The following is a 56,247-nucleotide window of genomic DNA, read 5'->3' on the forward strand; positions in this document are numbered from 1 at the left end:
CAGCAGCCGGCCGCGGCGGGCAGCACGGCGCTGACGGCAGCCCCTGCCGCCGCCACCCGCGACGCCACCAGGAACTGACACCCTCCGCCGCTGACCGGCATGCGGGCCAGCGCCGTGGATGGCGCCGGCCCGGGAAGCGGGGAAAAGGGGTGGGGGAGCGGGCCGGCTTGCGGGAGATCCAACCCTTGGACACTCGCTCGTCTCTCCCGGACAAGGCCCCGGGGAGGCAGCGACTGGCCAGCCACCACACGCCCGGGCATGGTTTTGCGGGCGAGCCGGTAGAATAGGCGGATGCAGAACACTTCCATCGCGGATTCCCCTCGTCGCCGCGCCCCCTGGTGGTTCCACCTGGCCGGGCAGTTGCTGCAACCCTGGGTGCGCATCCGCCGCGACCCGGCAGAGCCGGCGACCCTGCTCAAGGCGGGCGTACCGGTCTGTTACGTGATCGAGCGCGATGGCTTCTCCGACGCGCTGATCCTCGACCGCGCCTGCCGCGAGGCCGGCCTGCCCGGCCCGCTGCAACCGCTGGCCGGCACCCGCCGCAGGCGCTCGGTGTTCGCGCTGATGCGCCGCGACGGCTGGCTGTTCGGGCGCAAGCGGCACCGTTCGCCGAACGAGCCGCTGGGGCAGCTGGTGCAATCGCTGGAGGGCCTGCCCGAGCGCGACATCCAGATCGTGCCGGTGTCGATCTACGTGGGTCGTGCGCCGAACCGCGAATCGGGCTGGTTCAGCGTGCTGTTTTCCGAGAACTGGGTGATGGTGGGCCGCTTCCGCCGCCTGCTGGCGCTGCTGCTGAACGGTCGCGACACCACGGTGCACTTCGCCGCGCCGGTGTCGCTGCGCGAGGTGCTGGCCGAGTCCGGCGAACTGCCGCCGCCGCGCTTCGCGCGCAAGCTGGCGCGCGTGCTGCGCACCCATTTCCGGCGCATCCGCGCCGCGGTGATCGGCCCGGATCTCTCGCACCGCCGCACCGTGGTCGACGACGTACTGCGCGCCGAGCCCGTGCGCGCGGCGATCGCCGCCACCGCGGCGAAGGAGAAGATCAGCGAGGCGAAGGCCTGGCGACGCGCGCAGAAGATGATGCTGGAAATCGCCGCCGACTACTCGCACCCGGTGGTGCGCTCGGTGTCGTTCCTGTTGTCGAACTTCTGGAACAAGCTGTACGACGGCATCGCGATGCACCACTTCGACAAGGCCCGCGCCGCCGCGCCGGGCTATGAAGTGGTCTACGTGCCCAGCCACCGCAGCCACGCCGACTACCTGCTGCTGTCCTACCAGCTGCACATGTCCGGCGTGGTGCCGCCGCACATCGCCGCGGGCGTCAACCTCAACCTGCCGCTGATCGGGCCGATCCTGCGCCGCGGCGGCGCGTTCTTCATGCGCCGCACGTTCAAGGGCAACGCGCTGTACTCGGTGATCTTCAACGAGTACATGGCGCAGCTGATCGACCGCGGCGTGCCGATGGAGTACTTCATCGAGGGTGGCCGCTCGCGCACCGGGCGCCTGCTGGCGCCGCGTGCCGGCCTGCTGTCGATGACCGTGCGCGCCTTCCTGCGCGCGCCGCGCCGCCCGGTGCTGTTCCAGCCGGTGTACATCGGCTACGAGAAGCTGATGGAAGGCAAGAGCTACGCCGGCGAGCTCAGCGGCCAGCCCAAGGAAAAGGAAACCCTGTTCGCCCTGCTGCGCGGCATCGGCGGGCTGTTCAAGCAACGCTACGGTCACGTCACGATCAACTTCGGCGAGCCGATCGAGCTCAGCCCGTTGCTGGACGCGGCCAGCAGCGACTGGCGCAGCGCCGGCGCCGACCCCGACTCCCGCCCCGAATGGCTGGGCGCCGTGATCGACCAGGTCGCGGAACGGATCCAGATCAACGTCAACCGTGCCGCCGACGTCAACCCGATCAACCTGCTCGCCCTCACCCTGCTGGCCACGCCCAAGCACGCGATGGCCGAGAACGACCTGCTGGCGCAGCTGGAACTCACCAAGTCGCTGCTGCTGGAGCTGCCCTACTCCGATCGCGTCACTCTGACCCCGATGGACCCCGCCGGCATCATCGCCTACGGCGAGCAGATGGGCTGGATCCGCCGCATCAAGCACCCGTTGGGGGACGTCCTCGACGTGGAGGGCGAGCAGGCGGTGCTGCTCAGCTATTTCCGCAACAACGTGCTGCACCTCGGCGCCGCCGCCGCCTGGGTGGCCTGCTGCTTCCTCAACAACCGGCGCATGTCGCGCGCCTCGGTGCAGCGGCTGGGCCGCATCATCTATCCGTTCCTGCAGGGCGAACTGTTCCTGGCCTGGGACGAGGAAGGCTTCGGCACGCAGCTGCAGGCCACCATCGACTTCTTCGTGCGCCGCGGCTTGCTCGAAACCACCGGCGAAGGCCGCATGCTGGAGCGCGCGCCGGGCCAGGACGACAGCGCGTACCAGCTGCGGATCATCGCGCGCAGCCTGATCCAGGCTTTCGAGCGCTACTACATCGCGATCGCCGCGCTGGCCAAGCATGGCCCGCACGCGCTCACCGCCGCCGAACTGGAGACCACCTGCACGCTCACCGCGCAGCGGCTGTCCCTGCTCAACGAGCTCAACGCACCGGAGTTCTTCGACAAGGCGCTGTTCCGTGGTTTCATCCAGAAGCTGCGCGAGCGCCGGGTGGTGTGGACCGACGAGGCCGGCAAACTGGACTACGACAGCGCGCTGGACGACATGGTGCGCGACGCGCGGGTGATCTTGTCGCGCGAGATGCGCCACTCCATCCTCAAGATCACCCCCGGCGGCGAGCGCGAGGTCGCGGCCGAGGAGCTTGTGCCCGCACCTGCCGCGCCGCCCCCCGTGCGTCCCGCCGATGCCGGCGTGGAGCTGCACCAGCGCCATGTGGCCGCCGAGCAGGAGAGCCATCGCACACATGCCGCCGATGCCGCCGCGAACGCGGACGAGGAAACGGAAGGCACGCAGCGCGACCTGCCGCTGTGACAACCCACCCCATCTGTCGCGTGACGCCATGAACGAACAGCCCACCACCCATTTCGGTTACCGCGACGTCCCCGTCGCCGACAAGCAGAAGCTGGTCGGCGAGGTGTTCACCTCGGTCGCGCGCAACTACGACCTGATGAACGACCTGATGTCGTTCGGCATCCATCGCCTGTGGAAACGCCACTTCGTGGCGGTCAGCGGTGTGCGCGAGGGCGACCGCGTGCTCGACCTCGCCGGCGGCACCGGCGACATCGCCGCCCTGCTCAAGCCCGTCGTCGGCGAACTCGGCGAGGTGGTGGTCGGCGACATCAACGCCGCGATGCTGGGCGTGGGCCGCGACCGCCTTACCGACCGCGGCCTGGTCGGCGGCCTGCGCTGGGCCCAGCTCAACGCCGAATGCCTGCCGTTCCCCGACAACTCATTCGATGCCGTGACCATGGCCTTCGGCCTGCGCAACGTCACCGACAAGGACAAGGCGCTGGCCGATATCTGCCGCGTGCTCAAGCCCGGCGGCCGCCTGCTGGTGCTGGAGTTCTCGCGCGTGCAAAGCGAGCTGTTCAACAAGCTCTACGACTTCCACTCCTTCAAGGTGCTGCCGAAACTGGGGCGCCTGTTCGCCGGCGACGCCGACAGCTACCGGTACCTCGCCGAATCCATCCGCAAGCATCCGGACCAGGCCACGCTGAAGGGCATGATGGAGCGCGCCGGCTTCGGCAAAGTCGAGGTGCGCAACCTCTCCAACGGCATCGTGGCGATCCACCGGGCGTACAAGTTCTGAACGGGCACATGCCAAGGCTGGCCTTCATCGCCTTGGCGTCAGTCGCACCCGTGGCTTGTTCGCAGTCTTCGATCGGCGCAACGAACTATGCCCTGATGCCCGAATCGATGGCCAGCGAGCTGCTCAAGCAGTGCTCGCGTGGCACCCCGCATGCCAGCGGCACGTGGACACCCTCACGCGACCAACTGACGGATCTCGAAAATCATCTGCCGCAACTGGCAGAACAAGCCGTGCATCAAGGCTTGCCGCAGCACATCGGTGACCCCAAGGCGTCTTTCCGCCAATACGCAGGCATCGTCGTTGACGGCCGTCGCTACATTTATATCAATGCCATAGCGGCAAGCGACCTCAATTTGCCCCACATGCCCGATCCACACGCAGAACCGATGATCGTCTGCGATGGCGGCGACGCATTCTGGGGCGCGCTTTACGATCCCGATACAAAAACGTTCTCGGAACTGGATGCCAACGGTGCAATCTAGCGTCTATTGATCGCGGGCTCCTGCGCCACGCCGGCCAATTTCCGGTTGACGGCAATGATGGAGAATCTGCCGCTGATGGCGGCTGTCGCACATAGGCTACTTCTGACTGATGGTGATCAAGCCCCCGCTGTGGTTCTGAGGCGGACGCCTTCCGGTTGATCCAGATCAGTGGCCCGCCGCGGTGCGCGGCCTATGGTTGTGCTCCCTTTCCCGCGAGCACGCACCGATGTCCCCCGACACTGTCTTCGAGCAGCACACCCACCTCTTCGACGCCCGCGGCGTGGCTCGGCGTTTCCGCCACTCGGCAATCTTCGGCGCGATCGGCGTGCTGCGCTCGGGCGAGACGATGCGCTTCGTCAACGACCACGATCCGCTGCCGCTGATCGCCCAGCTGCGCGAACGACTTGGCGAACACCTCACCGTGACCTACCGCCAGCGCGACGCCGACGCGGTAGTGGTCGATTTCGGCATCCACGACCTGCCGGAAGAGTGATGGACCATCCCGCGTTCTTCGATGAGGCGCCGCGGATCCTGGTTCGCGATCCGCTGGCCGACCTGCTCGGCGCCGCCGCCGGCGGCCTGCTCGAATACCGCTATCTCGACGCGGTGCGCCTGGCCGGCCACTCCTGCCCCACCGTGGCCGGCGCATGGCTGACGGCGCGCGTGGCGTTGCGTGCGCTGTATCCGGACGAACCGGCCGAGCGCGGCGGCATCGCGGTGCGGATGCCGGCGCCGGTGGACGCAGGCGTCACCGGAGTGATCGCGCAGGTACTCACCCTGCTCACCGGTGCTGCTGCCGAAAACGGCTTCCACGGCATCGGCGGCCGGTTCGCGCGGCAGGGGTTGCTGGACTTCGCGGACGCGCCGGATGGCGAGGCGATCCGTTTCACCCGTCGCGACAGCGGCAAATCGGTGGCGGTGCAGTTGGACCTCTCCCGCGTGCCGCCGTCGCCGCAGGCCCTCGCCTTGATGGGCACCGCAATGCAGCCGGACGCCACCGCTGCGCAGCGGGGCGCGTTCGGCCGGGCCTGGCAGGACCGCGTGCGGCGGCTGTTGCTGGAGCATGCCGACGACCCGGCCGTGCTGCGCGTCATCCGGCTCAAGTGAGCGTGCCGTGCCACTCGCCGACCGGCGCCTGAACAGGCGCAGCTCGACCCGTCATCGGCGTTTTACATACCCCGTTCTCCGCTCCCTGACCGCCCACGCAATGGGCGGCACCCACGAGGAGGAGAACACCATGCAGAACCATACGCGGAAGTGGCTGGTCATCGGCCTGCTGGGTCTGTGCGGGCTGGGCGGCGTGGCGGCCGCGCAGGCGCAGACCACGACCCAGCCGGCGCAGAATGCGGCCAGCGACACCCAGCGCGACGCGAACCAGCAACAGCGCATCGATCAGGGCCTGAAGTCCGGCCAGCTCAGCACGCGCCAGGCGTCGAACCTCGAGCAGCGGGAGGCGAACCTGGACCGCACCGAGCAGCGCGACATGCGCAACGGCCCGATGACCAAGGCCGAGAACGCACAGATCCGGCGCATGCAGAACCGCGACAGCGCGTCGATCTACAAGGACAAGCACGACGCGATCAAGGGCAACCCGAACTCGGCTTCGTCCCGCCGCCTGCAGGCCGACGTGCAGCGCAACGCATACCAGGAGCAGCGCCTGGCCAACGGCGTGAAGTCCGGCCAGCTCACCAACCGCGAGGACGCGCGCATGCAGGGCCGGCAGGCGCACGTCGACCACATGGAGCACGGGGCGGACGCCAACAACGGCCGCGTCGGCCCGCGCGAGCAGAAGCGCATCCAGCGCACCGACAACCGCGACAGCAAGCGCATCTATCGCACGAAGCACAACCGCGCGAAGCGCTGATCGGCAGGCACGCCGGCCATCGCGGGTCCGCCCCGCGATGGCCGCGCTCCCTGCTCAGGCCGTGCGCAGATCCTGCAGCCAGGTGCCGGCGCGACGCGCCTCGTCCTCGTGTTCCGGATCGCGCCAGCGCTCGGCCAGCGCCGCGGCATACCACTCGCGCATCGCGGGCCGATCGAGCAGGCGCTGCGCGTACGCCATCGCGGCATCGCCCAGCCGCAGGCCATAGCTCTGGATGCGGAACGCCACCGGTGCGTAGAACGCATCGACTGCGGTGAACGCGTCACCGGCGAGGAAGGGGCCGCCGAAGCGGGCCAGCCCCTCGTTCCACAATTCGTCGATGCGGGCGAGATCCTTGCGCAAGGCCGCGCCGGGTGCCTCGACACGCACGCGGACGCCGCAGTTCATCGTGCACACACTGCGCAGTTCGGGAAAGCCCGAGTGCATCTCGGCGGCGGCGCAACGCGCCCACGCGCGTGCCCGGGAATCGATGGGCCACGTGCCGGGGTCGCCCTCGGCCACGTATTCGGTGATCGCCAGCGAATCCCACACCACGGTGTCGCCGTCGCGCAGGCAGGGCACCTTGCCAGTGGGCGAGAACGCGCGGAACCCGTCCCAGTTCGCCCCGGCGCCGCCGAGGAACGGCACCAGCCTCTCGGCGAACGCGATGCCGCGCTCGCGCAGCAGCAGCCACGGCCGCAGCGACCACGACGAGTAGTTCTTGTTGGCGATATAGAGCTCGTACACGCTGGACTCCTCCGGGTGGATGATCAGGACTTGCACGCCTCGGCCAGCGCCACCGGCGCCGCGGAGCGCCGCCGCGCATTGGCCAGCACCACGCCGCCGATCACGATCGCGCCGCCCACCAGCACCATCGCGCCGGGGACTTCGCCCAGCCACAACCAGCCGATCACGATCGCGATGGGCGGCGAGAGGTAGATGAAGCTGGAGACGCGCGAGGCGCTGGCGCGGTGCACTGCCACGTTCCACGCGAGATAGCCGATGAAGCTCGGCGCCACGCCCAGCCACAACAGCGCGACGACGTGCGACCACGGCGCCGCCGCCAGCGCCTGCGGCAGGCCGCCCGCGAACGGCAGGCAGCCCAGCGTGCCGGCGAAGAAGGCGAAAGCGGTGACCGCCAGCGTGCTGGAGCGGGCGAACAGCGGCTTCTGCCCCACGAAGAAGATCGCCGAAGCCAGCACGCACACCAGCACCAGCAGCGCCCTCGGATCGGCCTCGACCTTCTGGCCGCTGGCCAGCACCACCAGCACCGTGCCGGCCAGCGCGATAGCAAGGCCGATCCAGGTGCGCAGGCTCAGGCGCTCGTGCAGCCACCATGCCGAGACCGCCGCCGTCGCGGCGGGCACCAGGCAGATGATGATGGATGCGGTGCCGCTGGCAATGCGCGTTTCCGCCCAGTTGAGGCAGACGTGGTAGGTGGTGAGGCCGATCAGACCCAGCACGAACAGCTTCGGCCAATCGCGCGGCGCCGGCAGCGGCACGCGCTTGACCGCCAGCAAGCCCGCAAAGCACAGCGAGCCGATCGCGAGGCGCGCGAACGCCACCTCGCCCGGCGTGAACGAGGCCAGCGCGTAGGCGATCGCGGCATAGGCCGACGACCAGGTGACGAGGGCGACGGCGATGCAGACGAGGGCCCGCGCATCGAGGCGTTCGGTGGAAACCATGGGCAGATTCTGAGTTGGGGAGTGCGCATCCTAGTCTCGCGGGCGATGCCGCGGAATAATGCATCGGCAGGCCGGCGGGATGTTTCACCGTCGATCGAAATGAAACCGGAGCACAGCACCTTGGAATCGAAACCCGAACTGGACGCCAAGGATTGGCACATTCTCGAGGCCCTGCAGCGCGATGCGCGCCTGGGTTACGCCGAACTTGGCCGCAAGGTGAAGCTCTCTGCACCGGCCGTGGCCGAGCGGGTGAAGCGGCTGGAGGAAGCCGGCGTGATCGCCGGCTACCGCGCGGTGGTGGAACCCAAGCGCCTCGGCTACCGCATCGAGGCGATGGTGCGCCTGCGCTGCGACGGCGGCATCTGCGCCCGCATCGGCCAGATCGTTGCCGACATCCCCGAGGTGCTGGACTGCCGGCGCCTCGCCGGCGAGGACTCCGCGCTGCTGCGCGTGGTTGCGATGTCCATCGGCCACCTCGAAAGCGTGCTCGACCGCCTGCTGAAGATCCACGCCAGCATCAGCACCACCACCCTGATCGTGCTGCAGGCGCCGCACGCGAACCGCGCGCTGACCCGCGCGATGTGGGACGCCGCGCGCAAGCTGCCGCTGGACTGAGCTGCGGCGGTTCGGGCTGACGCTGCCCGATCCGGCCGCGATCCGTCGATGAACCATGCCTGTCCCGTCGCGTCGCCCCTGTCGGCGTCATGTGAAGACGGCCATTCCGACGGAACATCCGGCCACCGGCGGCGTGCATACTTTCCACCTCTCGCCGCCGACACGTACGCCATGACCGAGAAACTGCCGCCCGTTCCGCCCGTCGCCGCCGGCGACGCACCCGACGACCCGGCACGCCGCCGGCTGCTTGGCGGCATCGCGCTGGCCGGGGCCGCCCTGGCCATGGGCGGCTGCAAGACCGCCGCGAACGGCCAGGCCGCACACACCGTTGGCGGCGCCGGCGAGGCGCTGGATGCCGCGTTGCGCAAATACATCCGCCACGTGCTGGTGATCTACGCGGAGAACCGCAGCTTCAACAACCTGTTCGGGGAGTTCCCGGGTCTCGCGCAACCGCTCTCCGCGCTTGAGCCCGCGCAGTACCGCCAACGCGACCGCGACGGCAGCCTGCTCGAAACCTTGCCGCCGATCTGGCACGGCCTGATGCCGCACAAGCAGGTGCTGGACGGCCGCGAATACCAGATCGCCGAGGACGCGATCCGCGGCCTCGCCAACGCACCGTTCGCGCTCGCCACGCCCGACGGCCAGCCGCTGCCGCAGGCACTGGTCACCCGCGACCTGATCCACAGCTTCTATACCAACCAGCTGCAGATCAACGGCGGCAGGAACGACGGCTTCGTGGCATGGGGCGACAGCGGTGCGCTGGTGATGGGGCGCTACGGCGACAGCGCCGACAAGCTCGCGCTGTGGCAGCTGGCGAAGCAATACACGCTGTGCGACAACTTCTTCATGGGCGCGTTCGGCGGGTCCTTCCTCAACCACCAGTACCTGGTCGCGGCGCAGCCGCCGTTCTTCCCGCATGCGGACCAGGGCCCGGCGAAATTCCAGATCACCGAACTCGACGGCGACGATCCCACCGGCATCCGCCCGAAGCTGGCCGCGGATTCGCCCGCCAGCGCGATGCAGGGCAAGCCGAAGTTCGCCACGCGCATGGCCCTCACGCCCGACTTCTGGGCGGTGAACACGATGGGGCCGCCTTACGCGCCGGCGTTCACCAAGGATCCGAAGAACCCCTTGCTGGCCGACCCCACCGACCCCAGCACGCTGCCGCCGCAGGTGCATGCCACCATCGGCGACCGGCTCAACGCCGCGGGCGTGGACTGGGCCTGGTACGCGGGCGGCTGGCAGCTGGCGCTGGACGGCAAGGGCGTGCGCGGCACGCACGACAGCTTCCCCTATGGCCCCAACTTCCAGGAACACCACCAGCCGTTCAACTATTTCGCGGCCTTCGCGCCCGGCAGCGCCGCGCGCGCGCGGCACCTGCGCGACGGCGGCACCGGCAGCGGCGCGGCCAGCAACCGCCTCTTCGCCGACATCAAGCATGGCACCCTGCCCGCTGTGGCGTTCTACAAGCCGCAGGGCGACCTCAACATGCACGCCGGCTACTCCGACGTGGCCGCGGGCGATGCGCACATCGTGCAGATCATCGAGGCGTTGCAGGAAAGCCCGCTGTGGCCGCACACCATGGTGGTGATCACCGTGGACGAGAACGGCGGCTGGTGGGACCACGTGGCGCCGCCCAGGGGCGACCGCTGGGGACCGGGGACGCGCATTCCCGCGCTGGTGGTCTCGCCCCACGCGAAGCGTGGCCACGTCGAACACACGATCTACGACACCGGCTCGATCCAGCGCTTCCTCAACCGCCGCTTCGGCCTGCAGCCGCTGCCCGGCATCGCGCTGCGCGACCGGGCGATGCGCGAGGCGGGCGGCCCGGCACCGGGCGACCTCACCGAGACCCTGCAATTCGGCTGAACACAACCGTAGGCGGCCCCTGTACGCGAATGCCATGGCGCCTGATCGAAGCCAAAGGCCTTCGCGCACGGGGTGCGCTCCTGTACGAAGGACATCGTCATGCGCGAGCTGTACCCCGAAATCGAACCCTTCCGCAGCCGCCACCTCGCCGTGGACGCACGGCACACGCTGTACGTTGAGGAATGCGGCACGCCCGACGCATTGCCGGCGGTGTTCCTGCATGGGGGCCCCGGCGCAGGCATCGCGCCCTACCATCGCCGCTTCTTCGATCCCGTGCGCTGGCACGTGGTGCTGTTCGACCAGCGCGGCGCGGGGCGGTCCACGCCGTTCGCCGACCTCGTCGACAACACCACCGCGCACCTCGTCGCCGACATCGAGGCGCTGCGCGAGGAGCTGGGCATCGAGCGCTGGGTGGTGTTCGGCGGCTCCTGGGGCTCCACGCTGGCGCTGGCGTATGCCCAGGCGCATCCCGAGCGCGTGCTGGGCCTGGTGCTGCGCGGGATCTTCCTCGCGCGGCCGGAGGAGCTGCGCTGGTTCAACGAGGCGGACGGCGGCGCGCAATACATCTTCCCCGAGCGCTGGGCGCGTTTCCGCGACTTCATCCCGGAGGCCGAGCGCGGCAACATGATCGAGGCCTACTGGCGCCGCCTCGACGGCGACGACGAGACGGTGCGGCTCGCCGCCGCGCACGCCTGGAGCGCCTACGAGGGCGGCAGCACCACCCTGGTCCACGACCCGGATGCCGGCGGCGATTTCGACGAGCCGCACAAGGCGGTGAGCCTGGCGCGACTGGAGGCACACTACTTCCGCCATGGCATGTTCCTCGAACCCGGCCAGCTGCTGCGTGACGTGCCCAGGATCCGCCGCATTCCCGCCACCATCGTGCACGGCCGCTACGACATCATCTGCCCGGTGAAGACCGCGCTCGACCTGCATGCGGCGTGGCCCGAGGCCGCGTTGCGCATCGTGCTCGCCGGCCACAGCGCGGCCGATCCGGCCATCGTCGAGGCACTGGTGCAGGCCACCGACAGGCTGGCGGACCGCTACGGCTGATCCGCGGCCGGCAAAACCGCCGCCATGGACCCACCTGCGCGCTACGCCTGTTTCAGGGACTGGGCCCGCTCGTGTTCGGCCAGCCACCGGCGGAAGCCGGCGTCGTCCAGCGGGCGGCAGATCAGGTAGCCCTGCAGGCCGTCGCAGCCCATCTGCTCCAGGGCATGGCGCTGGGGAACGGTTTCCACGCCTTCGGCCACCGCGAGGATGCCGAGCCGGTGGGCCACATCGATGATGAAACCCGCCAGCGGCCTGGCGACCTCGGGCGTCAATTCGCTGACGAAGGAGCGGTCGATCTTGAGCAGGTCCAGCGGCAGCCGCTGCAGGTAGCTCAACGCGGAGTAACCCACGCCGAAGTCGTCCAGCGCGAGATTGAACCCCGCCGCCACGAGTTGCTGCATGGTCTCCAGCGCGCTGTCGAAATCCTGCAGCAGCGCGCTCTCGGTCAGCTCCAGCGTGAGCCGCGCAGGCTCGATGCCTGCCGCGCGCACCTGCGCCTCGAACAGCGCGGCGAGCCGCGGCTGCACCAGTTGCCAGGCGCTCACGTTCACCGCCAGGCGCCCGCGGAACGGCACGCCGTCGCGGTCCCACGCCCGGATGCTGGCGCAGGCCGCGCCGACCACCCAGTTACCCAGCGCGTGGATCAATCCGGTTTCCTCGGCCATCGGGATGAACTCGGCCGGCGGCAGGTCGCCCAGTTGCGGATGACGCCAGCGCAGCAGCGCCTCGGCGCCCAGCAATTCGCCCTGCGGGCTGAGCTGCGGCTGGAAATGCAGGGCGAACTGCGCATCCATGCCGCCCCGCTCCAGCGCCGCGCGCAGGCCGCGTTCCAGCATCAGGCGCGTGCCGGCTTCCTGCTGCATCCGTGGCAAGAACAGGCGCACCGTGCCGCGGCCGGCGGCCTTGGCCCGGTACAGCGCGATGTCGGCCCGGCGCAGCAGGTCTGCCACGTCCTGCTCCCCGGCGGGGAATACCGCCACGCCCACGCTGGCGCCCGCGGCCAGCACGCGGCTGCCCACGCGCACCGGCTCCGCCAGGCGCGCGATCATGTCGGTGGCGACTTGCTGCGCCCGCGCCTGCATGTCGTCCGGCGTGCCTTGGACCGGTTCCAGGAGCAGCACGAACTCATCGCCGCCGAGGCGCGCGAGCACCGCACCCGGCTGCACCACCGCGAGCAGGCGGTCGGCGATCGCCTGCAGCAGATGGTCGCCGACATGATGGCCGAGGCCGTCGTTGATGGTCTTGAAGTTGTCCAGGTCGATCAGCAGCAAGGCACCATGATGGCCCTGCGCCAGCGCATCGGCATGCGACTCGGCGAGGCGGTCCAGCAGGTGGGCGCGATTGGGCAGGCCGGTCAGGCTGTCGTGGTAGGCGATGTGGCGCAGGCTCAGTTCGGCCTCGCGACGGGTATGCGCCTCGGCCTCCAGATCCTGCCTCGCGCGTTCCAGCTGCATCGAGCGCTGGCGCAGCTGCGCCGCCAGCGACAGGCTCATCAGCAGCACGAAGGGGAGGAAGGCGAAGGCATCCAGGTAGGGCGAACGTACGCCGAGCCAGTCGATCGCGATGTCACCCCACAGCAAGGCCGCGAACTGCACCAGCAGGCAGATGCCCAGCAGCACGGCCAGCATCGACTCGCCACGGCGGTACTGCCGCCACGCGCACCACAGCGCCCAGAGGAACAGCGCGTAGCTCGCCAGATGGAACAGCCAGCCCCAGATCGAGATCGTGCCGGTGATGCTGAACAGGTGTTCGCCCCAGGGCAGCACGTCGCCCGGCGCCACCATCAGTTCCGTGTAGAACAAGGTGGCCGGCATCACCCCGTTGAGCCAGAGGAACAGCAGCGCGAGTGTACCCAGTAGCAGCTTCATGGAGCGGGGGATCGTGGCACCGGTATAGCTGCCGATGAACGCCACGAAGGGCGGGAAGGACAGGACCGACATCCCGATCATCCAGCGCAGCGCGGTGGTCGCCGCGGCCAGGCTGCCGGCCGTGCGCAACAGCAGATTGCCCAGCGCAAGGCCGGCAAGGCAGAGGCACAGCATCGCGTAGGACAGGTGGATGGACTCGCGCCGGCGCCACAGGCCTATCACCGCGAACTGCACGCCGGAAGCGAGCGCGATGCCGGTGGTGGCGATCAGCGCAGCGGTGAAGTACCCGAACCCCGTCGGATCCGCATCGACCAGCATGCTTCCCTCAGCAAACCGCAAGCCACCGAGTTGCGACAGGCGATGGCATCCCTGTCGGAAGCTTGCGCCATTTTGCCGCCGAACAACAGCACCCGCGGCGGCCGCCGTTGCGGTTGCGTGACGCCCGTCCGGGCCTTCCGCCACGGGCCGCGGCCGGCATGTCGGTGGCATACTCCGCGCTTCCGTTTCCCTGCCGGAGCCGCTGCATGCGCCTGCTTCCCGTCCTCGCCCTCGGCGCCCTCGTGCTACCGCTGGCGGCCTACGCCAACGACCCGAATTCCTACGCCCAGCCCGACCAGGTGGTGGTGACCCACCTCGACCTGGACCTGAAAATCGACTTCCCGCACCGGCAGCTGGATGGCGTGGCCACGTTGAAGCTGGACTGGAAGAACCTGCAGGCGCCCGCCCTGGTGCTGGACACCAGCGCGCTGAAGATCGCCTCGGTCGAGGCGGTGGCTGCGGACGGCAAGACGCGGCCCTTGAAGTACGCGCTGGCGCCAGCGGTGAAGGCGATGGGCAGCAAGCTCACCATCGAGGCGCCGATGCATCCGGCGCAGGTGCGCATCGCCTACGTCACCTCGCCCGATGCCACCGGCCTGCAGTGGCTGCCTCCCGCGCAGACGGCAGACAAGCAGGCGCCCTTCATGTTCTCGCAGTCCGAATCCACCCATGCGCGCTCCTGGGTGCCGCTGCAGGATTCGCCGGCGATCCGCTTCACCTACGACGCCCATGTCGCCGCGCCGAAAAACATCCGCGTGGTGATGAGTGCGCTGAACGACGCGAAGCACCCGCTCGACGGCGATTTCCGCTTCGACCAGCCGCATCCGATCCCCTCCTACCTGCTGGCGATCGCCGCCGGCGACATCGCGGTGAAGGAGACCGGCCCGCGCTCGGCGGTGTATGCCGAACCCTCGGTGGTGGACGGCGCCGCGCGCGAGTTCGCCGACACCGAGAAGATGATAGCGACCGCCGAGTCGCTGTACGGCCCCTACCGCTGGGGCCGCTACGACCTGCTGGTGCTGCCGCCTTCCTTTCCCTACGGCGGCATGGAAAACCCGGACATGACCTTCGCCACGCCCACCATCATCGTGGGTGACAAGAGCCTGGTCAGCGTGATCTCGCACGAGCTGGCGCACTCCTGGTCCGGCAACCTGGTCACCGCCGCTACCTGGCGCGACATCTGGCTCAACGAGGGCTTCACCACCTACGTGCAGGGCCGCATCACCGAGGCGCTGTACGGCAGGCGCCAGGCCACGGAGGAAGACCTGCTGGCGATCCGCGCGCTGCAGAAGGACATCGTCGCGATGCCCGGGAACGCGCAGAAGCTCGCCCCCGACCCCAAGGGCCTCGGCGGCGACGACTCGCTGTCCGACGTGGCCTACAGCAAGGGCTCCTGGTTCCTGCGCACGCTGGAGCAGCGCTTCGGCCGCAAGGAGTTCGACACCTGGCTCAAGGGCTACTTCGACCACTACGCCTGGCACAGCATCACCACCGAGCAGATGCTGGCCTACCTCAAGCCCGGGCTGATCGACAAATACCCCGGCAAGATGAGCTGGGCCGAGGTGCAGGACTGGGTCTACGGCACCGGCATCCCGAAGGACGCGCCGATCCCGGACTCGCCGCAGTTCGACGCGATCGACCGGCAGCGCAGCGCCTTCCTCGCCGGCACCCTGCCCGCCGCGAAACTGGACGCGAAGGGCTGGAACACGCAGGAGTGGATGTACTTCCTCGACCGCCTGCCCGACGTGCCGAAGCTCGAACAGGTGCAAGCCATCGATGCCGCCTGGCATCTCACCGGCACCCACAATGCCGAGATCGGCATGCGCTGGTACGTGCACGCCATCGCCGCCGGCGACAAGGCCGTGTGGCCGGCGGCCGCCGAGCACATGACCCGCATCGGCCGGCTCTACCTCACCCTGCCGGTGTACGGCGCCTTCGCGAAGACGCCCGCTGGTCTCGCCTACGCCGGGCAGGTCTACGCCAAGGCGAAGGACGGCTACCACCCGCTGACCCGCCAGGCGGTAGAGCGGCTGTTCGCCAGGGCCAAGGCGAAGCAGGCCGCTGCCAAGTAAGACCGACACTCCCTCCCCCTGTGCGCAGGGGGAGGCCGGGAGGAGTGCCCTGGCGCCCGGCCAGAAGCCATCCGCCCCAGCCTTTCCGTGCATGCAGGGGAAGGCGCCATCCCGCCAGGACCAGGATCATGCCCACCGCCGACACCTCCGCCCGCCCGCTTTGGCAGCGCATGTTGTTTCGCCGCCTGAAGTTCCTTGCCATCGTCGTGGCGGCGCTGGTCGTGCTGCTCGGCGGCAGCTACCTGTTCGCGCCGCAGTGGCTATTCCGCGCCAACATCGCGCGCGAGGCGATGGCCGCGCACCTGGAGAAGAAGTCCGTGCAGGCCGGGGACACGCGCTGGTCGTACTACGAGGGCGGCGAAGGCCCCACCATCGTGCTGCTGCACGGCCTCGCCGACAGCAAGGAGGTGTGGCTGGGTGTGGCCAAGCAGCTCACGCCGCACTTCCGCCTGGTCATTCCCGACCTACCTGGCTGGGGCGAGTCCTCGCGCAACGCGAACGCGAGCTACAACATCGATGCCCAGGCCGCGCGCCTGCAGACCTTCGTGCAGACACTCGGCCTGGGCCGCTTCCTGCTGGTGGGCCACTCGATGGGAGGCGCGATCGCCGGGGTCTACGCCGCCGCGCATCCCAGGCACGTCGGCGAGCTGGCGCTGGTGGACAGCTTCGGACTGAAGTTCAAAGAGAACGCGTTCGCGCGCGAGTCGCTGGACGGCAAGGACCCCTTCGTGTTCTCCGACCGCGCCGGCTTCTGGCGCGCGTCCGCACTGGTGTTCGATACCAAGCCCGACATCCCCGGCCGCTTTGTCGACGTGCTGGTGGCGCGCAACGTGAGGGACCACGCCTTCATCGCCAAGGTGTTCGACGAGCTGCGCGAGCCTTCGCAATACCTCGCCGTGCAGAACCGGCTCGACCAGCTGACCATGCCGGTGCTGGGCCTGTGGTGCAGGGACGACAAGGTGATCGATATCTCGGCGCTGGACAGCCTGCGCAACGGCCTGACGCACGCCAGCGCGATCAGCACCAGCACGCTCAACGGTTGCGGCCACATGCCGGAACTGGAGAAGCCCGGCGAAACCGCGCAGATCCTCACCGCGTTCGCGCTGTCGCACTAAGCGCGCTCAGCGCGGTTCCAGCGAAGACCGCCGCAGGAACACCCGCATCGCAGGGTCTTCGCAGAGGCCGATCGCGTGTTCGCGCACGGTGCGGGCTTCGGCGTGGCGAGGCGTTGCAGGCGCACGGAGCGATGCGCGGCCAGCGCCCGGTACGGTTGGTACTCCCGCTCAGCCTCGGCGGGGATCGCCTGAAGCAGGGCCCAGCCCTGTGCCACGCCGCGCGCCGCGGCCATGGCCACGGCGTGGCCCACCAAGGCACCGACGGTGAGCTCGAGGCTTGCCAGTCCTTCGTACAGCCGCACCAGTGGCAGGTATTTCGACAACGCGCAGCCTGTCAGCCCGGCGATCCGGGCAGCACGGCCTGCATCGGATGGATCTCGAAGCGGAAGCCGATGTCGGCGCGGATCACCGGATCGCCGCCGGTCAGCGCAGCCGGCTCCATGTCATCCGTCAGCTGCAGCACCAGCAGGCCCCAGGGACCCGACGGGTCGGACACCGGGCCGAACACCACCACCCGTCCCTCACCCATGCGCTCACGCCAGTACGCGGCGTGCGCCTGCATCAGTGCCCGCTCGGCAGCGGTCATGTCGACGGGAAAGCTGGCGCGGGGCGTCAGTAACCGGCAGCAATAGTGTTTCATGGCTGGCATTACTCCCGCGGATACAGATAAGTCGGGCGAGCATGCGCCGCAGGTCGCCGCGCTTACAAGTGCAGATGGACGTCCATCCACCCTGGTCGTGCTGTCACAGCACGCCGGGAATCAGCGCCTTGGTATGCCGCATGTAGTCCAGGTAGGCGGCGCCGAAGCGCTCGCGCATCCAGGCTTCCTCATGGCGCAGCTTGAACCCGAAGCCTGCGGCGACCAGCGCCAGCGCCAGCACGCCGCGCCACTCGCCGATCACCAGCGCCGTGCCGAGCAGGCCCAGCAACATGCCGGTGTAGATCGGATGGCGCACCCAGCGGTAGGGGCCGATCACAACCAGTTCGTGATCCTGCTTCAGCTGCACCGTGGCGCTCCAGTTGCGACCCAGCGCCACGCGCGCCCAACAGGCGAAACCCAGGCCGGCCAGCAGCAGGAGCAGGCCGAGCCAGGCCCAGGCCGCCGCGGCCGGCCGGAAGTCCTGCCACAACACGTGCAGTGCCACCCGGGGACGATCCATGGACAGCAGGACGAAGCCCAGCAGCAAGGGCACCCGGTACATCAGCATCGTGCCGAGGCTGTCCACCCGCGCGGCGCGCTTGGTGCCGAATGCGCTGGCGAGCCAGTACAGCAGCCATGCCGCCCAGATCAAGGCAACGACAGTGCCGAAGGAAAAAGACATGGCGGCGGCCTCCAGCGGAGCAACGCCGTCAGCATGCGCTGCTCGCTTGCCGTAATCGAGTGCCGGTTGCCGGGCTGCACACGGGAAAACAATACGAAGCGCGGTAAACCTACTTGGTCGATTCGTGCCTCGTGCGGACGGCAACGGGACCACCGTATTCGGCGCGGACGGCCTTGCAATAGGGACCGTTCATGACGAAGCGGCGGCACACAGCGGGCCGGGTTTCATAAATGCCGCAGTTCATGCGCGCGCTGTTCAAGGCGACACACCAGCCATCCTCGCCACGCTTCATGACGTGGAGGCCTTTCGGCGTGCGGGCGGTGAGATGATCGGGGATATCGTCGTCCGGTTGCAGGACGACCATGAGGCGGCAGCAAGATGCCTCGCACGTAGAACAACGTGCTGCACCCGGGGCGCGGCCGACTGGCGCGTTCATGCGCAAGAGGCTTCGCAGCCCCGGCTGCAGTGCAGGAGGCTGCCGCGGCACGGCGATTCGTCGCGGTCATCCAAGGGGCAACGTTCTTCGGTGCGCGTGAGGCATTGCGTTGCCAATAGCTGGCTGAAATGCTGACTGTGCCGGCGGCCGGGTCTGGCAAGAACAATCCCCGCCAGGGGATACGCAGGGCCGCCACTGGAGGGCCGCTCGTTGCGAACTGCATAAAACTGCATGGATAGTCCTGGAAGCCCTGCAAAGAGAGCGAAGTACAGGGAGCGTGTGGCCGGCTACGCATGGCGCACGTGGCCCGCTGAGGCTGGCACGTTCATGCAGCCCACCACGTGCACTGGCTCCGGGAGATCAGGCGATGCCAAGACTTGGCGCTGGCCCGGATCGAGCGAGTGGTTGCGCTGCCCCGGGCTTCCTCATGCGGGTGGCTAGCGCGCCCTTCGCCCAGTGGAGGACGGCGGGCGACTGGATGCCGAGCCGGAGTGGCCTGCGTCGCGGGCAAAACGATCGGTTTTCCGATAACTCGGCTTCGCTCCAGCCGCATCTGGCTTCTTCGCGGAACCGCCGTAGATATCGTGGATGTCCGATAACGAGAGTGGCTTTGTAGGTAGCGCCATGGCAAGTTCCTTGGCAAACGGGGAGGCACAGGCCGTACCGGCCTCCCGGACCCGGGAGATCGATACAGAAGAGGGTGGTTTATCAACGATCAGTGAAGGCTGTGGTACCAGAGTGCTTCCAAGCCCAGACGCGTCGCACATACTCTCGTCTGGTCCACCGTCACCAAGCCCGCCTCGCAGAGCCAGCGCAGATCGGCAAGGCGTTTTATCCTGCGCAACGACAACGGGCAACGCTTTACGACCTCGCTCAGCAGAGCCCATTGTCCACAACTCAGACCATCGGATCGACGAGTACTCATGCGCTCCTGGTCGCGAGCATCCTTGCATGCTTTGTCGAAGTGACCACTGGAGTGTGATCGAGCTTCGCCACCATACGCTGTTGCAGGGCTCCGAATGTTAGTTTCTTCGCGCGAGCTGCGGCATGGGTGCCTTTGAAGCAAAGGTTTTCGCCCCGTTCCGCGCCCTCGCCTGCTCCTTTTCGTCGAAGAACTTGGTGTCAGCTTGGGACGGCCCTTGGAGCACGCTGCCATGTACTTCCTCTCTGGCATCACCGGCAATGGCTTCATTTACGCCGCACAGCACGACGCGGCGGCGGCGTTGGACGGCGTCACATGGGCGACGACTTTTCGAAGGGACGTCATCCGCGGGGAGATGCGATACGGATGCGTTTCGAACCTGTCGAACCCCGACGTCAAAATCGCCGTCATGGATGACGTCGAGAGAATATGGACCATCGCGCGCTGATCGCTCGCCAGCCGACATCCTTGGCGGAGGCATATCCAGGCCCCATGCGCTACCGCGCGGGCGAGTTTGTCGCGGACTGGGTGATGCAACGATGCTCGCTTTCGGCTGCGGAGACAGGCGCCGCCGGTTCGTGGAACCGGTTGAAACGCCTCCGGCAGGAACGCGGCGCGGCAGTGATGAGAGTCGCGGTCGAAGTCGCTGTCACACCGACAGTGGCCTCAATCCGCCACATCCGCCACCAGCCGGTCCAGCTCGGCTTTCAGCGTGGCGCCGTTGACGCGCAGCCAGTCGCGCTGCTCGCGCCAGTCGGGCAGCAGGCCTTCCACTTGTGCCCAGAAGCGTGGTGCGTGGCTGCGCACGCGCAGGTGGCAGAGTTCGTGCACCAGCACGTAGCGCAGCGCGGGGGGCGGCGCCAGCGCCAGCGCGAGGTCGAGGTTGATGCGGTCGCGGGTGTCGAGGCTGCCCCACAGGCTCTTCATCGGCCGCACCTTGAGCGCAGTGGGCGCGAGGCCCAGCTGCGGCACGTAGAACGCCAGCCAGCGCGCCACGTCGCGGCGGATCAGGGATTCGAAATGCGAAGCCAGCAGGCCGCGCGCCACCGGCAGGGCGCGCGTGTGCGGGCGCGGGATCACCAGGGTGAGGCCTTCGGCCTGCGCCTCGATCTTCGGATAGGCGCCGTCGGCCCAGTCCAGCGTGGCCACCTCGCCGCGCAGTGGCAGCGTGGTGGCGTGGCCCACGCGCAGCGGCGGCAGCGGCTTCACGATCAGGTTCAGCTCGTCGAGCTTCTGTTCCAGCCAGTCGGCGTGGTGGCGCAGGAAGGCGCTGACCTGCGCCGGATGGGTGCCGTCGGGGTAAGTGACGCGTGCGCCCTTGGGCGTGACGGTGAGGCGCAACCGCCGCGCACGCGGATGGGCGGCCTTGAGCACGCGGATGGTGTTGCCGCCTGCGGTCGCCAGTTCCAGCCAGTCGCCTTCGAGATGCTGCGCCATGAGCCTGCTGCCTGTACGTCCGGGCGCCGCCGTGGGTCGGCGTGCCCGGAGGGACAGTATGTGGGGAGAACCGCATCCCGGCGCAAGGGTCGGCGGTCACGGCCCCCGGGAAGCCTGCCCTGAAGCCAATCTCAGCCTTCGCTGGGACGCGGCAAGCCGAACCATTCTTCCAGTTTGGCCAGCAGGCGCTCCAGCTCCAGCGTGAGCAGGGCGAAGCCGGCGTCGGCCTCGGCCTGGGCGTCCTCGAAGCTGTCGCCCAGTTCCTCCGTCACCACGTCGAGGAACTTCAGCTTGCGCACGATCAGGTCCTCGCCCAGCACGAAGCTCATGCGGTCGTCGAACACCAGGCCGAGCTGGAACACCTGCTTGCCGTTGCGCAGGTGCTCCTTCACCTCCTCCGCATCGAGGTCCTGGCGCCGGCACTTGGCGATCGCGCCGGTGGCGGTGGCGGGGTCGCGCAGTTCCACCTCGTCGCCGAACGCGAGGCCGGCGGGCAGCGTGCCGTTGGCGAGCCAGTCGGTCATCAGCACGCGCGGCCCCTCCTCCGGCGCCAGCGGCACGCCGGGGAAGCTGCCCAGCGCCTCGCGGATCTGGGTCAGCGCGTTCTCGGCGCTCTTGCGGCTGGACGTATCCAGCACCAGCCAGCCCTGCTTGGTGTCCACGTAGGCCGACAGCCGCGAGCTACGCACGAAGGCGCGCGGCAGCAGCTCGGTGAGCAGGTCTTCCTTGAGGCGCTTGCGCTCGCGCCCGCCCACCTTGCGGCCTTCCTCCTCGGCGATCTTGCGCACCTTGCGCTGCAGCTCGTCGTTGACCACCGCGGCCGGCAGCAGTTTGTCCTCGCCGCCCACGGTGACCATGGTGCAGTGCTTCACCACGTGGGTGAGTGGTGCGTCCTCGCCACGACCCACCGGCGGCACGAAGCCCTTGGTGAACATCTCCAGCGGCCCGCAGGGGCGCAGGCGGTGCTCGCCCAGCGCCTCGTCGAGGCGCTTCAGGTCGTCGGCGACGGCGGGGGAAAAGCGGAACAAGGTGAGGTTGCGGAAGAACATGCAGAATCCAGAAAGGGGCAGACAAAAACACCGTTCGCCCTGAGCGTAGCCCCGCAGGGACGAAGTCGAAGGGATGCAGCGTTTCGACTCCGCCCGCTACGCAGGCTACGCTCAACGCGAACGGTTCGCGGTGCCTTGCGGGGCGATCAGCGGCAGACTGCGGCGATCGCCTTGGTCACGTAGTCGATATTGCCGGTATTGAGTGCGGCCACGCAAATGCGGCCGCTGGAGAGCGCATAGATCGCGAACTCCTCGCGCAGGCGATCCACTTGCGCCTTGCTCAAGCCCGAGTACGAGAACATGCCGGCCTGCCTGTTGATGAAGCCGAAGTCCGGCGCGCCCAGCGCGGCGAGCTTGTCCACGAAGGCCGCGCGCATGGCGTGGATGCGGCCGCGCATCGCGCCCAGTTCCTGCTCCCACAGCGCGCGCAGTTCGGTGCTCTCCAGCACGCCCGCCACCAGCTTGCCGCCGTGGGTGGCCGGGCTGGAATAATTGGCGCGGATGGTGGTCTTGATGCGCGACAGCAGCCGCGCGGCCTCGTCACGGTCGGCGCCCACGAAGCTGAGCGCGCCCACGCGCTCGCCGTACAGCGAAAACGATTTGGAGTAGGAGTTCGCCACCACGAAGGCGGGGATGCCCGAGTCGGCCAGCAGGCGCACCGCCGTGGCGTCCTCGGTGGCGCTCTTGTCGAAGCCCTGGTAGGCCATGTCCACGAAGGGCAGCAGGCCACGATCCTTCAGCAGCGCCACCACCTGCGCCCATTGCGCGGCGTCCAGGTCCACGCCGGTGGGGTTGTGGCAGCACGCATGCAGCAGCACCACCGTGCCGGGCTCCAGCTTGCCGAGGTCGGCCAGCATGCCGGCGAAGTCGAGGCCGTGGCTGGCGTCGTCGTAGTAGCGGTAGTCGATCAACTGGAAGCCGGCGGTGCGGAACACCACGTGGTGGTTGCCCCAGCTGGGATTGCTGATCGCCAGCTTCGCGTCCGCGCCCAGCACCTGCCTGAGCAGGTCGGCGCCCACGCGCAGCGCGCCGCTGCCGCCGATGGTCTGCGCGGTGGCCACGCGACCCGCTTCGAGGATGGGCGCGCCTTCGCCGAACAGCAGTTTCTGGGTGGCACGGTTGTACGCGGGTAGGCCGTCGATCGGCAGGTAGCTGCGCGGCAGGTTGTCGCGCGCCAGCGCCTGTTCCACCTGGCGCACCGCGTCCAGCACCGGCACCTTGCCCTGCTCGTCCACGTAGATGCCCACGCCCAGGTTCACCTTCTCCCTGCGCGGATCGGCGAGGTAGGTTTCGGTTAGGCCGAGGATCGGGTCGCCGGGGGCCATTTCAACGGAAGCAAAGATGGACACGTGATTTCTCGCTGTTCTGCGTATGGAAGTATGGACGTCCATTCGGACGAACGCCCGATGATCTCAGATTTCGCCGCCGCCCGCCCGTTCGCCCGCCCCCAGCCCCTCGAAATCGAACAGCCTGCGATCGGCCAGCTGCGACGGCGCCACGTTGCCCAGCGCACGGAACATCGTCTCGCTGCGGCCGGGAAAGTCGCGCTCCCACTCGTCCAGCATGCGCCGCACCTGCTTGCGCTGCAGGTTCTCCTGCGAGCCGCACAGGTTGCATGGGATGATCGGGAATTCGCGCAACGCCGCGTATTCGGCGATCTCGCTCTCGCGGCAGTAGGCCAGCGGGCGGATCACCACGTGGCGGCCGTCGTCCGAGCGCAGCTTGGGCGGCATCGCCTTCAGGCTGGCCTGGTGGAACAGGTTGAGGAAGAAGGTGGCGAGGATGTCGTCGCGGTGGTGGCCCAGCGCGATCTTGGTGACGCCGTTCGCCGCCGCCCAGGTGTACAGCGAGCCGCGGCGCAGCCGCGAGCACAGGCTGCACATGGTCTTGCCGGCGGGGATCACCCGGGTGACCGTGCTGTAGGTGTCCTGCTCGATGATGTGGAACGGCACGCCGCGCGAACGCAGGTACTCCGGCAGCACATGCTCGGGGAAGCCCGGCTGCTTCTGGTCCAGGTTCACCGCGATCAGCTCGAAGCGCACCGGCGCCCTGGCCTGCAGCTGCAGCAGGATATCCAGCAAGGTGTAGGAGTCCTTGCCGCCGGACAGGCACACCATCACCTTGTCGCCGTCCTCGATCATGCGGAAATCCGTGATCGCCTTGCCGGCCTGGTGGCGCAGCCGGGTGGCGAGGCGCTCGACCTCGGCAGCGGGTGTGGCAAGGGTCTCGGGCAGGGCGGACATGGCGGGAACAGGAGGAAAGGGACGCCCATTGTACCCGGCCGCCCCGCCCGCTTCCGGCGGCGCTACACTAAGGGCACCGTCCGCAGCGCCGCACACCGCCATGCAGGTACAGGATCACGCCGAAACCGCCCAGCTGCTCGCCGAATTGCGGCTGGAGCACCGCGACCTCGACAGTGCGATCAACCAGCTGGCCAGCGCGATCGGCCGCGACGAGCTGCAGCTCACCCGTCTGAAAAAACGCAAGCTGCTGCTGAAGGACCACATCGCGCGGCTGGAAAGCAAGCTGATCCCCGACCTCGACGCCTGAACGCGCCCCGCCAATGCCTTTCGCCGCCCCGATCCCGCTGCGCGACGCGCATGTCGCGCTGGAACCGCTGAGCCTCGATCACGTTTCCGCGCTGGAGGCCGCCGCCGCCGACGGCGAGCTCTGGAAGCTGTGGTTCACCAGCGTACCCGCCCCCGGCCGGGTCGCCGCGTACGTGGAGAAGGCGCTGGAAGGCCAACGCGACGGCACGATGCTGCCGTTCGCGGTGCGTGAAACGGGCAGCGGTGAGATCGTGGGCAGCACCCGCTATTACGACATCGCGCCCGAGCTGCCGCGGCTGGCGATCGGCTACACCTGGTACGCGCGCCGCTGGCAGAAGAGCCACCTCAACACCGCGTGCAAGCGCCTGCTGCTGGCGCATGCGTTCGATGCGCTGGGCTGCGTGGCGGTGCTGTTCCATACCGACCACCGCAACCTCGATTCGCAGCGGGCGATCGAACGCATTGGTGCGCACCGCGACGGCGTGCTGCGCGCCGACCGCCGCCGTCCCGACGGCAGCCTGCGCGACACTGTGTGCTATTCCATCCTCGACCACGAATGGCCGGATGTCGGTCGCTGGCTGGAGTTGCGGCTGGGACGGCTGGCCGGGGCGCCCTCGCACGGCTGATCCGCTGCCGGACCGGGAGGCGGGCGGAGAAACCCGTCGCAGACGCCGCGCCTCGCCCTCACCATCCCGACGGCTAAAGGTCGGAGGCGCCGCTACCCGGCGAGGGCAAGCTCAGGCACCCGCCCGGCGCTGCAGCCAATGCGCCGCGCCGCGTCCGGCGAGCAGGCCGCTTGCGAAACAGGCGGCAAGCAGGTAACCGCCGGTGGGCGCCTCCCAGTCCAGCATCTCGCCGGCGCAGAACGTGCCCGGCCGCGCACGCAGCATCAGCCGATCGTCCAGCGCCTCCAGCCGCACGCCGCCGGCCGTGCTGATCGCCTCCGCCAGCGGGCGCGGTGCCCGCAAAACGAGGGGCAACGCCTTGATCCGCGCCGCGAGCGCGGCCGGATCCGCGAGCACGGCCTTGTCCGCGCCCTCGAACACCAGCGCGCACTTGGCCGCGTCGAGATGCGCGCGGCGGCGCAGCCAGTCGCCCAGGCTGCGCTTGCCGCGCGGGGCGGCCAGCCGTCCCGCGAGCGCGCCGCGCGGCAGGCCCGGCGCCAGGTCCAGCCGCAGCAGCGCCTCGCCATCCCGGGCGATCCGCTCGCGCAGCGCCGGGCCCACCGCGTAGACCAGGCTGCCCTCGATGCCGTACTCGCTGAGCACGCATTCGCCCTGCCGCGCCTGCGCGACGCCGTGGCGATCTGTCCAGTGTGCCGTCACCGCCTTGAGCGGCGCGCCGGCGAAGCGCGTGCGCAGGTGTTCGCTCCACGCGATCTCGAAACCGCAGTTCGCGCTTTGCAGGGGCGCGACGTCGACGCCGGCGGCACGCAGCAGTGCCACCCAGGCACCGTCGGAACCGAGCTTGGGCCAGCTTGCGCCGCCCAGCGCCAGCACCGCGGCGTCGGCGGCGACGAGGCGCTCGCCCTCCGGCGCGGCGAAGCGCAGCAGCGCGCCGTCGTCGCTCCAGCCCAGCCAGCGGTGGTGCATGTGGAAGGTCACGCCGTCGGCGCGCAACCGGTGCAGCCAGCGGCGCAGCAGCGGCGCCGCCTTCATGTCGGCGGGAAACACCCGACTCGAGCTGCCGGTGAAGGTCTCCACGCCCAGCCCGTGCGCCCACGCGCGCAGCGCCTCGGCATCGAAGGCGCGCAGCCAGCGCGCGATCTCGTCGCGGCGTTCGCCGTAGCGCTCGACGAAGCGTGCGAACGGCTCGCCGTGGGTGAGGTTGAGCCCGCCCTTGCCGGCAAGCAGGAATTTCCGGCCCACCGAGCCCATCGCATCATAGACGTCGACCCGGAGGCCGGCCGCGCGGGCGGCCTCGGCCGCCATCAGGCCGGCCGGGCCACCGCCGATGATCGCCAGGCGCGATGGAGTGCTCGTCGTCATCCGCGCATGGTCGCATGCCGGCTGGGCACAGACGCGGAAAATCGCCGGGAGCGATTTTGACATCGCGCCAGCGACGGCCGCGAGCACGCCAGGCAGGGAGGGTGGGCACAAAAAGGCCCGGCCGTCGCCGGCCGGGCCAGGGTGTATCCGCGTTCGGCGCGCGCCCTGCGCGCCTACGCGGCACTCAATGCAGGATCGCGTGCGAGATCGCGCAGGAGTTGGTGTCGTTCGACCAGCTGGCTTGCTCGGTGAAGGTGCCCGTGCCCATCGCCACGTTCGCCGCACCGCCCGCCTGGCCCGCCGCGATCCAGGCGCACTCGTCCGAGTTCTCGGCACCGGTGCGGTGATTGGTCCAGCCACCCGCCGGATAGGTGTCCGACATCATCTCGTGCCACTCGTGGCCCAGCGTCATCGTCCAACCGTCCAACTTGCCGGCCGAGCCCGAGTTCACGAAGTTCACGCCGCAGCTCGCGCCCAGGTCCATGTTGTAGGGCTGGTTGCTGTAGGCAATGTCGCCGTACGACGAGGTGGTGTAATCGTGCCACGCGCAGTAGCCCTGGGTGGGGCTCTGGTAGTTGTCCGGGTCGGAACCGTGCGGCGACATGATGATGTAGTAGGTGTAGCGGTTCGAACCCTGTCCGGTGTTGCCGAAGTGCGCCGCCGCCTTGATCGCCTCGTTGGCCAGGTCGGTCGCGGTTGGTGCGCTGGGCGCGGCCGAATTGTCGTACCAGGAACCCGCGTACACGCCGCCGGTCTGGTACGGCACGAAGTTCGCGTTCGACGGGCAGCTGGTGGCGCCTGAGGCCACGCCCGCGCCATCGCACCACTGGGTCAGATCGGCCGACCACAATTCGCTGCCGGTACCGATGCCCTTGAACATCTCCTCGGCCACCGCCGCGGCACCGTAGGAGTCGTTGGAGAACACGTCGTCACCCTTGGCGTTGAGGGTCTGCGTGCCCCACTGGCTTCCGTAGTACACGACGTAGACCTTCACGTGGCTGTCCATCACGCCTACGCCGCTGGTGCCGCCACCGTAAGCCAGCGTGTTTGTGCTGCGCCTGACCTTCTGTGCAGCCATGTACTTGTGGATCAGCTCCTGCACCGGGCGGGTGGGTATCGCGCCATGGCGATAGGCATGCCCGCTGGCAGGTGCGTAAGGGTTGAGTTCCGGTGGTGCGCCATTGCTGGACTGGGCCATGGCCATCCCGCCGGCCAGAGCGAGCAGGACGGACGCAGCGATGGCCTTGATTGCGATGTGTTTCATTTGCACTCCCCCGAGTGTTGGTGTGATTGTCCCGGCACGCACCATGCGTGCCGGGCCAGGGATCGCACGTCCCATGTCGAAACTCCGGTGGCACGATGCGGTCGCGCCGCACCCCGGAACGAAAACGGCGCGCATCCCTGCGCGCCGCGCCTTCCGTCAGAACTGCAGGCTCCAGCTGTTCAGCGTGCCTGCGTCGCCGCTGTACCACGGGTCGTTGTCGATCACCTGCAACTGCCAGGTGCCCGACGCCGCGTCCGCCGACGCATTCACCGTGTAGGTGGTGTTGATGTTGCCGTCGTTGTTGTAGTCCGGCGACTGCAGCGTGTACGAGGTGCCATCCGGCGCGATCAGGTCGATCTCCAGGTCGCCCGACCAGTTGTGCGTGATGTTCACGTTTACCTTGAGCGTGGACGGGGCATTGCCCGATACGCCGCTCACCGCGATGCTGTCCTGGATCGTGGCGTTGTCGCCGATCGTCACCGGCGTATCGGTGCTGCTGAACGTGCCGCCACCGCCGCCACTGCCGCTGGAAACGGTCACGGAAGCGGTCTTGCTGTTGGTCGCGCCGGTGCTGTCGGTCACCGTCTCGGTCACGCTGTAGGTACCCGCCGCCGCGTAGGTGTGGCTCGGGTTCGCCGTGGTCGAAGTTGCGCCATCACCGAAGGTCCACGAATACGCGCTGATCGTGCTGCCCGTGTCGGTGGAGGCATCGGTGAAGTTCACGGTCAGGCCGCTCACCGTGTCGGTGAAGTTCGCCACCGGCGAACCGCTGCCGCCACCGCCGCCATTCACGATCGGATGCGAGATCGCGCAGGAGTTGGTGTCGTTCGACCAGCTCGCCTGCTCGGTGAAGGTGCCCGTGCCCATCGCCACGTTTGCCGCACCGCCCGGCTGGCCTGCCGCGATCCAGGCGCACTCGTCCGAGTTCTCCTGGCCGCTGCTCGCGTTCGTCCAGCCGCCCGCCGGATAGGTGTCCGACATCATCTCGTGCCATTCATGGCCCAGCGTCATCGTCCAGCCGTCCAGGTTGCCGGCCGAGCCCGAGTTCACGAAGCCCACGCCGCAGCTCGAACCCATGTCCATGTTGTACGGCTGGTTGCTGTACGCGATGTCGCCGTAGGACGAGGTGGTGTAGTTGTGCCACGCGCAGTAGCCCTGGGTCGGGCTCTGGTAGTTGTCCGGGTCGGTGCCGTGCGGCGACATGATGATGTAGTAGGTGTAGCGGTTCGAGCCGGCCGCGGTGTTGCCGAAGTGCGCCGCCGCCTTGATCGCCTCGTTCGCCAGGTCGGTCGCGGTCGGCGCGCTGGGCGCCGCCGCCGCGTTGTCGTAGAAGACACCGGCCAGCACGCCGCCGGTCTGGTAGGGCACGAAGCTCGCGTTCGACGGGCAGCTGGTGGCGCCCGAGGCCACGTTCGGGCCGTCGCACCACTGGGTCAGGTCGGCCGACCACAGTTCGTTGCCGGTGCCGATGCCCTTGAACATCTCCTCGGCCACTGCCGCGGCGCCGTAGGAGTCGCCGCTGAACACGTCGTCGCCCTTGGCATTCGTGCTCTGCGTGCCCCACTGGTTGCCGTAGTACACGATGTAGACCTTCACGTGGCCGTCCATCACGCCCACGCCGTCGATGCCGCCGTTGTAGGTCAGCGTGTTCGAGCTGGTCGCCGTGGTCGCGGTCGACGCGTGCGTGTCGCGGTAGTGCTTCATCTTCTGGTGCACTTCGCGCGTCGGCACCGCACCGTGGCGGTAGCTGTGCCCGAAGGCCGGCGCGTACGGATTGAACTCCGACGACAGGCCGTGGTTGTCCTGCGCCATCGCCGGGCCCGCCACCAGTCCGAACAGGACCGATGCAGCGAGCGTCTTGAGAACGATCTGCTTCATTTGAACTCCCCAAAAGGTATGTTGGGTGCCCCTGTGCACGCCCCCGCATGCAGGCACCGTCGTTTGCGGTTGCTGGCACGTCCCATGTCGACCGTCCCGGGCAGGTTGCAGTCGCTCACGCCCCGGAACGGAAACGGCGCGCATCCCTGCGCGCCGTGTCTTTCGTCAGAACGTGGGGCTCCAGCCGTCGGGCGCGCCCTGGTCGCCGCAATGCGACGACGCGCGACCGGTCACGCGCCCTCCCCGGGATCCCGTAGCCTGTACCAGGGCAGGCATGGGTATCGCGCCGGGTGGTGTGCCGCTGGTGGAATGGGTCGACTGCGCGGATGCGCAGGAAGCCGCCGAGGCGATGGCGGCAGCCCGTGCTGTCGGGCGGAGGTGAGGCATGAACGACTCCCCGGATTTTCGGGACAAACGGACCTGACGCGGCCGCATGACCCCGTGGCAATCACATGTCGCACCCCCGTGCGACGCCGTTTTCTGCTTGCCAGACGATTCCCGAGCGCCCATTGCGGCCACCGTCCCCCCGAGAGATTCCCTCTCGCGGCCGGCCTTGGGCTCAGCTCGACGACGCTCGCCCCCGCAGGCGCCATCCGGAACCATTCGCCGACGCTCCCCGTGGCGAATTACCCAAAGCTAAGCAATCGGATTTGCACCCGTCAATATCAAAAAGCGCAAATGCGTAACGGCGACACACAAATCATTTACGCAAGCTTCATGTTGAGTTTTGACGCATGAAAAAGCGATGGAAACCGTGATTACATTCGATTTCCTGCGCATGGCCACGATGCCGACGCAACCGCAAACCCTTCTCCCGTGCCGCTCCAGAGCCGCCCCAGAGCCGGAGAAGCACGGCCGCCTGCGCAACAAGAAGCGATTTCTGCAGCCAGACGCCTTCATTCGCGTCAAATGACCAGTCGGCAATTATTTTCGATTATCTCGTTCCAATCGATCCAGTCCGCCAATCCCTGCTTCAATGGCAAGGGCCGACGCCTTGCACGAAGTTGCGATATGGTGGCCGCAATGGATCGATCAACCGGCCACGGCGGACATTCCAAAGCCGGCCTGCTGCAACACGCCGGACTCGGCCCGCCGGACCGACCGCCGCCGGAGCGCAACCGCGATGCGTCGGATCCTGTCGACCGGGTGCTGGATCGTCCTGTGCGCCACCTTGCCCGCCCATGCCGCCCAGTGGCCTGCCGCGCCGCGCGATCACCCGGAATTGCGCGCGCTTGGCATGGCGCCCAGCGCGGCCGAGCTGCGCACCACCATCACCGCCCTGGTGGGCTTCGGCACCCGCCACACGCTGTCCGACACGAAATCCGCCACGCGCGGCATCGGCGCGGCGCGGCGCTGGGTGCAGGCGCGCTTCGCGGCGATCTCGCGCGACTGCGGGGGCTGCCTTGAAGTCGTCACGCCTACGCAGACCTTCACCGGCAAGCGCATCCCGCAGCCCACCGAGGTGATGGACGTGGTGGCGATCAAGCGCGGCAGCGCAGATCCGCAGCGCGTGATCGTGATCACCGGACACCTGGATTCCCGCGTCAGCGACGTGATGAACGCCACCAGCGACGCGCCCGGCGCCAACGACGACGCCTCCGGCGTGGCGGCGGTGATCGAGGCGGCGCGACTGCTGGCCAAGCAGGACAACCGCGCCACCCTGGTGTTCGCCGCGCTGTCCGGAGAGGAACAGGGCCTGTATGGCGGCAAGGTGCTGGCCGACTACGCGGTCGCGCATGGCTGGCGGGTGGAGGCCGAGCTCAACAACGACATCGTGGGCAACAGCCGCGGCGGGAACGGTGTCATCGATGGCACCGTGGTGCGGGTGTTCTCCGAAGGCACGAAAACCAACGAGACGCCCGCGCAGGCGGCGTACCGGCGCTACCACGGCGGCGAGCTTGACTCGCCCTCGCGCAACCTCGCGCGCACCATGGCGCAGCTCGCCGAACGGTACCTGCCGGATTTCCGCGTACGCATGGTCTACCGTACCGACCGCTACGGCCGCGGCGGCGACCAGGTGCGGTTCCTCGAAGCCGGCTATCCCGCGGTGCGCGTCACCGAGGCGCACGAGGACTACGCCCGCCAGCACCAGGATCTGCGCACCGAGCATGGTGTGCACTACGGCGATACCCTCGCCGGCATCGACTTCCGGTATCTCGCGCGCGTCACCGCGCTCGACGCGATCACCATGGCCGCGCTGGGCCGCGCGCCCGCGCCACCCGGCGGCGTGGACATCCACGGCGCAGTGACCACCGATACCGTGCTGGACTGGCGCAAGGTACCTGGCGCCGCGGGCTACCGCGTGCACTGGCGCGACACCACCGCGGCGCAATGGCAACACGCCCGACCGGTGGGCGACGTCAGTCGCGCCGTGCTCAAGGACACGGTGATCGACGACGGGTTCTTCGGCGTGTCGGCAGTCTCGGCCGACGGCTACGAGAGCCCGGTGGTGTTCCCCGGCGACGCCGGCAGCTTCGATCGCTCACCGCCCGCCGCCGCGAAACCCTGAGGCTCAGCCGCCACCGGACGAGGGCACGGCCGGCTGCGGCTCGTCGCTCTTGCGTGGCATGCCCGACGATTCCTTGTTCATGGCGGGCTTCGCCTGCATCCGGGCGGGCGGCTGCGCCGGCGTGGTTCCGCCTCCCGCCTCGCCGGCGGCGCCCGTGCCTTTCTTGTAGACGATCTGCTTGTCGCCTTCGCACTGGCCGACCACCTTGCCATCGCCGGCCGGTTCGTCGTGCGCCACCACCGTCAGCGTGTAGCCCTCCAGCCCCTTGGCCTTGAGCTTCGCGTCGATGCTCGCCTTGACCGCGTCACACGAGGCATGGACCAGCATCGGCGGCGTGAGCAGCGCCAACGCGACGAATACACCATGCGGTTTCATGGGCAGGCCTCCGAATATGGGGATGCCCATCAAACCGCGCAGCCAATGAAATCCGCGTCGACAGCGCCTTCAATCCAGCCGCACGCCCAGCTGTGCGAGGCGGCGCAGGCCGTCGGCGCTGGGCAGCAGGGCGCGGCTGCGGCTGGCGCGGCGCAGCCAGCCGGCGGCCAGCATCGCGTCGGTGAGCGCCACGCCCAGCGGGCCGCCCAGGTGCAGTCGGCGCTCGGTCCAGTCGACACAGCCGCGCCCGCGCAGGCGCAGCAGCCGTCCGGCGGATTCCGCTTGCCAGCCCACGCCCATCAGCGCCTCGACCGCGGGCAGCTGCAGGCGCAAACCGTCGCCGGTGGACCGCAGCCAGCCGTGCTCCAGCCACGTGGTGCACATCGCCACGCCGAGCTCGCCGGCGAGATGGCGATAGCAGGTGCGTGCGCGGCACAGCGCGGGATCGCTGCCCTGCGGTCGCGGCACCCGCGGAGGGATCGGCAACGCCATCGCCTCCAGCCACGCCGCCACCTCGTCGCTGGCGAGGCGGTAATAGCGGTGCCGCCCCTGCACCTGCACCGCGAGCAACCCACCGTCCAGCAGGCGCTTCAGGTGTGCGCTGGCGGTGGCCGCGCCCACGCCGGCGACGCGCGCCAGCTCACCGGCGGGCCGCGCGCTGCCGTCCAGCAGCACCAGCAGCATCGCCGCGCGCGCGGGCTCCGCCAACAGGGCACCGAACTCGGCCAGCTGATAGCGGTTGGGGATGTCGGCGCGGCTCATGCGCGCAGTCTAGTGCCCACCCTGCGCGCTCGTTTCGCCATGCGGCGAAACATCGGCCAGATGCCGCAGCGACACTGCCGGCATGGACATCTACCACGCCCCCGACACGCTTCAGATCACCCCATCGATCCTGTATTTCGGTACGCCCGTGCTGCTGATCACCACGCGCAATCCCGACGGCTCGGCCAACATCACGCCGATGTCCTCGGCCTGGGCGCTCGCCGACCGCGTGACGATAGGCCTGTCCGGCGGCGGCCAGGGCCTGGCCAACCTGCTGCGCGAACGCGAGTGCGTGCTCAACCTTGCCGCCGAGTCGATGCAGGAAGCGGTGGAACGGCTGGCGCCCACCACCGGCCACGACCCGGTACCGGCGTGGAAACGGGGCTATCGCCACGAGGCGGACAAGTTCGCCCTGGCCGGTTGGCACGCGCTGCCCTCCGTGCGGGTGGGCGCGCCACGCATCGCCGAAGCGCCGCTGCAACTGGAGGCGCGCCTGCTGCGTGCCACCGACCACCCTCTTGAGGGTTGGCGCGACAGCGCCGGCGGCTACACCGCGCTGGAGCTGGAAGTGTGCCGCGTGCACGCGCATGCCGACATCGTGGTGCCTGGCAGCTCGCACATCGATCCGCGCCGCTACCGTCCGCTGTTCTACGTGTTCCGCCACTACTACGGCGTGGGGCCGGCGCTGGGCCGCACGTTCAAGGCCGAGGTGTAGGCGACGGCGGGATGTCCGCCGATGGATGAAGACTCTCCCGCCCCGCCCCGCCCTGCCCGGCCGCAGGGAAGGGATCCGCCTGTCACGTGCCGCGCGGCTTGGCCCGGTGCGTGGGGGTGGCCGTCCACGGATCGTCGGGCCACGGATGCTTCGGGTAACGCCCCTTCAGCTCCTTCTTCACCTCGGGGTAGGTGCGCTCCCAGAAACCGCGCAGGTCCTGGGTGACCTGGATCGGCCGGCCCGCGGGCGACAGCAGGTGCAGGGTCACCGGCACGCGGCCGCCGCCCACGCGCGGGGTGTCGGCGAGGCCGAACAGTTCCTGCAGCTTCACCGCCAGCACCGGTGGCGCGTCGGGTGCGTATTCCAGCTGGCGCACCTGCCCGCTGGGTACGACGAGTGCATCCGGCGCCTGCACCTCCAGCGCCTGGCGCTGCGCTCGATCGAGCATGGCCGCCAGCGCCTGCGACAACTCTTCCGGCGCCAGCGCGTCGAGCCGGCGCTTGCCGTGCAGGTATGGCGCCAGCCAGTCCTCCAGGGTGGCCAGCAAATGGACATCCGAAACGTCGGGCAGGCCCAGCTCCGGCATCCAGCCGCGCAAGGCCTGCATGCGCAGGCGCAGGCGCTGCGCGTGTTCGCTCCAGGGCAACGCGCCCAGTCCCTGGCTGCGGATCGCCGCCAGCAGCGCGGGCAGCGCGTCCTCCGGCTGCACCGGAGCGCTGCGGCGTTCCAGCACGATGGCCGCGTAGCGGCGCTCCTCGAACGCCTCCACGGCGTCGCGCGCGCCGTTCCAGCGCAGCACGCGTTCGCGCACGAAGCGCTGCGGGTAGTCGCGCTCCAGCGTGCCCGGATCGAACGGCGCCGCGGCGAGGATCAGGCTGTCGCGCGCCTCGAAGCGCAGGTCCAGCGCCACCAGCCAGGGCTCACCCAGCAGGGCGGTGTTCTCGTGCAGGCGCGCACCACGACCGTTGGCCAGCGTGTAGCGCAAGGGATTGCCCTCGTCGCGGCGCGCGATGCGGTCGGGAAAGGCGTGCAGCAGCAGGTCGCCCACCGCGTGGCTGTCCGGGGTGCCGCTGGCGGCGCTGCGCACATCCAGGCGCCTGCGCCAGCCTTTCGCGGCCTGCTCGACCGCGGCCAGCGCGCCCGCATCGGCACCGTGGCTGCGGCGGTCGCGCCAGGCATGCAGCGCCGCCACGCGCACGCGGAAGTCGTCGCTGCGGCCCTGCTCGCCGCGCAGTGGCGAGCGCGCCTCCATCAGCGCCAGCAGGTCGGCGACCAGTGGCCGCAACGTGTCCGGCGCGCGCAGCGCGGCGGCGCCGAGACGCGGCGTGGCACCCAGCTCCAGCATGCGCCGGCCCAGCGCGGCGATGCGGCCGTCATCGTCCAGCGCGCCGAGGTTCGCCAGCAGTTCGCGCGCCTGCGCCAGCGCGCCAGTGGGAGGCGCATCCAGCCACGGCAGTTCGCTGGTACCCCACGCCGCCAGCTCCAGCGCGAGGCCGGACAGTTCCGCCTGCGCGATCTCCGCCGTGCGCGCGGGGTCCAGCCGCTTGCTCTGCGGCCACAGGCGGTAGGCCGTGCCTTGCGCCACGCGACCCGCGCGGCCCGCGCGCTGGTCGGCCGAGGCCTGAGCGATGGTCACGGTTTCCAGCCGCGTGAAGCCGGAGTTCGGATCGAAGCGCGGCTCGCGCGCAAGGCCCGTGTCGATCACCGCGCGGATGCCCGGCAAGGTGACGCTGGACTCGGCCACGTTGGTGGCCAGCACGATGCGCCGGGTGCCGGGTTCGGCGGGCGACAAGGCCCATTGCTGCTCCGCCAGCGACAACTCGCCGTGCAACGGCACGACTTCGATGCGCACGCTTTCCCCTCTCTCTCCCGTAGAGGAGGGCAAAAGCGCGGCGTCGTTCGCAACGGTTCCTTCCAGGATCGCCTGCGCCCGCGCGATCTCGCGCCGCCCCGGCAGGAACGCCAACACGTCGCCGTCGTTTTCCGTCAGCGCCAGCTTCACCACGCGCGCGAGCTGGTGCTCCACGCTCTCCTGCGTGCGCGCCGGTGGATATTCGATGCGCACCGGGAAGCTGCGGCCGGGACTCGTGAGCCGCGGCGCATCCAGCCAGCGCGCGATGCGTTCGCCGTCCAGGGTGGCGGACATCACCACCAGCCGAAGATCAGGCCGCAGCGTGGCCTGCACGTCCAGCGCCAGCGCGGCGCCGAGATCGCCGGCGAGGTGGCGTTCGTGGAATTCGTCGAACAGGATCGCGCCGACGCCGGCCAGCTCGGGATCGTCCTGGATCAGGCGGGTGAGGATGCCTTCGGTGACCACTTCGATGCGCGTGGCCGCGCCCACCCTCGATTCGAAGCGGATGCGGTAGCCCACCGTCTGCCCCGCTTCCTCGCCCAGTTGCCGCGCCATGAACTGCGCGGCGGCCCGCGCGGCGATCCGGCGCGGCTCCAGCACCACGACCTTGCGGCCATCCAGCCACGGCGCGTCGAGCAGGGCCAGCGGCACCTGGGTGGTCTTGCCCGCGCCCGGCGGCGCCTCCAGCACCAGCCGCGGCGTCGCTTCCAGCGACGCGCGGATGTCGGGGAGCAGCGGGGTGATCGGGAAACTGGGCGGCGCGGGACTCATGCGCGGCGATGATAGCGGCCGCGATGGCTCTCAATGAGAGGCATCCAGCATGCAGGATTTACTCGCGCCCTTTCATGTCGCTCACCTTGAGGATCTTGGTAACGGCTAGGACACGCTCGCAAGATCCCAGACTGCCGTAATGACCGGCTGGCCCCAGCGTTCCCTGGACAACGACATGCGATGTCCCCAAGGCCCCGAGGCATCCGCGGCAGGCAACTCCGCCTGCGACATGTCTCCCTGTATGCACCATCTGGCATTCGTGCCATCCGGTGTGAAGACGGCATTCTCGAAGTTGTAGAAGCACTCGCCGCCATACACGCGTGGGCCACTCGGCAGTGATGCACATGCCGAGACCGACAGGGCGACGCCGGCCAGCAACGACGTACGGCTAGCCCCGACCACGATCATCTCCTTGAAGTCCCCGGCATCAATGCCGCAACGGCGCCGTCCGCGTCGCACTCGCCGGCGCCGGGGCGGGTTGCGCCCGCTCCTCCCGCAGCGGCTTCAGCGATTCGAAGCCGCGCTGGTAGTCGTCCGTGATCTGGCGCGCCTCTTCGCTGCTGCGGATCACCCGCGGGGTGATCAGCACGATCAGCTCGGTACGGTTGCGGTTGCGGCTGGTGGTGCCGAACAGGCGACCAAAAAACGGAATGCGGTTCAGACCTGGAATGCCTGTGTCGGAGGTCCCTTCGTCTTGCTGGATCAACCCTCCCAGAAGTACCGTCTGGCCGCTCTGTACGGCCACCTGGGTCTGCATGCTGCGGTCGGAGATGGTGTAGTTGCCGTTCTGGTCCTTGGTGGTGGGGTTGCTCACTTCCTGGCTGACGTCGAGATAGACCAGGCCGCCCGGGTTCACCCGCGGCACGACCTTGAGGATCACGCCGGTGTTGAGGTATTGCACCTGGCCCAGCGTGCCGATGGTGCTGCCGCCGGCGCCGAGGCCCGGCGTGATGTAGCTCTGGTTCACCGGCACCTGGTTGCCGACCTGGATGCTGGCCGGCTGGTTGTTCATCACCACCAGCGAGGGCGCGGACAGCGTCTTGGTGTTGCCGCTGGTTTCCATCGCGCGGACGGCCGCCTGGAACTTGCCGTTGCTGCTGAGGAAGGAATAGAAGAACGGCTCGCCATGGTACTGGTTGCCGCCCGAGCCCAGTGCAATCTGCCGGTGCGCTCCCGGATAGGCACTGGTCGCGCCGACCACGTTGCCGTTGGCATCGTAACTTGGCGTGCTGTTCGCCAGCCCCTGCAGGTACCACTGCACGCCGAACTGGAACTCGCCGGTGAGGTTGACCTCGAGGATGCGCGTCTCGATCTGCACCTGCAGCGGGATCGTGTCCAGCCGCTTGATCGCGGCCTCGATCTCGGCCCATTGCGATGGCCGCGCCCGCACCAGCAACTGGTTGTTCGCGTCCACCGAGCCGATGCGGACGCTGCCGTCCTGCGAGACGTACTGTTGATCCTGGCTGGTCGCGTTGGCGTTGCCGAAGCTGGTGGCCGAGGCCGCGCCGCCCTGCATGCCGCCCAAGCCGCCGCCAGCGTTGTTGCCGTAGCTGTTGTTGCCCATGCCGCCGATGCCGCTGCTGGTACCGCCCAGTCCACCGCTAGCGGTGTTGCTGCTGCCGAAGCTGCCGGCGGCGCTGCCCATGCCGCTGGCCGAACCGCGCGCGTTCTCGGCGCTGCCCAGGGTGCCGGAGCTGAGACCCGGGCCGACTTCGCCACCGGACCCGCTGCCACCGCTGCCACCGCTGGCGTAGATCTGCGCCAGGTACTTGGCGAGGTCGGAGGCCTTGATGTTGCGCACGTCGTACACGTAGAGCTGCGGCTGGTTGCCGCCGCCCTGGTCGATGCGGGCGATCCAGCCGCCCACCTCGTCCACGTAGTTCGGCTGCGTGCTGATCACCACCAGCGCGTTGGTGCGCTTGATCGGGATGAAGCGCAGCATGCCCGCCAGCGGGGTGTCGCCCTTGGGCCCGAACATCTGGTCCAGCTTGGGCATCAGCTGGTCGACGTCGGCGTGCTGCAGGTTGAACACGCCCACCGACATGCCACGCAGCCAGTCCACGTCGAAGGTGCGCACGGTGCGGTCGTAGTTGGCCAGTTCCTCCGGTGTGCCAGACATCACGATCACGTTGCGGGTGGGATCGACCAGCAGCACCGCGTCGGGCCGCGCGAACGGCTTGATCAGCTTCTGCATCTCGCCGGCGGCGATGTAGTGCAGCGGGAACAGCCGCGCCTGCAGCCCGCCGGCCGGCGCGCTCGCGCCCAGGCTGGGCACCAGGTTGCCGCCCACCGCCTCCTTCGCCGGCAGCACCACGTAGCTGCCGCCGCGCTCGACCAGCGCGTTGTTGGTCCACGACAGCAGGGTCTCAAGGATCGGCAGCGCCTGGCCGGCATCCACCGGCTCGGCGGTGGAGAAGGAGATGTTGCCCTGCACGCCGGGCACGATGGTGTAGTTCTTCTTGAGCAGGTCGCCGAGGATCGCCTTCACCACCGCCTGCACCGGCTGGTTCTCGAAGTTGAAGGTGACGCCGTTCGCGCCGGACACGGCCGGGCGGGGCGCCGCCAGCGCCGTGGGCCGCACGAACTGGCCGTTGCCGCGGCTGATCTGCGGCAGCACCGCCGCGTTCGTGGTGGTGGTCTGGTCGTTGTTGAGCGGCAGCGGCGCGGGCACCGGCGCATGCGTGCCGGCCATCGCCTCGCGCTGCAGCGAGGCATCGTCGGGCTGCGGCGGCAGGCTGGCGCAACCGGCCAGCAGGGTCAGCGCCGCCAGCGCGGCAATGCGCGGCCAGGTGGACCGCAGGCTGGCACGCGAGGGCGAACGCGCGGAGGTGGGCAGGCGGGACATGGATCAGTGTGCTCCTTCGTGGTTCGCGGCCTGGCTGGCGGCGCGGCGCTGCAGTATCGCGGCCTTGAGTTTGCGCAGGCGGTCGAGCTGCTGCGGACTGTATTGCGGGGGCTGCTGGCGCGAAGCGCCCTGGCCAAGTGGCACCACCCGCTGCATGGCGGCGGCACCGGCGGCTTCGGCGGGTGGCGACGGCGGCGTGGCCATGGGCTCCACGGCGGTGGTGGATGCCGCCTTCGCGGCATCGATCGGCGCGCCGGCGGGCAGTTTCAGTTCGGTGCGGCCCTGGGTGGAATCGAGGATCACCGAGCGCGGCTTCACCTCGACCAGGCTGAGGCTGCCGTCGGGCAGCGACTGGCCTTCGCGCAGGCGCAGTTCCCTGTTGCCGTTCTTGTCGTGCAGCAGCGCCATGTGCAGCTGCGGCGTGAGGATGATGCCGGTCAGCTGTAGGTCGCCGATGCTGCTGCCGCCGCTGGCGGCGTGCGCCTCCGGCTTGCGGTCCGGGCTGAACAGCGACTGCTGCCACACCGGCGCGAATTCCGCCAGCGGCAGCGGCGTAGGCAGGCCGGCATGCCTGCCGGGCGTTGGTGGCAGCGCGGCGGCACGCGGCGCGTCCCAGTGCACGCCGCGGCCGAAACCGGCCAGCAGCGCCAGCCACAGGGCGCCGAGCAGCAGGGCAAGGACCACCAGGACCGGGGTCAGCCGGCGTTGGCTGGCGGCGTTCATGGCGTCGCTCCCGGCTCGTCCGCGGCAGCGTCGGGCATCGGCGCCGAGGCGGCAGGCGCGGCGCCCCCGGGACGCACGTAGCCAGACAGGGTGAACTGGACTTCCAGCGGCGGCCCGTTGCCGTGCGCCGCTACCGGATTGCGGTAGACGTTGAGGTTGTCCACGAATAGGTAGGGCGTGCCCTGCTCCAGCGCCTGCAGCACGCCCACCAGCGGCTCGATGTCGCAGCTGAGGTTGATGCTCACCGCCGCCTTGCGGTATGGCTCGCCCGAGGTTACCTGCGGGTTGGGCACCGGCATCTTCTGCGCCACCGTGCAGCTGCCGCCCTCGGTGTGCGCGCTCACCGCGTCCACCACGCGCTGCATCAGGTCGGCGGCGGCGGTGTTCGGATCGTCCTCGGGCAGGAACGCGCTGCTGGCGGCCTGGCCGGCACCCAGCATGGCGATGCGCTGGCGCAGCTGCGGCTGCTCGGCGATCGCCGCGGCGTAGCGGCTCTGGGTATCGCGCAGATCGTCCATCTGCGCGGCGATGCTGCGCAACGGCGCCACGAACCACCAATGCAGCAGCAGGAAGTAGGCCAGCACCAGCACCAGCACCAGCAGGCCGACCGCGGCGATGCGGCTGTCGCGTGGCGAGAGCTTCAACACCCGGTTGCTCATGGCGTGCTCCGGGCGGCGGCCGGCCGGGCGGCGCCCGCATGTTCCGGCGTCGGCTTGTGCAGCTGCGCCACCATGTAGAAGCGCTCCTTGCCGGTGGACGGGTCGGACTGGATGCTGCCCTGGAAGTTCGCGTTGTCCAGCAGCGGCGAGCCCTTCAGCAGGTCGAGCAGCTTCGCCGCCTGCGGGCTCTGGCCCTGGAAGCCGATCTGGCCATTGTCGTCGAGGCTGAAGCGCTCCAGCCATGCGCTCGGCGGCAACCGCCGGGTGAGGTCGAGCAGCACGCCGAGCACGGTGGGGCGCTGCGCCTTGCGCTGCGCGAGGAAGCCGGCCGCGCCGGCGTCGTCCTGCAACTGCTTGCGCAGGTTCGTCACTTGCTGCGCCTCGCCGCGCATCGCCTCCACCTGCGCCTGCATCTGCGCCAGCGCACTCTCGCGGTTGTGCAGCCAGCTGCCCATCGCCAGCAACAGCAGCAGCACGCAGGCGGCCCCGAGCATCAGGTTCAGGCGCAGCCGCGGCCGCGTGCGGCGCGAGGCCTGGTCCGGCGGCAGCAGGTCGACGCCAAGGCGGCCGGCATCCTGCGCCAGATCCACCGCGTCCACCGTGATGCCGAGCGCCCGCAGGCGGGCCAGCAGCGGATCCAGCGTGTCGCGCCGCACCACCAGCAACTCCACTGCGCAGCGCCCGGCTGCAGCCGGCTGCGCCAGCTCGCGCACCGCGTAATACACCTGCGCGGCACTAAACGGGGTCTGCCGGTCCATCTCGTAGCCCGCCACCTGGTGCAGCTTGCCGCGCGCGGCCACCGGCAGTTGCAGCACGCGACGCAACACCGTCTGGGCGGGCAGCAGCAGGGCCAGCCGGCGATCCTCGGGGTCGGTGCCCTGCCACGCGGCGGCCAGCGCGGCCTGCTGCGCGACGGCGTCCAGCCCGTCGGTCCAGCGCGCCAGCGGCTCGGCCTCGCCGGCGCGGCGCAACTGCCAGTCGCCGTCGATCCGCTGCAGCAGGTGCCAGCCGGCGCCGTCGGCCAGCGCGGCGCGCCAGCGCGGGGGCAGCAGCGCTCGCAGCTCGCCGCCCCACCAGGCGAAGAATGCCGGCAAGGGCGAGGCACGCCAGCCGCGGCGCCATGGTTCCAGCAGTGGCCGTAGCGACCGCATCGCAGCACTCATTCCCCGTCGCCCTCTTCCCAACGCAACACCGTATACGGTCGCGCAGCCGCCCCTCCGGCCCGAAAGCGTACTGTCGCACGGATCACCGCGCGCGTGCCGTCGGCCAGCACAGCTTCCGCGCGGATGCTGTGCGTGATGCCGCCGCCGACCGGCGGCGCGGCCTCGCGGCTGTTGCGTTCCCGCGTCGCCTTGACTGCCTGCAACTGCTGCGGATCGAGCCCCGGGATCGCCGCCAGCGCCAGCGGCGGCGCGGTATTCGGGTCGGGTACGGCGAGCCCGGACCAGATCGTGATGGCTGGTTCGATCCGGCTGTACAACGCCGGCGTCATGCCCAGCACCAGCTGCAATTCCTGCAGGCTGGCGAACGGACCCTCGCGCGGACCGTAATCGCGGCCGGCCGCCGCGTATTCGGCGCGCACGCGCTCGCCCCCGCCGATGCGCGGAAAACTGCGCCACGCCACCACGTTCGCCGCCAGCGTGGCGGCGGCGGCCTGGTCCAGGCCAGCGGCATGGAACAGTCCCTTCAGCACCTCGGGCGAAGCCGCGTTGAGATCGACCTTGCCGCCCTCGTCGGTCACCGTGACGCTGACCGCCGCGTCGTCGAAGCGGAAGGGATACGTGCGGCCGTCGCCGACCCAGCGCCGCACCGCGACCGGATCCTGCACCGCGTAGACCGCGCGCATCACGCCCGCCTCCGCCGCGTAATGCGCGCGGGCCTCGGCGAACTGGTAGCGGGTCTGCAGCGCCTCGGTACGCGCCAGCGCCGCGTAGCCGCCAAGCAGGATCGCCAGCAGGGTGCAGGCCCACAGCACCAGCAGCAGGGCCACGCCGCGTTGACGGGCGCGCCGCCTCATTGCGCCCCCCGGAGCGGCATCATGCCGCCCGGCAGCAGGCCGACCCGGCCGACCATCGCGGAGGCGTCGACGCGCAGCGGCACCTCCAGTTCCGGCCAGTCGTAGCCCCCCCTGGGTTGCAGGCGGATGCGCACCAGCTGCGGCAGGCGGCCGCCGTCGCGCCAATTCTCGCCCCACGGCACTTCGCGGTTCTGCGCGTCGCGGCCACGGTAGTCGAAGCTGCCGCCCGCGATGTGGTCGAGCAGCACCTGTGGCTTGCCCAGCGCTTTCGGCGGCCTGCCGTCCGGCGGCAGCAGGGCGAGGCTCAGTTCCAGCCGCTGCCCTTTCTTGCCGTCGTCCACCAGTTGCAACACCTGCAATTGCGGTCCCAGCTTGCCGAGGTAGCCGGGCAGCGGCGCCACGTAGCGCAGCTCGTGCGCGCTGCCGGAGAACACGATCGGCTGGCCGTTGTCGTTGCGGGCGAACGGCTGCGCCAGCGCCTGCGCCAGCTCGCGGCGCAGGAAGCGCTGGGCCGAGCCGATCTGGTCGACCCGCGCGATCGCCGCGCTGCCCGAGCGCACGGCGTGCACCGCGCTGCGCACGCCGCCGTACACGCCCACCAGCAGCAGGGCCAGCAGGGCCATCGCACCCAGCACTTCCAGCAGGGTAAAGCCGAGCTGCCGCCTCATGGCACGATCCCGCCCGGTGCCGCCGGCGTGCCCAGGCGCAGGGTGCTGAAGCGCGCGACCTGCGGATGGGCCGCACTGCCCCAGCGCACGGTGAGGTCGAGCCGGTAGAGCTGCAGCATCGCGCCGCCGGGGCGCGGGCCGGGCGGGTTCCACGGCGTCACGTCCAGCTGCCAGTGGTAGGCCTGCCGGCCGAAGTCGCCGCTGCTCCGGCCGGGCTGCAGCGGCATGCCCACGTCGGCGCTGTCGAGCAGGCTGCGCGCGCGCAGCGCCACCTCGTCGTGCACGGCCGCGTTGCGCGACAGCGCGATCGCGCCACCGGCCACTTTCATCAACGCGGCGAAGGCGATCGCCAGCAGCAGCATCGCGGCGATCACCTCGAGCAGGCTGAAGCCGCGCTCGCGCCTCATGGCGGCGCCACCCGGTCCACCACCGCGACCTGCCCGGTAAGCCACGACACATTGATGCGCCACTGGCGGCGGCCGCTGGAAAGCACGATATGGCCACCGGTGGAACTGCCGTCGGGGAAAAAGCGGATACGCCCGGTGTGCTGGTCAGGGCGGTCCTCCAGCGCGCTGGTGATCGAGAGTTTCAGGCCCTTGGGCAGGCGCACGTCCTTCCGCTTCGCGTCGCTATACGTGCCGGCGCGGGTGTCCACGTCAAAATGCTGCTCCCTGCCCTGCACGATCGCCTGAGCGCGGGTGGCGCGCAGCGCGGCGGCGATCTCGCCGCTGGCCGCGTTGATGCGCGCGCTGGCCAGGCCCTGGGTCACCGACACCGCCACCGCCGCCGCCGCGATGCCGATCAGCAGGATCACCACCAGCATTTCGAGCAGGGTGAAGCCGCGGCCGCGCCGCCGCGCTCCGCTTGCCTGTACGGCAGGGAATCGGGGCAGGCGTGGCGACGCGAGGCGCATGGAATTACTGCCAGTTGCCCACGTCCTTGTCGTAGCCGTCGCCGCCGGGCTTGCCGTCGCGGCCGTAGAAGATCAGGTCGAAGTTGCCGTGGTCGCCGGGGACCTTGTAGCCGAAGTCGTGCCCCCAGGGGTCCTTGAGTTCGGATTCCTTGGCGTACGGGCCCTGCCAGTTCGGCGCGTTCGCGGGCTTGGTCACCAGGTCCCGCAGCTGCGGCGGCGGGCTGCCGTTGTCCAGCGCGTAGTTCTCGATCTTCTGGCCCAGGGTCACCAGCTGGGCCTTGCCCGCGCCGTACTTGCCCTTGTCCATGTTCTTGCCGACCTGGGTCACCACCACCGCGCCGATGACGCCGATCAGCACGATCACCGCGAGCATTTCCAGCAGGGTGAAGCCACGCGCGCGGCGCAGGGAACGGATGCGTTTGTACTGCATGGAATGGCCTCGTGGCGTCGTTGTCGGAATCGGGAATCGCGCTACTGGATGTTGCTGGTGAGGCTGAGCAGCGGCAGCAGGATCGCCGCCATGATGAGACCCACCAGCACGGTCATCACCACGGTGAGCGCGGGCACCAGGGCGGCGAGCAGGCGGTCGATGGAGCGGCGGCTTTCCAGCTCGAAAGTATCCGCCACCTTCAGCAGCATGCCGTCCAGTTCGCCGGCCTCCTCGCCCACCTGCACCATCTGCAGCGCAAGGCGCGGGAACAGCTTCGACTGCCCGAGCGCGAGGCTGAGCCCGCTGCCTTCCTTCACCTGCTCGTGCGCCTGTTCCAGCGCCGCGTCCAGCGCGCGGTTGGGGGTGACCTGGCGCGCGATGGCCAGCGCGCCCAGCAGCGGCACGCCGTTCTTCAGCAGCGTGCCCAGCGTGCGGGCGATGCGCGCGGTCTGCACCTTGAGCAGCAGCGGGCCGGCCACGCGCATGCGCAGCATCCGCGCATCCCAGGCCAGCCGGGTGGCCGGTTCGCGCAGGCGCATGCGGAAGAAGAATGCGCCGCCGACCAGCAGCAGGCCGATCAGCCACCACCACGACTGCAAGGCCTGGCCCAGCGCCAGCACCGCCTCGGTGATCCACGGCAGCGGCACCTGCATGTCTTCGAAGATCGGCACGAATTGCGGCACCACGTAGGCCAGGAGCAGCACTAGCGAGCCGAGCACGCCCACCAGCAGGAAGGCCGGGTAGATCAGTGAATTGATGATGCTGCCGCGCAGCTGCTGCGAGCGTTCGAGGTAGTCGGCCAGCCTGCGCAGCGTCTCTTCCAGCGAACCGCCTGCCTCGCCCGCGCGCACCAGTGCGATGTACAGCCTGGGGAACACGCCGTGCTCTTCGTCCAGCGCCTGCGACAGCGGCATGCCGCCGCGCACGCGGTCGCGCACGTGCTCGATCAGTTTCTGCGCGCGCTCGCCCTCGGGCAGATCCATCAGGATGCCCAGTGCGCGGTCCAGCGGCTGGCCCGCGCCGAGCAGGGTGGCGAGCTGATGGGTGAACTGCGCCAGCTGGTCGCCGCTGAAGGGGCCGCGCTTGAACAGCGCCGCGAAACCGGAGCCGCCACCCATCGCGTCGGCCGGCTGCGCCTCCAGTGGCGTATGGCCCTGGTCCTGCAGCCGCGCAATCACCTCGTCGAGGCTGGCGGCCTCCATCTGGCCTTGCAACAGCTCGCCGGCCTCGCTGACGGCGCGGTATCTGAACTGGCTCATGAGGGCCGATACCTCTGAGCCACGACAGGTTCAAACGAAGGCCGACCCGCACGGCACGTTTGCTCCCTCTCCCCTTTGGGGCACGCGGGGAGCGGCCATGGATGGCCGCCGCTTCGAGCAGCGAGGAGAGGGTTGGGGTGAGGGGTCACTCTTGCCGCAAACCCGCTTTGAATATGCCTCCGGGCAAGCACCCGCCCCTCACCCCAGCCCTCTCCCCGGAGAGGAGAGGGTGTCATTCCTCGTGGTGAGGGAAAAAGCGCCTCAACCCTCCTGCGTGACACGCAGCACCTCCTCCAGCGTGGTGATGCCGGCGAGGGACTTGGCGATGCCGTCCTCGTACATGGTGCGCATGCCTTCCGCGCGCGCCTGCTTCTCGATCTCGCCGGCGTCGGCACGCTGCATCACGAGGCGGCGCAGCGGGTCGCTCATCACCAGGAATTCCATGATTGCCTGGCGGCCGCGGTAGCCGCTGGGGTTGGCGGCGCTGGAACCGGGCTTCCACAGACGCACCGGTTTGCCGCCGGCGTACTTCTCCAGCTCGAACTCCGCGATCACCTCGGGCGACGGCTCGTAGGGCACCGCCGTCGCGGGATCGAGCCGGCGTACCAGACGCTGCGCCAGGATGCCGTTCACGGTTGAGCCGAGCAGGTAATCCTCCACCCCCATGTCGAGCAGGCGCGTGATGCCGCCCGCGGCGCTGTTGGTGTGCAGGGTGGAGAGCACCAGGTGGCCGGTGAGCGCCGACTGGATCGCGATGCGGCAGGTTTCCAGGTCGCGCATCTCGCCGATCATGATGACGTCCGGATCCTGGCGCACGATCGAGCGCAGCGCCGCGGCGAAGTCCAGCCCGATCTGCGGCTTGGCCTGTATCTGGTTGATGCCCTCGATCTGGTATTCGACCGGGTCCTCGACGGTGATGATCTTCACGTCCGGGGTGTTGATCTTCGACAGCGCGGTGTACAGCGTGGTGGTCTTGCCCGAGCCGGTGGGGCCGGTGACCAGCAGGATGCCGTGCGGACGCTCCAGCACGTCGACGAAACGCGACTGGAAGGCATCGGTGAAGCCCAGGGTGGCGAAATCGAACACCACCGACTCGCGGTCCAGGATGCGCATCACCACCGATTCGCCGAAGCTGGTCGGCACGGTGGACACGCGCAGGTCCAGTTCCTTGCCCTGCACGCGCAGCTGGATACGGCCGTCCTGCGGCAGCCGGCGCTCGGCGATGTTGAGCTTGGCCATGATCTTCACGCGCGAGATCACCGCGGCGGTGGACGAGGCCGGTGGCGCCTCCACCTCGTGCAGCACGCCGTCGATGCGATAGCGCACCTTGAGCCGGTTCTCGAACGGTTCGATGTGCACGTCGGAGGCACGCTGCTCGACCGCACGCTGCAGGATGAGGTTGACCAGGCGGATCACCGGCGCCTCGCTGGCAAGGTCGCGCAGGTGTTCCACGTCGTCCACTTCGGTGGCACCGCCGTCGATGTTCTCCACGATCGTGCCCATCGCGGAACGGCCGCTGCCGTAATAGCGCTCGATCAGGTCGTCGATCTCCGAGCGCAGGCCGATGCGCAGCGCCACCGGCCGGCCTGCCGCCAGCGTCACCGCCTGCAGCGGGTAGGGATCAGCCGGGTCGGCCACCAGCAACGCCAGCCCGTGCTCGCCGTCATCCACCGGCACCACGTGCTGCTGCTTGAGGAAGCGCAGCGAAAGTTCGAGATCCGGTGGCGCCAGTTCCGGCGCCTCGCGCGTGGCCAGCATCGGCACCGCCAGCAATTCGGACCAGGCTTCGGCCAGCTCGCGCTCGTTGACCAGGCCCAGCCGCGCCAGCAACGCGGTGAGCGTGCCCTCGGTGGCCTCCTCGTGCAACCGGCGGGCCCGCGCCAGGTCGCCCTCCTTCAGGCGGCCGCGCGCCACCAGCAGCGCGCACACCGCCGCCTCGCGTTCGTCCGTCGTCACCGCTCCCTCGCCCCGCGCCGGCTGCACAACTGCCGACATACGTCACCCCGCTTCTGAATCGCATCTGCCCAGCAGATCGTACCCGGCCGCGCGCTTCCCCCGAAGGCGCACGGCGAACGCACATAGTTATCACATCGCCTGAGCGGCTGGCGAGCGAGCCCGTCCGGATCCGCGTCGCGCCGCCGGTTTGCCGCCCTGCGCCAGTCTGTGACAATGACTCTTTTCTCCGGGTTCCCCATGCAACTCGTCGACATCGGCGCCAACCTCGGCCACGAATCCTTCCGTCACGACTTCGACGCCGTGCTGCAGCGTGCGCGGGAGCATGGCGTGGGCCGGATGATCGTCACCGGCGCATCGCGCGAGGGCAGCGAACACGCGCTGGCGCTGGCGCACGCGCATCCCGGCGTGCTGTGGGCGACGGCAGGCGTGCACCCGCATCACGCGGTGGATTACGACGACGCCACCGACGCGCGGCTGCGCGAGCTGGCGCAGGATCCTGCGGTGCGCGCGGTGGGCGAGACCGGGCTGGACTACAACCGCAACTACTCGCCGCGCGACGTGCAATTGGCGGCGTTCGATCGCCAGCTGGCGATCGCGGCCGAACTGGGCAAGCCGCTGTTCCTGCACCAGCGCGACGCGCATGGGGATTTCCTCCCCCTGCTCCGCCGCTGGCGCGACAAAGTGCCGGCCGCGGTGGTGCACTGCTTCACCGACAGCCGCGAAGCGCTGCTGGATTACCTCGCGCTGGACTGCCACATCGGCATCACCGGCTGGATCTGCGACGAGCGCCGCGGCGGCCACCTGCGCGAGTTCGTGCGCGAGATTCCCGCCGACCGCCTGATGATCGAGACCGATGCGCCCTACCTGTTGCCGCGCACCGTGCGCCCGCAGCCCTCGCACCGGCGCAACGAGCCGATGTTCCTCAGACACATCTGCGAGGAGATCGCGCGCGACCGCGGCGAGCCGGCAGACGTCACGGCGGCGCACAGCACCGCGACGGCCGCGGCATTCTTCGGCCTGCCGATGGGACATCCCCCCCTCGTCCCGCATCGCTGAAACCGAACGAGCGCCACGGTGCCTGTTGCGCGCCGGCCCTGCCTTGTCGCACAGTCCGGCGTGGAGAGGGAGGCGCCAATACATGCGTGGCGTATACGACAACGCATCGATCACGTCCCCGGCACGGCCGGAGACATCCGCTTCGGCGGACGCCTTCAACGTCTTTGTGCGCGAGCAACGCCAGGGGCTCTTGCAGTTCCTGCGCAGCCGCACCGCTACCGAGCAGGATGCCGAAGATGCGTTGCAGGAGAGCCTCGCCAGGCTGCTGCGCTACCGCCACCACGAGTCGCCCGAGGCCTGGAAGGCCCTGCTCTATCGCATCGCCGCGAATGTCGCCAACGACCAGTATCGCGCCGGCGCCTGCCGGCACAGCAGCGACCATGTGCCGCTGGACGACCTGCCGATCGCCGACAGCGACCACACGCCGGACCAGCGCGCCGCCTACAACCAGCAAGTGGCGCGGATCGGCGAGGCGATTCTTGCCCTGCCGCCGAAGTGCCAGCGCGTCTATCTGCTCAAACGCGCCCACGGGCTCAGCCACACCCAGATCGCCGCGCGGTGCGGCATTTCGGTGAAAATGGTGGAGAAGCATCTGGCCAACGCCATGGCTCTGCTGCGCCGCAAGGTAGGCAATTCCCTCATGGAACCGTTTTAGAAGTCATGGATACGGAGTTCGGCCAGCACGAAACCACCCCCGGCCGCCCCGGCGATGCCGAACGCTGGTTCGCGCGCCTGCTCGAACCCGGCTGCTCCGCCGCCGAATCGGCCGCCTTCCAGCGTTGGCACGACTCAGATCCGGCCCACGCTGCGGCATGGCGCGAAGTGAACGCGCTGTGGCGGCAGAGCGCCGAAGCCGTGCGCTCTCCGGCGCTGGCTGCCGCTGCGCGGCGCGCGCTGCGGGAACAACCGGCCACGCCCTGGTACCGGCGCACCCGTGTCCTTCTGCCAACCGTTGCTGCAATGGCGGCCGCCGCCGTGGCAATACTGGTTGCGTTGCCGCGCTGGCGCGTGGCGCCGCCACCGGATTCCGCCACGTATCAGACGACGACCGGCCAGCCGCGCAGCGTTCGCCTCGCCGATGGCACGCTGGTGGTCCTGGACGCGCAGTCCAGCCTGCAGGTGCGCTACGGCGAGCACTTCCGCCAAGTGGACCTGCTGCGCGGGCGCGCCCAGTTCGCGGTGCGCCACGACCCGCGGCGCCCCTTCGAGGTGCGCGCCGGCAATGGCACCATCACTGACGTCGGCACCGTGTTCCAGGTGCGCACCGACGACGAATGCACCGGAGTGATCCTGCTCAAGGGCGCGGTAAACGTCTCCGTGGCCGCGCCTGGCCACGCGGTCGAGCATGTGTCGCTGCTTCACGACGGCCGGCAGGTATGGTTCTCCCGCGACGGCAGCATCTCGCCGCCGCAACCCGCCGACACACATGCCGCCGAGGGCTGGACCAAGGGCAAGCTGATCGTGCATGACTGGCGCCTGCCCGAACTGTTGAGCGAAATGAACCGCTACAACCAGACGCAGGTCACCATTGGCGACCCGTCGCTGAACGCCCTGCGCGTCAGTGGCGTGTTCGACGCCAACGACCCTGAAACCATGCTGCAGATGCTGCAGCAAGGCTGGCCCGTGCGTGCCCGCCACATTGACGGTGCGCGGGTGCTGCTGGTGCCTCTTGCGGGACAGGCGGAACTCCCGCGCAAGCGCTAGGCATCCGGCCAGGCTGATCGCCGCCGCGCGGCACGCAGGCGCCCATCTACCAACACACGGAAGCCAGCCTGGCGTGAGGCACGGGGCGCGCGCAGGCGCACTGCCGACGGGCCATCCAGGTCCGTGATGGCGCGCCGCCCCACCGCCCGCTGCCGGCGCAAGCCTTCCGGAGGCCCATCTCATTCGAGGGTGCGCAGACCCCCCGGTCCGGCGCGGCCGCGCGAGCGGACTACCGAGACGAAGGCGGCATGGAATACGGGACGTCGCGCACACTTTGGCGACATCGATGGGATGGTGGCCGAAATCCGTAGGTAGGGCTTTTGCGCCGGCACACGTTGTTGAGCATGAGGTGGCGTTGCGCGATGCCGTTGCGGGGAGCAAGGGGAACGGCATTTCGAACAACCCCAGACGCCACGGACAACCGGCGGGGGAGGTGTTGCGCCATGGCGCAGCAGTAGTGAAGCGTAGAGGCGCGCGAAGGCGAGGCCTCGGCTTGCCCAAAAAATCACTTTCAAGAGGGCTTTTCATGAAACACCTGATGTTGAAGGCAATGGCGGCGTCCGTGCTCCTGGGGCTGGCAGTGGGACCGGCGCTGGCGGCAAGTAACGGTCAGGTGTCGTCGGAGTTCAATCCGTACGCACCGGCCTTCGGGCACAGTTACCGCCACGGTGCGGTGCCGACGCGCGAAGTGCACCAGAAGATGAAGCACTACCGCGACACGCATGCGACGACCGCGACCACGGCGACCAGCTCGAACACGCTGGCCTACGGCGGCGGCATCGACGGCGTGGGCGTGATGGACGGCCACGTGAAGGTCTACATCGTGTACTACGGCAACCAGTGGGGCACGCAGAGCACCAACGCCAAGGGTGACGACGTGTTCAGCGGCGACTCCTACGGTGCCGCGGCGGTGGCCGAGGAAATGTTCAAGGGCATCGGCACCGGCAACGAACTGTGGTCGGCCGACCTGACCCAGTGGTGCGACGGCCCGAACGTGACCTCGGGCGCCACCAGCTGCCCGTCGAACGCGAGCTTCGTGCCCTACCAGACCGGCGGCGTGCTGGCCGGTGTCTTCTACGACAACGCGGCGGCGGCGCCCAGCGCACCGACCGCGACCGACCTGGCGAACGAGGCGATCAAGGCGGCGGCGCACTTCGGCAACACCGCGGCCGGTTCGAACCGCTACACCTACTACATCATCATGTCGCCGCACGGCACCGACCCGGACAACTACCAGAGCCCGACCCAGGGCTACTGCGCGTGGCACAACTACACCACCTCGTCCTACGGCGACATCGCGTACAGCAACCAGCCGTACAACATGGACATGGGTTCGAGCTGCGGCGTGGGCTTCGTGAACTCGGGATCGGCCGGCAACCTGGACGGCTGGACGATGACGCTGGGCCATGAATGGCACGAGATGATGTCGGACACCTATCCGGCGGGCGGCTGGACGAACGCGAGCAGCGGCCAGGAGAACTCGGACGAGTGCGCCTGGATAGCGGCAGGCCAGCCGGGCGGTGCGGCAAACGTGGCGATGGGTACGGGCACCTTCACCGAGCAGGCGAGCTGGTCGAACGACACCAACTCCTGCGCGATCTCGCATGCCATCCTGCACGGCGGCACGCCGGTGGCGAACTTCACCGACACGGTGAGCGGCCTCACCGTGAGCTTCACCGATGCCTCCACCGACACGGGCAGCACGATCAGCTCGCACTCCTGGACCTTCGGCGACGGCGCAACTTCGACCACGGCGAACCCGAGCCACACCTACGCGGCGGCGGGCACCTACAGCGTGACCGAGACGGTGACCGACAGCACCGGCGCGACCAACAGCAAGACCGCTTCCGTGACCGTTTCCAGCGGTGGCGGCGGCAGCCCGGTGGCCAACTTCAGCGACACGGTGAGCGGCCTGACCGCGACCTTCACCGACAGCTCCACCGACACGGGCGGTACGATCAGCTCGCACTCGTGGACATTCGGCGACGGCGGCACCTCGACCGCGGCGAGCCCGAGCCACACCTATGCGGCGGCGGGCACCTACAGCGTGACCGAAACGGTGAAGGACAACACCGGCGCGAGCAGCAGCAAGACCGCGTCCGTGACCGTCACCGCGCCCAGCGGCGGCACCTTCAGCAACAACACCAAGAAGGTGATCAACGACAACGCCACCATCACCAGCAACATCTCGGTGACCGGCGAGCCGGGCGCGGCACCATCGGCGCTGCAGGTGCACGTCAACATCACGCACAACTGGTCGGGTGACCTGGAGATCGACCTGGTCGCACCGAACGGCGCCTACGCGGTGCTGCAGTCGCCGGACTACAACGACGACGGCAACATCAACACCACCTACACCGTGAACGCCTCTTCGGTGCAGGGCAACGGCACCTGGAAGCTGCGCGTCATCGACAACGACCCGTGGTACAGCGGCGACTACGGCACGCTGAACGGCTGGAGCCTCACGTTCTGAAGGAAGACACGGCGCGCAGGGAGGCGCGCCTTTTCCCCGCAGGCCCGGCCCGGTGCGGCCGGGCCTGTGTCGTTCGCGGCCTTGGCGTCCTTGAATCTGTTGCCGGGCACACCCGTATGATGTACCCGCGGGGCACAAGGGGACGGCTGCTGTTCCACGGCGACCGGCAGACACGGGGGACGCATGCTGGCGAAGCATCCAAGAGCGGGGACCCCTCGGTTACTACCCATCCGCCTCTTGGCATGCCTGCTGGCCACCATTGCATGGTCGACGCACGCCAACCCTCAAAAGTCAGGACCGGCCATCGAAGCCGCATCGCGGCACACCTACTCGATCCCTGCGGGCCAGCTCGATCGCGCACTGGACGAGCTGGCTGCTCAGGGCGGCACTCAAGTGGCCTATGCGCCAGCACTGGTCGCCGGACTGCGTACCCGCGGCCTGACCGGGATCTACACACCGGCGGAAGCGCTTGAACGGCTGCTGCGCGGCACGGGCCTGCGCTGGCGCGATCTGGGCGGGACGAGTTTCGTGCTGCTTCCGAAACACCAGGAAACGACTCCCATATCGCTTCACCCGTCTCCGAAGATCGTCGCGACCCTGGCCACTGTCGCCGTAAGCGGCACCTTGATCGACAACGCCAGCGTGCAAACAGCCACCCCGGTGCTCATCGTCACCGCGTCGCAAATCCAGGCTCGCGGCTTCAGCAGCGTAGCCGAGGTGCTGCGCAACACGGTGTTCGCCACCGGACCGGTGCAGGGGCCGCAAACGGCCGGCTCATTCACCCAGGGCGCCCAGCCCATCAGCCTGTTCGGGCTCAGCCCGCAGTTCACCCTGATTCTCGTGGATGGCAAGCCGCTGGCCCGTTTCGGCCGCCCCTACAACGGCAGCACCATCGCCGCCAGCGTGGCCAACCTGCCGCTCTCGATTGTCGACCATATCGACGTGATGGCCGGTGGCGGTTCGACGATCTACGGCTCGCAGGCAATCGGCGGCGTGGTCAACATCGTCACCCGCTCGCAACCGCACGAAAGCTCGGTGGGGGTGCAAGCCGGCCATTACCCGGCCGGTGGCGGCGCCAACCAGCGCGTGACCTTCACCTGGGGACACACGCAGGGACGTTGGCAAACCGTAGGCGCGATGGAGTTCTCCAACGCCGACCCCATCTGGGGCTACCAGCGTCCGCTTACTGATGGCACGGGTCCGCAGCAACGCATGCCCCCCGTTCAGGCCGGTATCCTGGACTACGGCACGGCGGCGAGCTTCGACGGCTACCCGCAGGGCTACCTCGATCCGCCTGCCGGCTGCGACAACCTTCTCTTCGCCGGCAGCAACGCGCTTGTCGGCGCCGGCACCGGCAAGCAGTACTGCGGCTCGCCGCGCGGCGATGCATGGCGTACCTACAGCAACCAGGAGCGTGGCTACGACGGCCTGCTGAAGCTGCGTTACCGCGCCAACGACCGGCTGCAGCTGTACATGGACGTGATGTGGAACTGGCAGCAACAACGCTGGTATCCGGGTCCGACGTACTGGACCCCCGCCAGCCTGCCGGGCGGCGCCATCGAAGACACCGCCGGCGGCCAGATCCTGTATCCGGAGCGGGTCTTCGCACCCGAGGAAGTGCCCGGCGGCGCGTACGGCCAGATGGCGCGCCAACGCGACGTGCTTTACCAGGCCGACCTGGGCGCCAACGGGAATTTCGGCGACTCTGGCTGGACCTGGGATCTCTACCACCTGCGCAGCGGTGATCGCACGCTGGTGGAGGAACCGCTGCTTGTCACACCGCGCGTGAACCGCTTCTTCGACACCTTGCTGGGTGCGACCGGCACGACCGATCCGGCCACCGGCCTGCCGCTGTACCGCGGCGACTACGCAAGCTTCTTCAGCGCGGTGACGCCCGCCCAGTACGCCGGCTTCGCGCAGTACGCCAAGGAGGCCAGCGACACCCGCCTCGATACCACCCGCCTCACCGTGGGCAACGCCGCCTGGTTCAACCTGCCCGGCGGGGACGCCGGCTTCGCCTCCCTGGTCGAAGCCGGCAGCGAATCCTGGCACGAGCCGCTCAATCCGCTGTTCTCGGAGCAACTCGCGTTCCAGCACATGGCTTCGGGCGGCGGCGGCCAGCGCCAGCATGCCGCGGCCGCATTCGAGCTGAACCTGCCGCTGCTCAAGCCGCTTACCTTGGATCTTTCCAGCCGCTACGACCGCTACACCGGGCCCGCCCGCGCCAGCCACCGCTACACCTACCGCGCGGGCGTGGAATACCGCCCGTTCGACGTATTGCTGCTGCGCGCGAACTACGCCACCGCCTTCAAGGCGCCGGACCTGTCCGCGCTGTTCATCAGCCCCTCGGGCTACTACGCCACGGTGACCGACTACTACCTGTGCGCGCTCGCCGGTGCCTCCGAATGCAGCGCATACGCCTATCCGGTGCGCGGCGCCACGCTGGCCAATCCTTCGCTCAAGCCCACCGACGCACGCACCTGGTCGCTCGGCGCCGTGTGGTCGCCCACTGACCGGCTGAACCTCAGCATCGACTATCTCGACATCGCCATCCGCAACGAGGAAGTGGCACAGAACGTAAACCTGCTTTCCTACGACGAGGCGCGCTGCCTGCTTGGTCAGCTCGACCCGTCGTCGGCGCGTTGCCGTGCGTTGACCGATCCGGTCGACGGCCAGATCCATCGCCTGATGCTCGGCGGGCCCATCGACAGCGTGGTCACCACCTACGTCAACCTATCCAGCGAGACGGTGCACTCGATCTTCGCCGCATTGCGTTACCGCTTCGCTCCCACGCGCTTCGGCAGCCTCCGCCTTGAGCTGGACTACGACGACCAGTTCCGGCACGACTTCCGCTACTCGGCCGACCTGCCGCAGGAACCGGTCGCCGGCCCGCACGACGTGCTTACCGGGGCACTGGACTGGACGGCCCCCGGCGGTGCCTGGAGCAGCACGCTCTATGGCCGTCGATACGGCACCTCGCCCAACCAGGCGACCGCGCTTTACGGCACCGGCTACCCCGGCGCGACGCA

51 protein-coding genes (2 of these 51 running past the window's edge) are annotated in these 56,247 nt (G+C 69.1%); 23 read left to right on the forward strand and 28 right to left on the reverse strand.

The features are described from left to right. The 7 genes from AC2EWF_RS17110 to AC2EWF_RS17140 form a co-directional block, all read left to right on the forward strand. Positions 1 to 78, forward strand: partial view of a hypothetical protein gene (locus AC2EWF_RS17110; protein ID WP_483640596.1) — the 3' end only. The gene continues 867 nt to the left of window position 1, outside the view; the window shows 78 of its 945 coding nt (coding positions 868-945); its start codon lies off the left edge, out of view; it ends in the stop codon at positions 76 to 78. Positions 79 to 291: 213 nt separating this feature from the next. Then, complete coding sequence (gene plsB / locus AC2EWF_RS17115; RefSeq protein ID WP_483640597.1) at positions 292 to 2,970, forward strand: glycerol-3-phosphate 1-O-acyltransferase PlsB; 2,679 nt, start codon at positions 292 to 294, stop codon at positions 2,968 to 2,970. A gap of 28 nt (positions 2,971 to 2,998) precedes the next feature. Further along, positions 2,999 to 3,748: a bifunctional demethylmenaquinone methyltransferase/2-methoxy-6-polyprenyl-1,4-benzoquinol methylase UbiE gene (ubiE, locus tag AC2EWF_RS17120; protein WP_483640598.1), complete on the forward strand. Its 750-nt coding sequence runs from the start codon at positions 2,999 to 3,001 to the stop codon at positions 3,746 to 3,748. An 8-nt stretch (positions 3,749 to 3,756) separates the two neighbouring features. After that, entirely contained in the window at positions 3,757 to 4,230 is a 474-nt protein-coding gene (locus AC2EWF_RS17125) for a hypothetical protein (protein WP_483640599.1), read from the forward strand. Positions 4,231 to 4,456: 226 nt separating this feature from the next. Further along, on the forward strand, positions 4,457 to 4,723 hold the full coding sequence (locus AC2EWF_RS17130; protein WP_483640600.1) for a DUF2249 domain-containing protein: 267 nt from the start codon (positions 4,457 to 4,459) through the stop codon (positions 4,721 to 4,723). After that, positions 4,723 to 5,337, forward strand: a complete 615-nt coding sequence (locus tag AC2EWF_RS17135) for a hypothetical protein (protein WP_483640601.1) — start codon at positions 4,723 to 4,725, stop codon at positions 5,335 to 5,337. The genes AC2EWF_RS17130 and AC2EWF_RS17135 overlap by 1 nt, the downstream gene beginning before the upstream one ends. Positions 5,338 to 5,467: 130 nt before the next feature. After that, on the forward strand, positions 5,468 to 6,094 hold the full coding sequence (locus tag AC2EWF_RS17140; RefSeq protein WP_483640602.1) for a hypothetical protein: 627 nt from the start codon (positions 5,468 to 5,470) through the stop codon (positions 6,092 to 6,094). 54 nt (positions 6,095 to 6,148) lie between these two features. On the opposite strand, the gene AC2EWF_RS17145 is transcribed toward AC2EWF_RS17140, so the two are convergent. Next, complete coding sequence (locus AC2EWF_RS17145) at positions 6,149 to 6,838, reverse strand: glutathione S-transferase N-terminal domain-containing protein (protein WP_483640603.1); 690 nt, start codon at positions 6,836 to 6,838, stop codon at positions 6,149 to 6,151. A gap of 23 nt (positions 6,839 to 6,861) precedes the next feature. Then, positions 6,862 to 7,776, reverse strand: coding sequence for a DMT family transporter (locus tag AC2EWF_RS17150; RefSeq protein WP_483640604.1), 915 nt, complete (start codon positions 7,774 to 7,776; stop codon positions 6,862 to 6,864). A 120-nt stretch (positions 7,777 to 7,896) separates the two neighbouring features. Here AC2EWF_RS17150 and AC2EWF_RS17155 point away from each other — a divergent pair, with 120 nt between their 5' ends. The 3 genes from AC2EWF_RS17155 (at position 7,897) to pip (ending at position 11,313) form a co-directional block, all read left to right on the forward strand. Continuing rightward, positions 7,897 to 8,391 (forward strand): Lrp/AsnC family transcriptional regulator, encoded by a 495-nt coding sequence (locus AC2EWF_RS17155; RefSeq protein ID WP_483640605.1) that lies wholly within the window; start codon positions 7,897 to 7,899, stop codon positions 8,389 to 8,391. A gap of 171 nt (positions 8,392 to 8,562) precedes the next feature. Further along, positions 8,563 to 10,260 (forward strand): acid phosphatase, encoded by a 1,698-nt coding sequence (gene acpA / locus AC2EWF_RS17160; protein ID WP_483640606.1) that lies wholly within the window; start codon positions 8,563 to 8,565, stop codon positions 10,258 to 10,260. Positions 10,261 to 10,359: 99 nt separating this feature from the next. Then, positions 10,360 to 11,313 (forward strand): prolyl aminopeptidase, encoded by a 954-nt coding sequence (pip, locus tag AC2EWF_RS17165; protein WP_483640607.1) that lies wholly within the window; start codon positions 10,360 to 10,362, stop codon positions 11,311 to 11,313. Positions 11,314 to 11,354: 41 nt separating this feature from the next. Here the strand turns inward: pip and AC2EWF_RS17170 are convergent, their stop codons facing one another. After that, the gene (locus AC2EWF_RS17170) at positions 11,355 to 13,499 is read right to left on the reverse strand and encodes a putative bifunctional diguanylate cyclase/phosphodiesterase (RefSeq protein WP_483640608.1); all 2,145 of its coding nucleotides are present in this window, start codon (positions 13,497 to 13,499) and stop codon (positions 11,355 to 11,357) included. A 206-nt stretch (positions 13,500 to 13,705) separates the two neighbouring features. Between AC2EWF_RS17170 and AC2EWF_RS17175 the strand changes: the two genes are divergently transcribed. Both AC2EWF_RS17175 and AC2EWF_RS17180 read left to right on the forward strand, forming a co-directional pair. Then, entirely contained in the window at positions 13,706 to 15,571 is a 1,866-nt protein-coding gene (locus AC2EWF_RS17175; protein ID WP_483640609.1) for a M1 family metallopeptidase, read from the forward strand. 170 nt (positions 15,572 to 15,741) lie between these two features. Next, a complete protein-coding gene (locus AC2EWF_RS17180) occupies positions 15,742 to 16,686 on the forward strand; it encodes an alpha/beta fold hydrolase (RefSeq protein ID WP_483640682.1) in 945 nt (314 codons plus the stop codon). Here AC2EWF_RS17180 and AC2EWF_RS17185 read toward each other — a convergent pair. The 4 genes from AC2EWF_RS17185 to AC2EWF_RS17200 all read right to left on the reverse strand — a co-directional run bounded on the left by AC2EWF_RS17185 (position 16,683) and on the right by AC2EWF_RS17200 (position 18,444). Then, a complete protein-coding gene (locus tag AC2EWF_RS17185; RefSeq protein WP_483640610.1) occupies positions 16,683 to 17,009 on the reverse strand; it encodes a hypothetical protein in 327 nt (108 codons plus the stop codon). The two genes, AC2EWF_RS17180 and AC2EWF_RS17185, sit on opposite strands and share 4 nt — an antisense overlap. An 11-nt stretch (positions 17,010 to 17,020) precedes the next feature. Continuing rightward, entirely contained in the window at positions 17,021 to 17,326 is a 306-nt protein-coding gene (locus tag AC2EWF_RS17190; RefSeq protein WP_483640611.1) for a YciI family protein, read from the reverse strand. A gap of 103 nt (positions 17,327 to 17,429) precedes the next feature. Beyond that, positions 17,430 to 18,008, reverse strand: a complete 579-nt coding sequence (locus AC2EWF_RS17195) for a methyltransferase family protein (protein WP_483640612.1) — start codon at positions 18,006 to 18,008, stop codon at positions 17,430 to 17,432. A gap of 109 nt (positions 18,009 to 18,117) precedes the next feature. Continuing rightward, positions 18,118 to 18,444, reverse strand: a complete 327-nt coding sequence (locus tag AC2EWF_RS17200) for a YkgJ family cysteine cluster protein (RefSeq protein ID WP_483640613.1) — start codon at positions 18,442 to 18,444, stop codon at positions 18,118 to 18,120. A gap of 1,154 nt (positions 18,445 to 19,598) precedes the next feature. Between AC2EWF_RS17200 and AC2EWF_RS17205 the strand changes: the two genes are divergently transcribed. Beyond that, a complete protein-coding gene (locus AC2EWF_RS17205) occupies positions 19,599 to 19,814 on the forward strand; it encodes a TonB-dependent receptor (RefSeq protein ID WP_483640614.1) in 216 nt (71 codons plus the stop codon). Between the two features lie 218 nt (positions 19,815 to 20,032). On the opposite strand, the gene AC2EWF_RS17210 is transcribed toward AC2EWF_RS17205, so the two are convergent. The 4 genes from AC2EWF_RS17210 to ttcA all read right to left on the reverse strand — a co-directional run bounded on the left by AC2EWF_RS17210 (position 20,033) and on the right by ttcA (position 24,095). Then, positions 20,033 to 20,803 (reverse strand): M48 family metallopeptidase, encoded by a 771-nt coding sequence (locus AC2EWF_RS17210; RefSeq protein ID WP_483640615.1) that lies wholly within the window; start codon positions 20,801 to 20,803, stop codon positions 20,033 to 20,035. 131 nt (positions 20,804 to 20,934) lie between these two features. Continuing rightward, a complete protein-coding gene (locus AC2EWF_RS17215) occupies positions 20,935 to 21,852 on the reverse strand; it encodes a recombination-associated protein RdgC (RefSeq protein ID WP_483640616.1) in 918 nt (305 codons plus the stop codon). Positions 21,853 to 21,998: 146 nt separating this feature from the next. Then, positions 21,999 to 23,201 carry an amino acid aminotransferase gene (locus AC2EWF_RS17220; RefSeq protein ID WP_483640617.1) on the reverse strand — a complete coding sequence of 401 codons (1,203 nt, stop codon included), beginning with the start codon at positions 23,199 to 23,201 and terminating at the stop codon, positions 21,999 to 22,001. Between the two features lie 63 nt (positions 23,202 to 23,264). Beyond that, positions 23,265 to 24,095, reverse strand: a complete 831-nt coding sequence (ttcA, locus tag AC2EWF_RS17225) for a tRNA 2-thiocytidine(32) synthetase TtcA (protein WP_483640618.1) — start codon at positions 24,093 to 24,095, stop codon at positions 23,265 to 23,267. Positions 24,096 to 24,195: 100 nt separating this feature from the next. On the opposite strand from ttcA, the gene AC2EWF_RS17230 reads away from it, so the two are divergent. After that, positions 24,196 to 24,402 carry a YdcH family protein gene (locus AC2EWF_RS17230; RefSeq protein ID WP_077483207.1) on the forward strand — a complete coding sequence of 69 codons (207 nt, stop codon included), beginning with the start codon at positions 24,196 to 24,198 and terminating at the stop codon, positions 24,400 to 24,402. A gap of 13 nt (positions 24,403 to 24,415) precedes the next feature. Continuing rightward, a complete protein-coding gene (locus AC2EWF_RS17235; protein ID WP_483640619.1) occupies positions 24,416 to 25,027 on the forward strand; it encodes a GNAT family N-acetyltransferase in 612 nt (203 codons plus the stop codon). 111 nt (positions 25,028 to 25,138) lie between these two features. Here the strand turns inward: AC2EWF_RS17235 and AC2EWF_RS17240 are convergent, their stop codons facing one another. From AC2EWF_RS17240 to AC2EWF_RS17250, 3 genes are all read right to left on the reverse strand, one after another. Further along, positions 25,139 to 26,389: a TIGR03862 family flavoprotein gene (locus tag AC2EWF_RS17240; RefSeq protein ID WP_483640620.1), complete on the reverse strand. Its 1,251-nt coding sequence runs from the start codon at positions 26,387 to 26,389 to the stop codon at positions 25,139 to 25,141. Between the two features lie 184 nt (positions 26,390 to 26,573). Next, a complete protein-coding gene (locus AC2EWF_RS17245) occupies positions 26,574 to 27,653 on the reverse strand; it encodes a hypothetical protein (protein WP_483640621.1) in 1,080 nt (359 codons plus the stop codon). 156 nt (positions 27,654 to 27,809) lie between these two features. Continuing rightward, positions 27,810 to 29,531: a proprotein convertase P-domain-containing protein gene (locus tag AC2EWF_RS17250; protein WP_483640622.1), complete on the reverse strand. Its 1,722-nt coding sequence runs from the start codon at positions 29,529 to 29,531 to the stop codon at positions 27,810 to 27,812. 745 nt (positions 29,532 to 30,276) lie between these two features. Here AC2EWF_RS17250 and AC2EWF_RS17255 point away from each other — a divergent pair. Together AC2EWF_RS17255 and AC2EWF_RS17260 are read left to right on the forward strand one after the other, a co-directional pair. Further along, positions 30,277 to 30,444 carry a hypothetical protein gene (locus AC2EWF_RS17255; RefSeq protein WP_483640623.1) on the forward strand — a complete coding sequence of 56 codons (168 nt, stop codon included), beginning with the start codon at positions 30,277 to 30,279 and terminating at the stop codon, positions 30,442 to 30,444. A gap of 210 nt (positions 30,445 to 30,654) precedes the next feature. Further along, on the forward strand, positions 30,655 to 32,040 hold the full coding sequence (locus AC2EWF_RS17260; RefSeq protein WP_483640624.1) for a M20/M25/M40 family metallo-hydrolase: 1,386 nt from the start codon (positions 30,655 to 30,657) through the stop codon (positions 32,038 to 32,040). A 3-nt stretch (positions 32,041 to 32,043) separates the two neighbouring features. On the opposite strand, the gene AC2EWF_RS17265 is transcribed toward AC2EWF_RS17260, so the two are convergent. Together AC2EWF_RS17265 and AC2EWF_RS17270 are read right to left on the reverse strand one after the other, a co-directional pair. Further along, positions 32,044 to 32,415 (reverse strand): DUF1161 domain-containing protein, encoded by a 372-nt coding sequence (locus tag AC2EWF_RS17265; RefSeq protein WP_483640625.1) that lies wholly within the window; start codon positions 32,413 to 32,415, stop codon positions 32,044 to 32,046. 69 nt (positions 32,416 to 32,484) lie between these two features. Beyond that, positions 32,485 to 33,177: an ArsR/SmtB family transcription factor gene (locus AC2EWF_RS17270; RefSeq protein ID WP_483640626.1), complete on the reverse strand. Its 693-nt coding sequence runs from the start codon at positions 33,175 to 33,177 to the stop codon at positions 32,485 to 32,487. Between the two features lie 82 nt (positions 33,178 to 33,259). Here AC2EWF_RS17270 and AC2EWF_RS17275 point away from each other — a divergent pair, with 82 nt between their 5' ends. Beyond that, entirely contained in the window at positions 33,260 to 33,892 is a 633-nt protein-coding gene (locus tag AC2EWF_RS17275; protein ID WP_483640627.1) for a flavin reductase family protein, read from the forward strand. Positions 33,893 to 33,974: 82 nt separating this feature from the next. Here the strand turns inward: AC2EWF_RS17275 and hrpB are convergent, their stop codons facing one another. From hrpB to gspE, 12 genes are all read right to left on the reverse strand, one after another. Further along, complete coding sequence (gene hrpB, locus AC2EWF_RS17280) at positions 33,975 to 36,515, reverse strand: ATP-dependent helicase HrpB (protein WP_483640628.1); 2,541 nt, start codon at positions 36,513 to 36,515, stop codon at positions 33,975 to 33,977. 427 nt (positions 36,516 to 36,942) lie between these two features. Further along, on the reverse strand, positions 36,943 to 39,360 hold the full coding sequence (gene gspD / locus AC2EWF_RS17285; RefSeq protein ID WP_483640629.1) for a type II secretion system secretin GspD: 2,418 nt from the start codon (positions 39,358 to 39,360) through the stop codon (positions 36,943 to 36,945). A 3-nt stretch (positions 39,361 to 39,363) separates the two neighbouring features. Next, positions 39,364 to 40,083 (reverse strand): hypothetical protein, encoded by a 720-nt coding sequence (locus AC2EWF_RS17290; protein ID WP_483640630.1) that lies wholly within the window; start codon positions 40,081 to 40,083, stop codon positions 39,364 to 39,366. Then, on the reverse strand, positions 40,080 to 40,742 hold the full coding sequence (gene gspM, locus AC2EWF_RS17295) for a type II secretion system protein GspM (protein ID WP_483640631.1): 663 nt from the start codon (positions 40,740 to 40,742) through the stop codon (positions 40,080 to 40,082). Before gspM ends, AC2EWF_RS17290 begins: the two co-directional genes overlap by 4 nt. Further along, the gene (locus AC2EWF_RS17300) at positions 40,739 to 41,905 is read right to left on the reverse strand and encodes a PilN domain-containing protein (RefSeq protein ID WP_483640632.1); all 1,167 of its coding nucleotides are present in this window, start codon (positions 41,903 to 41,905) and stop codon (positions 40,739 to 40,741) included. The genes gspM and AC2EWF_RS17300 overlap by 4 nt, the downstream gene beginning before the upstream one ends. Beyond that, positions 41,902 to 42,759, reverse strand: coding sequence for a type II secretion system minor pseudopilin (locus AC2EWF_RS17305; RefSeq protein WP_483640633.1), 858 nt, complete (start codon positions 42,757 to 42,759; stop codon positions 41,902 to 41,904). Before AC2EWF_RS17305 ends, AC2EWF_RS17300 begins: the two co-directional genes overlap by 4 nt. Further along, a complete protein-coding gene (locus AC2EWF_RS17310) occupies positions 42,756 to 43,427 on the reverse strand; it encodes a prepilin-type N-terminal cleavage/methylation domain-containing protein (RefSeq protein WP_483640634.1) in 672 nt (223 codons plus the stop codon). The genes AC2EWF_RS17305 and AC2EWF_RS17310 overlap by 4 nt, the downstream gene beginning before the upstream one ends. Continuing rightward, a complete protein-coding gene (locus tag AC2EWF_RS17315) occupies positions 43,424 to 43,834 on the reverse strand; it encodes a prepilin-type N-terminal cleavage/methylation domain-containing protein (protein ID WP_483640635.1) in 411 nt (136 codons plus the stop codon). The genes AC2EWF_RS17310 and AC2EWF_RS17315 overlap by 4 nt, the downstream gene beginning before the upstream one ends. Then, positions 43,831 to 44,340, reverse strand: a complete 510-nt coding sequence (locus AC2EWF_RS17320; RefSeq protein WP_483640636.1) for a GspH/FimT family pseudopilin — start codon at positions 44,338 to 44,340, stop codon at positions 43,831 to 43,833. Before AC2EWF_RS17320 ends, AC2EWF_RS17315 begins: the two co-directional genes overlap by 4 nt. 4 nt (positions 44,341 to 44,344) lie before the next feature. Next, complete coding sequence (gene gspG, locus AC2EWF_RS17325; protein ID WP_483640637.1) at positions 44,345 to 44,770, reverse strand: type II secretion system major pseudopilin GspG; 426 nt, start codon at positions 44,768 to 44,770, stop codon at positions 44,345 to 44,347. A 41-nt stretch (positions 44,771 to 44,811) separates the two neighbouring features. After that, positions 44,812 to 46,029 carry a type II secretion system inner membrane protein GspF gene (gene gspF / locus AC2EWF_RS17330; RefSeq protein WP_483640638.1) on the reverse strand — a complete coding sequence of 406 codons (1,218 nt, stop codon included), beginning with the start codon at positions 46,027 to 46,029 and terminating at the stop codon, positions 44,812 to 44,814. A 261-nt stretch (positions 46,030 to 46,290) separates the two neighbouring features. Continuing rightward, positions 46,291 to 48,024, reverse strand: a complete 1,734-nt coding sequence (gene gspE / locus AC2EWF_RS17335) for a type II secretion system ATPase GspE (RefSeq protein ID WP_483640639.1) — start codon at positions 48,022 to 48,024, stop codon at positions 46,291 to 46,293. Between the two features lie 198 nt (positions 48,025 to 48,222). Between gspE and AC2EWF_RS17340 the strand changes: the two genes are divergently transcribed. The 5 genes from AC2EWF_RS17340 to AC2EWF_RS17360 all read left to right on the forward strand — a co-directional run. Further along, positions 48,223 to 49,041: a TatD family hydrolase gene (locus tag AC2EWF_RS17340; RefSeq protein ID WP_483640640.1), complete on the forward strand. Its 819-nt coding sequence runs from the start codon at positions 48,223 to 48,225 to the stop codon at positions 49,039 to 49,041. Between the two features lie 25 nt (positions 49,042 to 49,066). Continuing rightward, positions 49,067 to 49,696, forward strand: coding sequence for an RNA polymerase sigma factor (locus tag AC2EWF_RS17345; protein ID WP_483640641.1), 630 nt, complete (start codon positions 49,067 to 49,069; stop codon positions 49,694 to 49,696). Between the two features lie 5 nt (positions 49,697 to 49,701). Next, positions 49,702 to 50,745, forward strand: coding sequence for a FecR family protein (locus tag AC2EWF_RS17350; RefSeq protein ID WP_483640642.1), 1,044 nt, complete (start codon positions 49,702 to 49,704; stop codon positions 50,743 to 50,745). 526 nt (positions 50,746 to 51,271) lie between these two features. Then, positions 51,272 to 53,218: a PKD domain-containing protein gene (locus tag AC2EWF_RS17355; protein WP_483640643.1), complete on the forward strand. Its 1,947-nt coding sequence runs from the start codon at positions 51,272 to 51,274 to the stop codon at positions 53,216 to 53,218. A gap of 237 nt (positions 53,219 to 53,455) precedes the next feature. Further along, a protein-coding gene (locus AC2EWF_RS17360) for a TonB-dependent receptor (RefSeq protein WP_483640644.1) crosses the window boundary here: on the forward strand, positions 53,456 to 56,247 show its 5' portion. 208 nt of this gene lie beyond the right edge of the window; 2,792 of the gene's 3,000 nt are visible here — the first part of the coding sequence; it begins with the start codon at positions 53,456 to 53,458; the stop codon falls past the right edge of the window.

The organism is Rhodanobacter sp. sgz306013, assembly GCF_057031145.1.

Bases quoted from the DNA above. Each gene is read 5' to 3' on its own strand.
- gspG (WP_483640637.1), bottom strand. From the start codon at position 44,770: ATGCAGTACAAACGCATCCGTTCCCTGCGCCGCGCGCGTGGCTTCACC.
- AC2EWF_RS17175 (WP_483640609.1), top strand. From the start codon at position 13,706: ATGCGCCTGCTTCCCGTCCTCGCCCTCGGCGCCCTCGTGCTACCGCTG.
- pip (WP_483640607.1), top strand. From the start codon at position 10,360: ATGCGCGAGCTGTACCCCGAAATCGAACCCTTCCGCAGCCGCCACCTC.
- AC2EWF_RS17210 (WP_483640615.1), bottom strand. From the start codon at position 20,803: ATGGCGCAGCATCTCGAAGGCGACTGGCTGGAACTGGCGACCGCAGGC.
- gspF (WP_483640638.1), bottom strand. From the start codon at position 46,029: ATGAGCCAGTTCAGATACCGCGCCGTCAGCGAGGCCGGCGAGCTGTTG.
- AC2EWF_RS17265 (WP_483640625.1), bottom strand. From the start codon at position 32,415: ATGAAACCGCATGGTGTATTCGTCGCGTTGGCGCTGCTCACGCCGCCG.
- AC2EWF_RS17355 (WP_483640643.1), top strand. From the start codon at position 51,272: ATGAAACACCTGATGTTGAAGGCAATGGCGGCGTCCGTGCTCCTGGGG.
- AC2EWF_RS17215 (WP_483640616.1), bottom strand. From the start codon at position 21,852: ATGTTCTTCCGCAACCTCACCTTGTTCCGCTTTTCCCCCGCCGTCGCC.
- gspE (WP_483640639.1), bottom strand. From the start codon at position 48,024: ATGTCGGCAGTTGTGCAGCCGGCGCGGGGCGAGGGAGCGGTGACGACG.
- AC2EWF_RS17125 (WP_483640599.1), top strand. From the start codon at position 3,757: ATGCCAAGGCTGGCCTTCATCGCCTTGGCGTCAGTCGCACCCGTGGCT.
- AC2EWF_RS17150 (WP_483640604.1), bottom strand. From the start codon at position 7,776: ATGGTTTCCACCGAACGCCTCGATGCGCGGGCCCTCGTCTGCATCGCC.
- plsB (WP_483640597.1), top strand. From the start codon at position 292: ATGCAGAACACTTCCATCGCGGATTCCCCTCGTCGCCGCGCCCCCTGG.
- AC2EWF_RS17170 (WP_483640608.1), bottom strand. From the start codon at position 13,499: ATGCTGGTCGATGCGGATCCGACGGGGTTCGGGTACTTCACCGCTGCG.
- AC2EWF_RS17195 (WP_483640612.1), bottom strand. From the start codon at position 18,008: ATGTCTTTTTCCTTCGGCACTGTCGTTGCCTTGATCTGGGCGGCATGG.
- AC2EWF_RS17350 (WP_483640642.1), top strand. From the start codon at position 49,702: ATGGATACGGAGTTCGGCCAGCACGAAACCACCCCCGGCCGCCCCGGC.
- acpA (WP_483640606.1), top strand. From the start codon at position 8,563: ATGACCGAGAAACTGCCGCCCGTTCCGCCCGTCGCCGCCGGCGACGCA.
- AC2EWF_RS17305 (WP_483640633.1), bottom strand. From the start codon at position 42,759: ATGAGGCGGCGCGCCCGTCAACGCGGCGTGGCCCTGCTGCTGGTGCTG.
- AC2EWF_RS17275 (WP_483640627.1), top strand. From the start codon at position 33,260: ATGGACATCTACCACGCCCCCGACACGCTTCAGATCACCCCATCGATC.
- AC2EWF_RS17340 (WP_483640640.1), top strand. From the start codon at position 48,223: ATGCAACTCGTCGACATCGGCGCCAACCTCGGCCACGAATCCTTCCGT.
- AC2EWF_RS17240 (WP_483640620.1), bottom strand. From the start codon at position 26,389: ATGACGACGAGCACTCCATCGCGCCTGGCGATCATCGGCGGTGGCCCG.
- AC2EWF_RS17205 (WP_483640614.1), top strand. From the start codon at position 19,599: ATGTACTTCCTCTCTGGCATCACCGGCAATGGCTTCATTTACGCCGCA.
- gspD (WP_483640629.1), bottom strand. From the start codon at position 39,360: ATGTCCCGCCTGCCCACCTCCGCGCGTTCGCCCTCGCGTGCCAGCCTG.
- AC2EWF_RS17300 (WP_483640632.1), bottom strand. From the start codon at position 41,905: ATGAGTGCTGCGATGCGGTCGCTACGGCCACTGCTGGAACCATGGCGC.
- AC2EWF_RS17180 (WP_483640682.1), top strand. From the start codon at position 15,742: ATGTTGTTTCGCCGCCTGAAGTTCCTTGCCATCGTCGTGGCGGCGCTG.
- hrpB (WP_483640628.1), bottom strand. From the start codon at position 36,515: ATGAGTCCCGCGCCGCCCAGTTTCCCGATCACCCCGCTGCTCCCCGAC.
- AC2EWF_RS17290 (WP_483640630.1), bottom strand. From the start codon at position 40,083: ATGAACGCCGCCAGCCAACGCCGGCTGACCCCGGTCCTGGTGGTCCTT.
- AC2EWF_RS17255 (WP_483640623.1), top strand. From the start codon at position 30,277: ATGGAAACCGTGATTACATTCGATTTCCTGCGCATGGCCACGATGCCG.
- AC2EWF_RS17190 (WP_483640611.1), bottom strand. From the start codon at position 17,326: ATGAAACACTATTGCTGCCGGTTACTGACGCCCCGCGCCAGCTTTCCC.
- AC2EWF_RS17230 (WP_077483207.1), top strand. From the start codon at position 24,196: ATGCAGGTACAGGATCACGCCGAAACCGCCCAGCTGCTCGCCGAATTG.
- AC2EWF_RS17270 (WP_483640626.1), bottom strand. From the start codon at position 33,177: ATGAGCCGCGCCGACATCCCCAACCGCTATCAGCTGGCCGAGTTCGGT.
- AC2EWF_RS17235 (WP_483640619.1), top strand. From the start codon at position 24,416: ATGCCTTTCGCCGCCCCGATCCCGCTGCGCGACGCGCATGTCGCGCTG.
- gspM (WP_483640631.1), bottom strand. From the start codon at position 40,742: ATGAGCAACCGGGTGTTGAAGCTCTCGCCACGCGACAGCCGCATCGCC.
- AC2EWF_RS17200 (WP_483640613.1), bottom strand. From the start codon at position 18,444: ATGAACGCGCCAGTCGGCCGCGCCCCGGGTGCAGCACGTTGTTCTACG.
- AC2EWF_RS17260 (WP_483640624.1), top strand. From the start codon at position 30,655: ATGCGTCGGATCCTGTCGACCGGGTGCTGGATCGTCCTGTGCGCCACC.
- AC2EWF_RS17315 (WP_483640635.1), bottom strand. From the start codon at position 43,834: ATGAGGCGCGAGCGCGGCTTCAGCCTGCTCGAGGTGATCGCCGCGATG.
- AC2EWF_RS17140 (WP_483640602.1), top strand. From the start codon at position 5,468: ATGCAGAACCATACGCGGAAGTGGCTGGTCATCGGCCTGCTGGGTCTG.
- AC2EWF_RS17310 (WP_483640634.1), bottom strand. From the start codon at position 43,427: ATGAGGCGGCAGCTCGGCTTTACCCTGCTGGAAGTGCTGGGTGCGATG.
- ubiE (WP_483640598.1), top strand. From the start codon at position 2,999: ATGAACGAACAGCCCACCACCCATTTCGGTTACCGCGACGTCCCCGTC.
- AC2EWF_RS17245 (WP_483640621.1), bottom strand. From the start codon at position 27,653: ATGAAACACATCGCAATCAAGGCCATCGCTGCGTCCGTCCTGCTCGCT.
- AC2EWF_RS17135 (WP_483640601.1), top strand. From the start codon at position 4,723: ATGGACCATCCCGCGTTCTTCGATGAGGCGCCGCGGATCCTGGTTCGC.
- AC2EWF_RS17320 (WP_483640636.1), bottom strand. From the start codon at position 44,340: ATGCGCCTCGCGTCGCCACGCCTGCCCCGATTCCCTGCCGTACAGGCA.
- ttcA (WP_483640618.1), bottom strand. From the start codon at position 24,095: ATGTCCGCCCTGCCCGAGACCCTTGCCACACCCGCTGCCGAGGTCGAG.
- AC2EWF_RS17130 (WP_483640600.1), top strand. From the start codon at position 4,457: ATGTCCCCCGACACTGTCTTCGAGCAGCACACCCACCTCTTCGACGCC.
- AC2EWF_RS17250 (WP_483640622.1), bottom strand. From the start codon at position 29,531: ATGAAGCAGATCGTTCTCAAGACGCTCGCTGCATCGGTCCTGTTCGGA.